This is a genomic window from Allobosea rubneri, assembly GCF_032464875.1.
In the GTDB taxonomy this organism is placed as follows: domain Bacteria; phylum Pseudomonadota; class Alphaproteobacteria; order Rhizobiales; family Beijerinckiaceae; genus Allobosea; species Allobosea rubneri.
This window is the reverse complement of sequence record NZ_JAWDID010000004.1, coordinates 54,995-109,880: the sequence shown is the minus strand read 5'-3', so window position 1 is coordinate 109,880 and position 54,886 is coordinate 54,995. Positions and strand designations below refer to the sequence as shown.

The window sequence follows — 54,886 nt, the reverse complement described above, 5'->3', positions numbered from 1 at the left end:
TCGGCCTATGAGCGAGGCACAGCCGTTGCTGCGCGTTCGCGGCGTCAAGACCTTCTACGGCAAGATCATCGCGCTGAAGGGCGTCGACATCGACGTCAACCAGGGCGAGATCGTCACGATGATCGGCGCCAACGGCGCCGGCAAGTCGACGCTGATGATGACGATCTTCGGCAATCCGCAGGCCCGCGAGGGCACGGTGACCTATGACGGGCGCGACATCACCAGGATGCCGAGCCACGAGATCGCCCGCCTCGGCATCGCCCAGTCGCCGGAAGGGCGGCGGATCTTCCCGCGCATGACCGTGCTGGAGAATCTGCAGATGGGCGCGTCCGTCGCGGGGCTCCAGCATTTCGAGGAAGACCTCGAGAAGATGTGCACGCTCTTCCCGCGGGTGAAGGAGCGGCTGCAGCAGCGCGGCGGCACTCTGTCCGGCGGCGAGCAGCAGATGGTGGCGATCGCGCGCGCCCTGATGGCGCGGCCGAAGCTGCTGCTGCTCGACGAGCCCTCGCTCGGCCTCGCGCCGCTGATCGTCAAGCAGATCTTCGAGGCGATCGCCGAGCTCAACCGCAGCCAGGGGCTCACCGTCTTCCTGGTCGAGCAGAACGCCTTCCATGCGCTGAAGCTCGCCCATCGCGGCTATGTCATGGTCAACGGCGTCATCACCATGAGCGGTTCCGGCAAGGAGCTCCTGGCCAATCCGCAGGTGCGCGCGGCCTATCTCGAAGGCGGGCGGCATTGAAGGCGCCGGCTTGGAGCGGCGCAGTCTGGAACGGAGTGCGATGATGCAGGGCATCCTCTACGAAGAGCCGACGATCTGGCTGTTCCTCCTCGTCACGGTGGTGATGGGGGGCTGGGCCGCCTGGATGACGGGGCGGGCGGTGGCGATCACCTGGCGGCCGTTCCTGCAACTGGTGCTCTACACGCTGGTTCTCGGCCTGGTGATCCGCTTCATCCATTTCGCCCTGTTCGAGGCGACCTTGCTGACGCTGCACTACTATCTGGTCGATACGCTGGTGCTGTTCGCATTCGGCCTCGCGGGCTGGCGCTACAACCGCACGCGGCAGATGACGACGCAGTATCGCTGGCTCTACGAGCGCACCGGCCCCTTCACCTGGAAGGCCCGGGAAAGCGCCTGAAAGGGGCAAAAACCACCACGAAAGTTCACGTCCTTGCCGCGTGACAGCATCCTGAAAAAGCGCAAGACTGCGCTTCACGGTGGCACCACGCGCCGAGACGGGCCGGCCCCTGGCCGACCCGTTCAATAGAAAGACAGGGGAGTCACGAGACATGAAGAAACTGCTCTTGGGCGGAATCGCCCTTGGCGCGGTCCTCGCCTTTTCCGGCGTTGCGAATGCGCAGATCAAGCTCGGCGTCGGCGGCCCGCTGACCGGCCCGAACGCGGCCTTCGGGGCGCAGCTGAAGAACGGCGCCGAGCAGGCGGTGGAGGACATCAACGCGGCCGGCGGCGTGCTCGGCCAGAAGATCACGATCTCGCTCGGTGACGACGTTTCCGATCCGAAGCAGGGCGTCTCGGTCGCCAACAAGTTCGTCGGCGACGGCGTGAAATGGGTGCTCGGCCACTTCAACTCCGGCGTCACCATGCCGGCGTCCGAGGTCTATGCCGAGAACGGCATCCTGATGATCAGCCCTTCGGCGACCAACCCGAAGATCACCGAGCGCGGCCTCTGGAACGTCTTCCGGACCTGCGGTCGTGACGATCAGCAGGGCGGCGTCGCGGCCGAGTACATCGCCAAGACGCTGAAGGACAAGAAGATCGCGATCGTCCATGACAAGACCACTTATGGACAGGGCCTCGCCGACGAGACCCGCAAGGGCCTGACCAAGGCGGGCGTCAAGGACGTGCTCTATGAGGGCGTCAACGCCGGCGAGAAGGACTTCTCGGCGCTGATCTCGAAGCTGAAGTCGGTCGGTGCGGACTATCTCTACTGGGGCGGCCTGCACACCGAAGGCGGCCTGATCGTCCGCCAGATGCGCGACCAGGGCCTCAAGACCGTGCTGATCTCGGGCGACGGCATCACCACCGACGAGTTCGCCACGATCGGCGGGCCGGGCGTCGAGGGCACGCTGATGACCTTCCCGCCGGACCCGCAGAAGCGTCCGGAGGCGGCTGCCGTCCTCAAGAAGTTCGAGGCCCGCAAGTTCAAGCCGGAAGCCTACACCCTGTACAGCTACGCCGCCGTGCAGATCATGGCCGAAGGTGCCAAGCGCGCGAACTCGACCGATCCCAAGAAGATCGCCGCGGCCCTGCAGGGCGGCGCGCCGGTCGACACGGTGATCGGCAAGCTCGGCTTCGACAAGAAGGGCGACATCACCCGCCCGGACTACACGATCTACACCTGGAAGAAGGGCGCTGACGGCAAGATCACCTACGTCGAGAACTGATCTCGACGGCTGATCGCCTCACGGCTTGAAGACGAGCCCGCTCCGGAGCGATCCGGGGCGGGTTTTCTTTGCCGGGTATCGGTCGCATCTCCGTATCGTCAGCTCCGAGCTCGGTGGGAGGCTCCCCGGCATCGATTCCATGGCGAGGCCGAGGCCATGCTAGACTGGGCGAGGGCCGGTCGCTGGGTCTGTCATTGAGCATGGGCGGGCTGCCTGGTGCGACGCGTCCCGGAACGCGGAACAGGACAGGAGAGCTGAACGATGCGTGTCAGATGTATCGAACTCGTCGCTGCCGCTGGCCTGCTGGCGCTGACGGCGAATGCCGGCCGGGCCCAGACAGCCGAGATGACCTTCTTCGTGACGAGCGCCGGCTCCGGCAAGGGAGCCGATCTGGGCGGGCTCGCAGGCGCCGATGCGATCTGCCAGCGTCTCGCCCAGGCGGCGGGGGCTGGCGCCCGGACCTGGCGGGCCTATCTGTCGACGCAGGCGGCGGACGGAGCAGCGGCGGTCAATGCGCGCGACCGGATCGGCGCCGGGCCATGGCGCAACGCCAAGGGCACGGTAATCGCGAGCAGCGTCGCAGAACTGCATGGCGCCGCGGCAAGCCTAACCAAGCAGACCGCCCTCACCGAGAAAGGCGAGGTCGTCAATGGCCGTGGCGATACGCCGAACCAGCACGATATCCTGACCGGCTCGCAAGCCGACGGCACGGCCTTCGGCCCGGGCGAGGATCGGACCTGTGGCAACTACACCAGGAGCGGGAGCGAGGGGGCCGTGATGCTCGGCCACCATGACCGCTCGGGGCTCGACGACACGCCACCCTCGAAATCCTGGAACATGTCGCATCTGTCGCGAGGCGGTTGCAGCCAGGACGCGCTCAGGAGCACCGGCGGGGCCGGTCTGCTCTACTGCTTCGCCGCCAATTGAGGCGCTCCGTGGCAGGCGGCTGAGAGCGGCATGCGAGCCACCTCTTGGTGGATAGAGCCCGCTCCGGAGCGATCCGGGGCGGTTTTTTTGTGCGTTGCTGCCGCGCGGCTTGATATTTACCGGTTGCATTCCTTGCTGATTGCATCACGGTAGTTGTATTGGCCAGCTAACGAGCCGGTGCGCGCGATGACGGGCAAGAAGATCATCCTGTTCTCGGATGGCACTGGCAACAGCGCTGCGGCCTTGTTCAAGACGAACGTCTTCCGGCTCTACCAGGCGGTGGATCTGGCAAAGCCCGACCAGATCGCCTTCTACGATGACGGGGTCGGGACCTCGACCTTTCGGCCGCTGGCGATGCTGGGCGGCGCCTTCGGCCTCGGCCTGAAGCGAAATGTCATCGACCTCTACCTCCAGCTCAGCCGGACCTATGACGAGGGCGACCAGATCTATCTGTTCGGCTTCAGCCGCGGTGCCTTCACCGTGCGCATCCTGGCCGGGCTCATCCTCCGGCAGGGGCTGGTGCGGAAGAACTCCGATGCGCAGATGGAGTTCGACGCCTACGAAGCCTTTCGCGACTACCGGAAACGGTTCAAGCCACGGAGCGCGTTTTTCGGCGGCATCCTGAGCATGGCACGCGCGGGCCGTGATCTGGCGTTGAGGGGGCTCGACAAGCTCCGAGGGGTGGAGCGCTTGCCCAGGCTCCCGCCCGATCATCTCAGGATCGCCTTCATGGGCGTCTGGGACACGGTCTCGGCCTATGGCTTGCCGATCGACGAACTGACGCGCGCCTGGGATGTCTTCTTCCCGCTGTCGGTTCCCGATCGCGACCTGCACGAGCATGTCGAGCGGGCCTGTCACGCGCTGGCCCTCGACGATGAGCGCAACACCTTCCATCCCGTGCTGTGGAACGAGGAAAGGGGGCAGCACCAGCGCGACCCGCAGGCGCCGTCGTCCGCCCATATCGACGAGGAGCGGATCAGCCAGGTCTGGTTCACCGGCATGCACTCCAATGTCGGCGGCGGCTACCCGCTGGACGGCCTCGCCTATATCTCGCTTGAGTGGATGATGGATCAGGTCCGCCTGAACGGACCTCTCGGTTCCGGCGGCCTGCGTTTCAAGAGAGGCGAGCTGGACAAGGTAAGGCGGCTCGCCGACCCCGATGCGCCGATCGCGGATTCCCGGCGCGGGCTCGGCGGCTCCTATCGGTACCAACCGCGCAAGCTCGCCCTGCTCGCGGACGACAGTTTCGGTGCGCGGAGTGCGAAGAGTATCGGCCGGAACTTCGTCAAGATCGACCGGATCAAGATCCATGAGAGCGTGCTCCGGCGGATCGGCAGCTGTGCGACCGGCTATGCGCCGATCGTGCTGCCGGGGTGCTACGCCGTGGTCGACCGCAAGGGGGCGATCAACGATCTGCCCGCCCCGGGACACAAGCCGATCCCGATGCCCTATCCCATGGAGGACAGCGCGCAGGCGCAATGGCGCGCCCATGACCAGGAATGGGTCTGGAACCATGTCTGGCGGCGCCGGGTCTTCTACTTCTCCAGCATCATCCTGCTGCTCGCCACCGCCGCAATGCCGGTGCTCATGCCGGCAGCGGAAACCTGCATCGGGCCGGCCTGCTTCCTGCAGCCGGCGATTGACGGGGTCGGCTCGTTCCTCCCCGGTTTCCTGCAATTCTGGCTGGCGAGCTGGCGGACGCATCCGGCGAGCTTTGCCGTGCTGCTGCTGCTCTTCGGCGCCCTGCTTCTCGTCGGCGGCGTGCTTCAGACCCGGATCGGCGATGCGATGCGACCACGCTGGCGCGATCTGACCAAAGTGACATTGACGCCGCTTCTCAGCGGCGAAGGCGACGTCAAGGAAAGCCCGCTCTACCGGCTGCGGATGGCGAAGCCCTATCAGGTCGCTGTCAGCGTCCTGAAACGGAACATCACCCCGACACTGGCCGGCTTCGCGGCGCTGTTCCTGATCGTGGCGATGGTCAGCCGGGTCGGTGTCACGATAACCTCGACGCTGGGGGGCTATTGCGAGCCGACCAGGCCCAAGCCGGTCATCATCGAAGCGGCAGTGGCGCGCACGGATTTCCGGTCGGACTCGGTCTGCTGGGCGAGCGGGATCACGCTGGAAAAGGGGCGTCGTTACGCGATCGCTCTCCAGATCGATCATGCTTGGCGCGACGGGTCGCCACCGCAGGTCGATCCGAAGGCTGCCGCGGCCGATGCGGGCGCAGCAGCGAAGGACCCGTTCAAGGCCGATCTGCTCGGCTTCGAGGCCGGGCGCTTCCCCTGGTATCTGCGGCCCTTCGTCCTGTTCCGGAGGAAGCTCGACCAGTTCTGGTTCATGCCGATCGCCCGGATCGGCGCGTTCGGCTGGGACGAGTATCCGCTCTATCCGAACGACTGGAGCCGGCCGGGCCGGTGGCGTGACAACATGACGGCGGAGATCACGGCCAAGCGGACCGGCGAGCTCTTTCTCTTCGTCAATGACGCGATCCTGCCGCTGGGCCTCTACCAGCCCTTCTACGCCAACAACCGCGGCACGGCGAAGGTCACTGTGACGCCGTTGAAATGACGCTCAGGCTGCGCATGAAGCCGGCGAAGCGCAGCAGGCCGTCCGGCCAGGGGCCGTGGCCGGATTCGCTGTTGAGGTGGCCGCTTTCGCCGGCATCGACGAATTCGGAGCCCCAGGCTTCCGCCAGCGCCTTGGCCTCCTCGGGGGTGCAGTAGCTGTCATTGGTGCTGGCGATCAGCACCGAGCGGAAGGGCAGGGGCTTATGCGGCAACGGAATGAAGTCGGCCGCCATGCCGGGGATGGCGCGCTTGGCCCGCTCGGAGGCCGGGGCTACCAGGAAGGCGCCCATGACCTCATGCGGCTTCAGATGCTCGGCCGCATGCGCAACCGCGCTGACGCCGGCTGAATGAGCGACGAGGACGACCGGCTTGGTCGCGGCACGCACCGCCGCGACGATGCGGTTCGCCCAGGCGTCGCGGGCCGGCTTGTACCAGTCCTCCTGCTCGACAAGGCGCGCGCTGGAGAGCTTGGCGACCCAGCGGCTCTGCCAATGGTCGGGCCCGGAGCCCGACCAGCCGGGGATGATGAGGATGTCGGCGTCGGAGGTTTTCATGGCGGCTAGATAGCCATGAAGACGCCGAAGTCCAGAGCGGGCCGCGCTCAGGCCTCGCCGAAGACCCGGCGGAAGATCGTGTCGACGTGCTTGAAGTGATAGCCCTCGTCGAACATCGCCTCGAGCTCCGCCACCGACAGCTTCGCGGTGACGTCCTTGTCGGCCTTGAGATTGGTGAGGAAGTCCTCGCCATGCTCCCAGGTGCGCATCGCATTGCGCTGAACCAGGCTGTAGCTCTCCTCGCGGCTGGCGCCGGCCTGGGTCAGCGCGAGCAGGACGCGCTGCGAATTGTGCAGGCCGCCGAGCCGGTCGAGGTTCTTCCTCATGTTCTGCGGATAGATCAGCAGCTTGTCGACGACGCCGGTCAGGCGGGCGAGTGCAAAGTCGAGCGTCACCGTGGCGTCGGGGCCGATCATGCGCTCGACCGAGGAATGCGAGATGTCGCGCTCGTGCCAGAGGGCGACGTTCTCCAGCGCCGGCGTCACCATGCCGCGCACCAGCCGGGCGAGGCCGGTCAGGTTCTCGGTCAGGACGGGGTTGCGCTTGTGCGGCATCGCCGAGGAGCCCTTCTGGCCCGGCGAGAAGTATTCCTCCGCCTCGTAGACCTCGGTGCGCTGGAGATGGCGGATCTCGGTCGCCAGGCGCTCGACGCAGGAGGCGACGACGCCGAGCGTGGCGAAGAACATGGCGTGGCGGTCGCGCGGGATCACCTGGGTCGAGACCGGCTCGACGGTCAGCCCCATCTTGGCCGCGACATGCTCCTCGACCTGCGGGTCGATGTTGGCGAAGGTGCCGACGGCACCGGAGATGGCGCAGGTCGCGATCTCGGCCTTCGCGGCGACGAGGCGGGCGCGGCAGCGGTCGAACTCGGCATAGGCCTGGGCGAGCTTGAGCCCGAAGGTGACCGGCTCGGCGTGGATGCCGTGCGAGCGGCCGATGGTCGGGGTCAGCTTGTGCTCGAAGGCGCGGCGCTTGATGGCGGCGAGCAGCGCGTCGACGTCGGCGATCAGGATGTCGGCGGAGCGGGCGAGCTGCACGGCAAGGGTGGTGTCGAGCACGTCCGAGGAGGTCATGCCCTGGTGGACGAAGCGGGCTTCGGGGCCGACGATCTCGGCGAGATGGGTCAGGAAGGCGATGACGTCATGCTTGGTGACGCGCTCGATCTCGTCGATGCGGGCGACGTCGAAGACGGCGTCCCTGGCCTTGGCCCAGATCGTCGCCGCGGCCTCCTTGGGAACGACGCCGAGCTCGGCGAGTTTATCGGTGGCGTGGGCCTCGATCTCGAACCAGATGCGGAAGCGCGCCTGCGGCTCCCAGATCGCGACCATTTCGGGGCGGGAATAGCGGGGGATCATCGGCGGGCTCGCAACTGGAGAGGATTTCCTTTCGCGCTCGCTAGCACGTGCGGGCCGCAGACGGAAATGCCGACGGCCGCTGCTGACAGCTTCGGACCATCGCCTTGCCTAGCGTCCGCGCCGGCTGGGCGGGGCGCTCTTCCCCCGAGAGCGCCGACAGACCCAAAGGAGGAGAACGCGATGTCCTATGTCGATGGTTTCGTTGCGGCCGTGCCGGCCGCCAATCGCGACGCCTATGCCGAGCATGCCCGCAAGGCCGCGCCGCTGTTCAAGGAATATGGCGCGACGAAGGTCGCCGAATACTGGGGCGACGATGTCCCGCGCGGCAAGCAGACCGATTTCTTCCGCGCCGTCGAGGCGAAGGAGGACGAGGTCGTCGTCTTCTCCTGGGTGGAATGGCCGAGCAAGGCGGCGCGCGATGCGGGCTGGGAAAAGATCATGGCCGATCCGCGCATGCAGCCCGGCGCGAACCCGATGCCCTTCGACGGCAAGCGCCTGATCTATGGCGGCTTCGCGCAGATCGAGCTTTGAACGCTCGACGCTTGGGAGGCTGACCGGAGCGCAACGGCCTCATCCTGAGGAGGCCGCGTGAGCGGCCGTCTCGAAGGATGGTCGAGTTGGTTCTGGAGCGCCTGAAGCATCCTTCGAGACGCCATTCCCCTTGGGGATGGCTCCTCATGATGAGGGTGCCGAAGAAATCTAGACCCAGTCGCCGCGCGCCGCTTCAGCCGCCTTGCGGATCGCCGCGATGTTGCCGGCGTAAGCCGAGGGGCCGCCCTTGAACACGGCCGAGCCGGCGACCAGCACATTGGCGCCGGCCTTCGCCGCGAGCGGCGCGGTTTCGGGCGTCGCACCGCCGTCGATCTCGAGCGCGATCGGCCGCTCGCCGATCAGCGCGCGCACGCGGGCGATCTTGTCGATCACCGAATGGATGAAGCTCTGGCCGCCGAAGCCGGGATTGACCGTCATCAGCAGGATGAGGTCGAGGTCGTCGAGCAGCGGCTCGACGGCGCTCGCCGGCGTGCCCGGGTTGAGCACGATGCCGGCCTGCTTGCCCTGCGCCTTGATCGCCTGGATCGTGCGGTGCGGGTGCGGCCCCGCCTCGACATGAAATGAGATCAGATCGGCGCCGGCCTTGGCGAAGGCCTCGACGTAAGGGTCGACCGGCGCGATCATCAGGTGGACGTCGAAGAACTTCTTCGTATGCGGGCGGATCGCCTTCAGCACGTCGGGGCCGAAGGTGATGTTGGGCACGAAATGCCCGTCCATCACGTCGCAATGGATCCAGTCCGCGCCGGCTTCGTCGATGGCGCGGACTTCCTCGCCGAGCTTGGAGAAGTCGGCAGAGAGGATGGATGGGGCGATGCGGATCGTGCTCATGCGGCGGCGTTTAGCCTGTTTCCGAGCATCGCGAAACCACGTCGATGTCATCCCGGACAAGCCGCGTCAGCGGCGCCGATCCGGGATCCATTCCGGAGCCTGTCCGAATGAGGTTCCGGAATGGGGCCCGGGTCTGCGCTTCGGTCCGCCCGGGACGACAGCGCCCTTGCTGTGAGGCGTAAACGCCGGTGGCTTCCGGCCCTACGCCCGCTTCAGCGGAAACGACAGGCGCCGGTCGGCTTCGGCGATCTCGACCGCGGCCTGGGCGAAGGCAGGCCGCAGCTTCAGCCCCTCGAACCAGCGCGACAAGCCATCGAATGGCGCGAGCGAAGGGCCGCCGAGGCGAAGCGAGAACAGCACGCTCATGAACAGGGCGATGTCGGCGACGGAGACGGCGTCGCCGAAGTATTCGCGGCCGGCGAGCCGGTCCTCCAGCACGGCATAGTGCTTCTCCAGCGCCTGTTCGGCGATCAACGCGTCAGCCTCCTGCGCAAGGCGCCTGATCTGGTCGGTGCTTGGCGGGCTGGTGCGGTGCATCAGCGGCTTCAACGCCTGCAGCATGATCTCGTCGGCATAGAGCTCGTCGAGCCGGCAGCGGGCGCGGGCTCCGGGGCAGAGTGGAAAGAGCGGCGGCTCGGGGTAGGCGTCTTCGAGATATTCGAGGATGACTGTGGAATCGTAGAGCACGATGCCGTCATCGTTCAGCACCGGGACCTGCTGCTTCGGGTTGATGGCGACGACTTCGGGATGCTTGGGGTCGTAGCCCGTCGTCTGGTTGAACGGCACCATGATCCGCTCGAAGGGCAGCGCCTTCTCGCGCAAAGCGATCTCGATCTTGCGCGAAAACAGGCTCAGCGGCCCCGAATAGAGGGTGATCATGGTCGTCGCTCCAATCTTTCTTGGAGCGACTTTCTCATTACTTCCGGTCAGGCGGAGTCAGCAGGGGTCTCGCGCCGCCTGATCCGCGCCGCGATGCCGCGCAGCAGCCAGGGCAGCAGATAGATCGGGAACTGGGCGAGGGCGAAGAAGAGATAGGTCGTCGGCGGAACCCCGGCGCCGAGCGCGGCGACGAGCAGGCCCATATTCCGCTGCCCAGTGCCGTAGCCGATCATGAAGCGTTCCGAGCGCGGGAAGCGGCGCAAGGCGAGCCAGGCGCTGGCGAGCCCGATTGCCGAGATCAGGAAGGCGACGCCGAGGAAGAGCGCGACCTGGCCCGGCCGCTCGATCGCCGCCCTGGTCACGCCGTCCATCGCGGCGATGGCGAAGATGAAATACATCAGCACGCCGAAGCCATCGAGATTGGGCTTGAGCTCGCGGATGCGCGCGGCCCCGAGCCAGCGCCTGATGGCGGCAGCGACCACGATGCCGCCGCCGATGAACAGGACGAGCCGCAAGGTCAGTGCGAGCCGGTCGAGCGGGACGGCGGCACCGGCCAGAAAATCGACCAGCAGCGGCGCGATCAGCGGGCTGACGATGGTCGTAAGGATGACGCCGGCGATGATCAGCGACGGCTCGAATCCGTAGAGAATCGCGACGGCCGGGGAAGACATGATCGGCGGAGCCGCCCCCATGATCGCGATGCCGAGCAGGAGACCGGGATCGAGCGCCTCGCGGCCGAGCAGGGCGAGAGCGCCGGCGATCAGCAAGGCAGGGACGAACAGCAGCCAGAGGCAGGTTGCGACGAGCTTCGCCGGCCGCCGTACCAACCCGGCGATCACCCCGAAATCCGCCCGCATGAAGACGACCGTGGTGAAGCAGAAGATCGTGACCGGCAGCAGCGGGCGGGCGGCTGCGGAGAATTGCGGCAGGGCCAGTCCGAGGAAGATCGACAATGCGAAGCCTTGCGTGCCGTAGCGGCCGAGCAGGGCGAGGGCGGAGGCGAGATATGCGAGCATTGACGGCCGGAGCAGCAGGGCGGGGCGCCACACTGGCCGATCCCCGTGCCGGCGTCATCTCGCGGCGGCACATCGCCGCGATGCGTCTGGCAGGAAATTGCGGGATATTTGGTTCTTTCTTCGCAAAGATGAATCGAAATCGAGAATGAGCGCAAAAATTACGAAACCTCTGCCGCATCTGCGCAAAATTGCGCATCCGTGCTGACAGCGCCGAAGCGGGCGCTATTGTTGGCGGCTGGGAAGGGCTGGCGGAGTTGGCGCGATGCGCACGGATACTATCGTTCTCGGAGCGGGAATCGTCGGGATTGCTGTCGCGCTGCATCTGCAAAAGGCGGGCCGCTCGGTGCTGCTGGTCGATCGTGGCCAGCCCGGCGGCGAGACCAGCTATGGCAATGCCGGCCTGATCCAGCGTGAGGGGGTCTACCCCTATGGCTTCCCGCATGATTTCGGGGCGCTGATCCGCTACGCGATGAACAACACCATCGATGCGCATTACCACTGGAACGCGATCCCCAAGCTCGCGCCCTTCCTGTGGTCCTATTGGATGCATTCGCGCGCGTCCCAGCACGAGGCGATCGCGCATAAGTACGCGACCCTGATCGAGCATTGCGTCAGCGAGCACGATGCGCTGGCGCAGGAAGCCGGCGCGACCGAGCTCCTGCGGCGCAAGGGCTGGATGAAGGTCTTCCGCACCGTGCGCGAGCAGGAGACCCGGCTGGCGGAGGCGGCGCGCTGGAAGCGCGATTACGGCCTGAACCACCGTGCCCTCGATGCCGCCGCGCTGTGTGCCGAGGAGCCGCATCTCGACCAGAGCCTGATCGGCGGCCTGCAATGGACCGACCCGGTCACGGTGATCGACCCGCTTGGCCTCTCCAAGGCCTATGTCGCGCTGTTCGAGAAGCTCGGCGGCCAGTTCGCGCAGGGCGATGCCGGCACGCTCAGCCAGAATGGCGAGCTCTGGAGCGTCGCGCTGGCCAATGGCGGCAAGGCCGAGGCGCGCGACGCGGTGGTGGCGCTCGGCCCCTGGGCCGATGTGCTGACCAACCGGCTCGGCTATCGCCTGCCGCTGGCGGTGAAGCGCGGCTACCACATGCACTACAAGCCGCTCGGCAACGCCGTGCTCAACCATCCCGTGCTCGATACCGAGCGCGGCTATTTCCTGGCGCCGATGCGCCAGGGCGTGCGGCTGACCACTGGCGCCGAATTCGCCAATCGCGATGCGCCGAAGACGCCGGTGCAGCTCGCCCGCGCAGAGCCGATCGCCAAGACGCTGTTCCCGCTCGGCGAGCGGCTCGATGCCGAGCCCTGGATGGGCTGCCGGCCCTGCACGCCGGACATGATGCCGATCATCGGGCCGGCGCCGAAGCACCGGAATCTCTGGTTCTCCTTCGGCCACGCCCATCACGGCCTGACGCTGGCCGCCGTCACCGGCCGCATGATCGCCGAGATGGTGACCGGCCAGAAGGTCTTCGTCGACCCGACGCCCTTCGCGGCGGCGCGGTTCGGGTAGTTCTCCCGGATTCTCCGGCGACCTCATCCTGAGGAGCGGGCCGAAGGTCCGCGTCTCGCAGGATGAGGGCTTCGCGTTCGCCGCTCAGCCGCGCGCGATTTCCGTGGCGCGCCGCCTGCGCAGCAGGAACAGCACGAAGAGCGTCGCGGTGACATACATGACCAGGCTGTAGATACCCGGCACGACCGCGACAGTCGGGTTCTTCAGCACGTTGAGCGCGATGTAGATCGCGAGGGCGGCGTTGTGGATGCCGATCTCCATCGAGATCGCCACCGCCTGGCTGCGCGGCAGACGCAGGGCGAGCGGCGCCAGATAGCCCGAGAACATGCTGAGCAGGTTGAAGGCGAGGCAGGCGCCGCCGACGGCGACGATGCTCGGCAGCAGCGCCTTGCGCTCCATGTAGATCGCGATCGCGATCAGGCCGGCGAGGACCAGCACCGAGAACAGCTTGATCGGTTTTTCAGCGCGCAGGGCGAAGCTCTCCGCCCGGGCGCGGACCAGCATGCCGAGCGCCACCGGGATCAGGATGATGGCGCCGACCTCGATGACCTTGCGATGCGGCGGCGGCACGTATTGTCCCGAGCCGAGGAAGAAATCGAGCGAGAGGTCGAGGACGATGGGCAACGTCACCAGGCAGAGCAGGCTGTTGACGGCGGTCAGGGTGATGTTGAGGGCGACGTCGCCGCGGGCGAGGTGGCTGTAGATGTTGGCGGTCGCCCCGCCCGGCGCGGCGGCGAGCAGCATCAGCCCGACCGCGTGGTCGGGCGAGAGGTTGAGCGCGATCGCGATCACGAGCGCGCCGAGCGGCAGGATGAGGACCTGCAGCGCGAGGCCGGAGCCGACTGCGAGGGGATAGCGCGCGACCCGGCGGAAGTCGTCGAGGGTCAGGCTCAATCCAAGGCCGAACATGATGATGCCGATAGCGAGCGGCAAAAGCAGATCGGTCAGGATCGATGCCTGCATAATACGTTCCCCCCTTTCGGCGTTACCGCCTTGAGGTCAGACTACTATGCAATATCGACGGCACGCTACTGATCAATTGTTCCGTTCGGGTCAAATTACACGGAAAAGTGGCGCGCGATGCAGGCCGGGGTTCTTACGAAATCCTTAATTCTTGTCCGCGAGCTGGAAACCATGGGCGAGCGGGTCGCGATCATCGATGAAGATGGTGTTATAGCCGGTCATCCTCGCCCAGCCCTCGATCGAGGGAATGATCGCGTCATGCGGGCCGACCTTGGCCGCCGCCTCGACCCGGCCGCGGAACAGCGTGCCGATGATGCTCTCATGCACGAAGTCGTCGCCGACCTTGAGCTTGCCCTGTGCGGCCCATTGCGCCATGCGCGACGAGGTTCCGGTGCCGCAGGGCGAGCGGTCGAGTGCCTTGTCGCCGTAGAACACGGCGTTGCGGGCATGGGCGTCCGGCTTGGTCGGCGCGCCCGTCCAGAGGATGTGGCTGAGGCCGTTGATCGCCGGGTTCTCCGGATGGACGAACTGGTATTTTGCGTTGAGGGCGGCGCGCAGTTTCGGGCTCCAGCGCAACAGGTCGGACGGGTTTACCTCGGCGATGTCGCGGATCGCCTCCTGCGGGTCGACGATCGCATAGAAATTGCCGCCATAGGCGACGTCGACCTGGACCTCGCCGAGTCCCTCGATCTCGGCGCTCAGCCCGGTTGCGTGCAGATAGGAGGCGATGTTGGTGATGCGGACGCTGTCGACATAGGGGCCGTTCTGGACATAGGTCGCGGTGACGAGCCCGGCCGGTGTGTCGATCTTCAGCACGCCCGGCGTCTTCGGCGTCACCAGCCCGCGTTCCAGCGCCATGGTGACGGTGCCGATCGTGCCATGGCCGCACATCGGCAGGCAGCCCGAGGTCTCGATGAACAGGAAGGCGATGTCGGCGTCGGGGCGCGTCGGCGGATAGAGGATCGCGCCGGACATCATGTCGTGGCCGCGCGGCTCGAACATCAGGCCGGTACGGATCCAGTCGAACTCAGCGAGGAAATGCGCCCGCTTCTCGACCATGTTGGCGCCTTCGAGCCGTGGGCTGCCGCCGGCGACGAGCCGCACCGGATTACCGCAGGTATGGCCGTCGACGCAGAAGAAGGTGTGGGTCGCCATGGCTGATCCTCAGAACGAAATACAGGCCGGCCGCAGGATGGTGCCGACCGATTGTTGCTGGAAGCGGGATTTGTAGGCTTCGGCGATGGCGGCAAGCCGGGCGCGGCCTTCCGGCTCGTCCTTCAGCACGATGAGCAGGAGCTTGCTCGGCTCGCGGATCAGCCTGCCGCTGGAGTCGCGATACTGGCCGCTCGCGTCGAGGACGGTCAGCCCGTCCGGAAAGCGTGGCGTCACCTCCTCGCCGATAAAGTGGCGGAAGGTGGCTTCGCTGACGCCGAGACGCTCGCCGATCTTGCGGCCGAACAGCAATTCGGCGGTGAGCATCGCCTCCTGGCCGGGGCCGCACGCGAGAGGCGGCAGGGTGGTGCAGCCCGCCAGAAGGCCTGCGAGGGCGCCGAGAAAGCCGAGTCGGATCATGGCTTTGCATCGTCCGGCTGAGGATGTGATTCAGTCGGCTCAGAATCCGATTCAACCAGCGCCTTGCAACGTTCGGCCAGGATCGCGGCCGCCTCGCCTGGCGAGAGCGCGCCGACATCGAGCTCGATCAATGGCACGCCTTGCGCCCGCAGCAGACGGTGATCGGCGCGCAGCGAAGCCAGGATCGCAGGATTGGTCAGCTTGCGCTTTTCCGCCCGCCCGGCGGCGACGAGGCGCTGCGCATTGATCTGCGGCGCACAGTCGAGCACGACGGCGACGAGACGGGCGCGGCGTCTTTGCGCCAGTTCGCGGTACTCGTCGAAGAGCGCGCTGTCGAAGGCGTCGTCGGAGATCGCGTCGGTCAGGATCAGCACGCCCGGCCGCATCCGCGCGACATGGTCGAAGATCGCGGCACGCAGGGCCTTGCGGAGCGAGCGGTTGAGCGGGTCGCGGCGCTCGAAGAGCGCCTCGGCGGGGTTGATGATGGTGTGGTTGTCGAGCAGGCGGGCTTGCATCAGCCCGGCGAGCTCGCGCGCGATGGTCAGCTTGCCGACGCCCGGCCAGCCATTGATATGGATGATCAGGCCGCCGTCCGCCATCGTCGTTCAGAAACGCTGCGGGCTGAAATGGCCGAGATCGATCGCCGGCTCCCGGTCGGCGACGAGATCGGCGATCAGGCCTGCCGTCGCGGTCGACTGGGTCATGCCGTAATGGCCGTGGCCGAAAGCGTAGAGCACGTTGCGGTTCCGGCTCGCCCGGCCGATGACCGGCAGCGAATCCGGCAAGGAGGGGCGGAAGCCCATCCAGAGCCGGCCGCTGTCGAAGGCGGGCAGGCCGTCGACCAGCGTCGTAGCCTTGTCGTAGAGCGCTCTGGTGCGGGCATGGTTGGGCGGCGCCTGAAGGCCGCCGAGCTCGACCGCGCCCCCGATGCGCAGGCCGCTTTCGAGCGGCGTCATGACGAAGCCGTCATCCTTGAAGCCGATCGGCCGGCTGGTCAGCCCGGTGACGCCTGGAAAGCTGACATTGTAGCCGCGCTCGGTCTCGAGCGGGACGTTGTCGCCCATCGCTGCGGCCAGCGGCTTCGACCAGGCGCCGGCGGCGATGACGACGCGGTCGACGACGCGCTGCCAGCCCGCAGGACCGATCAGGGCAGGGCGCTCGCCCAGCGAGATGTTGCTGACCTCGCCCTTCTCGAAGGTCGCGCCGCGGGCTAGCGCCGTGTCGAAGAGCGCCATGGTGAGGGCGAGCGGGTCGCTGATATGGGCGGCGTCGGGATGGAAGGAGGCGCCGGCGAAGCGGTCCCTCAGGGCCGGCTCCATCTGGCGCAGCTCCTGGGGCGGCAGCATGTCGACGGCGATGCCGGCGGCGCGCTGGCGCCGGGCGAGGGCTTCGAGATCGGCCGTATCACGGGCGTTGCGATAGGCGTAAAGCGCGCCTCGGCGGTGGATGAACCCGGCGATCCCGGCCCTTTCGGCGCGCGCCAGCCAGGCCGGCAGCGCCAACTGCTGCAGGGCGACGAGCCCGATGATCGAGCGCTCATAGGCGGCCGGGCGCGCCGCCAGCAGGAAGCGCGCCAGCCAGGGCAGCATTTGCGGGAGATAGCCGAGGCGGATCGCCAGCGGCCCGAGCGGATCGAGCAGGAAGCCCGGCACCTTGCGCAGCATGCCGGGGCTGGCGATCGGCAGGATGTCGGTATGGGCGATGATGCCGGCATTGCCGCGCGAGGGGCCGAAGGCCGGCCCCTCCCTGTCGAGGATCAGGACCTCATGGCCCTCGTCCAGCAGGGCATGGGCGGTGGCGACGCCGACGATGCCGGCTCCGACGATCCCGACCTTCATGCGGCGAGCTGCTTGAGCGCGGCAGGCTGCTTGACCTCGATCTCGATGAAGGCGATCGGGTGGGGCGAGCCGTTCATGACGTCGTGCTGGATGCCGGCCTGGCGCATATAGGCCTGGCCCTGGACCAGCGGCACGTCCGTCGCCTTCTCGCCATCATGGATACGCAGCGTGCCGTCGACGAGCATGACGACGAAATAGGGCCAGCCATGGCTGTGCCAGCCGGTGACGGCGCCGGGCTCGAAATCCCAGCGTGTGATCCGGATCGCTTCGTCATCCTGCTGCAGCGTGGCGACGGCGGGGATGGTGCAGGTGAAAGCCATGTCTTCTCCAGTTCGACAACCGGGCCGTGTCGCCCTCGCATGCGTGCCGGCCGGCTGCGCTCGCGGTTCGACCGCCAGAAGTTGGCCCAGCGACAAGGAGGCGTCGAGATCGCGAGGCGGGGGCCGGCAATGCGCCGGGCGCCGTCGATCTTGCTCGCGATCTTCCTTGCGCGCGGGCGGCTTTCGGCAGCAGAGAGCGGCCGGCTACCCTTTTCGACAGGATTTCGAGGGTTTGATATATCAATGAGGCGAGCAGCGTCAAACCTTGGTTTCCCGCGAGCAGGAGCGTCGATGTGAACCGGTCCGGTGTTGTCGAGATGGATGGCGGGGAGGGGGCGGAGCGCTCGGCTCCGGCGAGCCTGGCCGATCTCGCCTATCGCCGGCTGGAGGAGGCGATCGTGACGCTGTCGCTGCGCCCCGGCGCGATCCTGACCGAGGCGCAGATGATCGGGCTCGTCGCTCTCGGGCGCACGCCGGTGCGCGAGGCGTTGATCAGGCTGGCGCAGCAGGGGCTGGTCGAGATCCTGCCGCGCAAGGGCATCGCGATCACCGACATCAACGCCATCGACGTGATGGCGGCGCTCGATGCGCGCGAGGTTCTGGAGCGCCTAATCGCCTCCGAGGCGGCGCGTCGGGCCGGGCCCGGCGAGCGCATCGCGATCCTGGCCAAGGCGCGGGCGATGCGACAGGCGGCGGAAGGAGGCGACGTCGACGCCTATATGCGACTCGACAAGGAATTCGATGCGCTGATCGCCGCGGCGGCGCGCAGCCCCTATGCGGTCAGGGCGGCCGAGCCGCTGCAGGCACTGATCCGCCGTGCCTGGTACTTCTTCGAGCGGCAGGACGATCTGGTGCCGGCCGCCGGCTACCATGTCGCCTTGGCGCAGGCGCTGGCCTCCGGCCAGCCGGAGGCGGCGCTCGAGGCCTGCGACGCGCTGATGCGCCATCTGCGCGCCGGGCTGCTCGCGACGCTCGGGCGGGAGTAAGCCGGCGTCGCGCAAGAGCGTGGAGAAGACGTGATATATCTGTCCTTGCTTCCGCTGCCTCGCACTTTGCCGGGAGCGATCTGGCCATGGCGCGGCAAAGTCCGTAAATGAGCGGCATGAACGCTTCTTCGCCAGATACGGGCCGATGACCAAAACCCTTGAGGCGGCGATGTCCGCCGCCGTGCCCGAGGCGGCCGCCTTTCGCGATGCGATGGCCGAGGTCGCGAGCGCTGCCCATCTCGTCACCACCAGCGGTCCCTCCGGGCGGGCCGGGATGACGGCGACCGCCATCGCCTCGGTGTCCGACGCGCCGCCGACCCTGCTCGCCTGCATCGAGGCTGGCAGCCGCACGCTCGCCGCGATCGAGGCGAGCGGGTTCTTCTGCGTCAACACGCTGTCGGCGCTGGATTACGAGCTTGCAGGAGTGTTCTCCGGCCGCGCCGGCATTTCCGGCGAGGCACGCTTCGCCAGGGGCGAATGGATCACGCTGGCGACGGGCGCTCCGGTGCTGAAGAGCGCGCTCGTCTCCTTCGATTGCCGGCTGGTCGCGGCCCATCCGGTCGCGACCCACAAGGTCCTGATCGGCGAAGTGGTGGCGCTGGGCGGCGGCGGTGCCGGCGAGGGGCTGGTCTACCGCAAGCGCCGCTTCGGCGGCTTTTGAAGGTCTGGTCGCCAATTCCCTGAGCCCTCATCCTGAGGAGCCATTCCGAAGGGAATGGCGTCTCGAAGGATGCTCCAGGAGGCTCGGGAACCAACTGGAGCATCCTTCGAGACGCTGCTGCGCAGCTCCTCAGGATGAGGCACGATTTTCGCGTCAGATGTCCTCGGCCTCAGCCCTTCGCCTTCTCGGCCTCGATTTCGGCGATGACGCTCGCGGCCTCCTTGAAGGCGTGGTTGGCAGCGGGCACGCCGGCATAGACGGCCGCCTGGATCAGCAGTTCCTTGATGTCCTCCTGCGTCAGCCCGTTGTTGAAGGCGGCGCGGACATGCAGGCGGAACTCGCCCCAGGCGCCGAGCGCCACCGTGATCGAGAGCACGATCAGCGAGCGCTCGCGGCGGGTGAGGCCGGGCCGGTTCCAGATGTCGTTCCAGGCGGTGCGGGTGATGAACTCCTGGAAATCCCGGTTGAAATCGGTAATCCCGGCCGTGGCACGGTCGACATGGGCGTCGCCGAGCACGGCGCGGCGGGTCTTCAGGCCGTTCTCGTAGCGGGTCTTGTCGTCCATGGTTCAGCCTTTCAGGAAGTCGGTGACGGCCCGGCCGAAGGCTTCGGGCTGTTCGAGATTGGAGAGATGGGCGGCGGCGAGCTCGATGCGCTGCGCGCCGGGGATGGCGTCGGCCATCTCGTAACCGGTCGCCGGAGGAGTCGCCGGATCGCGCGCGCCGATGACCACCAGCACGGGATTGCGGACGGCGCGGATCGTCTCGCGTTGGTCCATGTCGCGGATCGCGCCGCAGCAATTGGCGTAGCCGAGCGGCGGCGTGGTCGCGAGCATTTCGCTGACCTTGGCGACGGTCTCCTTGGCGCTGTCGCGGAACTCAGGCGTGAACCAGCGTTCGAGCGTCGGCTGGACCAGCACGCTCATGCCGTGCTTGCGGACTGTGTCGATGCGGCCGTCCCAGAGTTCGGGCGGGCCCATCCGGGCGGCGGTGTTGGCGAGCACGACGCGCCCGAGCCGGTCGCCATGATGCGTCGCCAGCCACTGGCCGACCATGCCGCCCTTGGAGAGGCCGCACCAATGCGCCTTGTCGATGCCGAGCGTGTCGAGGATGGCGAGCGCGTCATCGGCGAGCATGGCGATGGAATAGGGCTTGTCCGGCGCCGGCGAGAGGCCGTGGCCGCGGCTGTCATAGCGAACGACGCGGAAATGCTTCGACCATTCCGGGATCTGCGGGTCCCACATCGAAAGATTGGTGCCGAGCGAATTGGAGAGCAGCAGCACGGGCGCGCGCTCGTCGCCATCGATCCGGATATGGAAGTCCTCGCCCCTGACCTTCAGCATCGGCATCGGCGTCGCTCTCCTAGATCACGCTGCATTTGGACGGGATCGTCCAAATGCAGATAACGTGATCGATTCTCATAGTTTAGAGCATGCTTGGCGCGAAAAACCGTGGCCACTTTTTCGCAGCATGCTCTAGGCTGTTGCGGTGCTGATCGCACCATCCGTGGCAATCGAAAGCCGCTTTCCGGCGAGGCCGGCCTGGAGCGCGGCGGGAAGCTTCAGGGCAGGAGGCGTCGCCCAGCCCATTTCGCGGGCGACGACGAGGCCGAGCAGCAGGATCGCGTCCGGCTCGGCGATCAGGATCGCGGCGGGCGCCTTGCCGGCATGGACGAGCTCGAGCAGCACGGCCGAGGCGGAGGAGGAGCCGATCGTGCCGGGCAGCGCCAGCACCGTGCCGGCGACACTCCGGCCGCGCTGCGGATGGCGGGCGTCGATGATCTCGCCGCTGCGCGGGTCGACGCCGCCCCAGAAGCTGATCGGCGCGGTCAGGGCAAGGCAGGGTGCGGTGACCGTTTCGCCCGGCAGCAGGATCTCTGCCCTCACGTCCATGCCCGTCACGCCCATGTTCTGGGCTCTCTGACCAGCCTGCCCGCGACCGCGCTCTCGACGCATTCGGCGAGCGAGCCATAGGTCACGGCATAGCCGGTATTGCCCGGCGCATAATGGGCGAACTTGCCGGAGTTGGTCATCAGCACCCCGCCCTTCAGCTCCGGCAGGATCGGCGTCACCACCACGCAGGTGTCGACGATGAAGACGACCCCTGCTTGTTCGAGGGCTCGGCGCCGGCCCTGCTGCTCCAGCGGCTTCAGGACATGGCGGCCGGTGTTGGCATAGAGCGGGCGGGCGAGCTGCCGCCCGGCAAGGCGTCGTTCGAGCGCGTCGATCTCGGCGAGCGAGAGATGCGGCGAGCCGATCGCGACCGCGTCGACCTGGTCCGTGATGCCGGAGGTGGAGAGCCGCGCCAGCTCGGCGGCGACGTGCTCCGGCGTGACGCGCAGCGTGCGTTCCGGGGCAAGCCCGCCGAGCGCGGTCGCAAGGTCAGGTGCCTCCGGCGTCACCCCCGCGACATGGAATAGGCCGACGCCACCGGCCGAGGCCGCCGCGGCGCCGAGCGCCTTGAGCTTGTCCTCGTCGGCGAGGCCCTGCAGCCCGTCGATCACCGCGATCTCGCTGCCGGCCTCGCGGCCGAGCAGGGCGCCGAGCACGGGATAGAACACCTCCGCGCCGCGCAGCGTCTGCGAGAGGCCCGAGACATCGACGACCAGCGTCGCGCGCCGGTTCTCCTCTCGGTGCAGGCCGTAATCGGGCGCGCGTCCGGCAATGGCGCAGGCGATGTCGAGGAAATCGCCATAGCGGTTGGTGCGGGCACCGAGCACCGAGTTGCAGAAGACGACGGCATTGGATTCGCCCCAGGCGACATCCGTGCCCTGTCTCGGCCGGTGACCGGCCTGATAGGGCGCGCAGGTCCAGCTCGGCTCGCAGCCCATCGCCTCATAGGCGCGCATCATCCGCGCCGCCATGGCGTGCTGGTCCGGCGGCAGGCGGGTCGCGATGCAGCCATGCGGGGTGAGCGCGCCGACATTGAGGGTGGCGCGCACCGCGACGCGGGCGCCGCCCGCGACCAGCTTCTCGGCGAAGAGCGTGCCGGAATCGCCATGGTAGAGCGCGCCGTCGATATGGGCCGAGGCGACCGGGATCAGCCTGGGCGCGCCCATCAGGCGTGCGGCTTCCGCGACGATGCGCATCGCCATGCCAGCGCCGTCGCCCTGCGCGCCGCCTGCGATCGCCCGTTCCTCGGCGGAGAGCTCAGGCATTGCCGCTCATGTATTCGCGCTCCTCCTCATAGAGCACGAGGATGCGGTCGATGATGGCGTCGGTGGCGCCGCGATAGGTCGTTGGATCGAACAGGTCATCCAGCTCTTCGGGTGAGAGCTTTCCGGCGAGCGTCGGGTGATCGGCGAGGACGTCCCTGAGATGGCGGCCGCTGGCGATGCAGTCGCGGCTTGCCTCCTCGAGCAGATGATGGGCTTCGCCACGGCCGATGGTCTGCGCGAGCGCGAGCGAGACGCGCTCGGCCATGACGAGCCCATTGGTGAGATCGAGATTGTACTGCATCTGCTCCGGGAAGACCTGGAGCCCCTCGATCAGCGTCACGGCCTGGTTCAGGGCAGAGCCGGCGATCAGGAAGAGCTCGCGCAATGTCAGCCATTCCGCGTGCCAGCCGCCCATGGCCCGCTCATGCTCCTGCGGCATCGCGACGAGCATCGTCGAGACCAGGCCGGGCGCGCGCTTGGCGGCGGCGAGGATCAGCGTGCACAGCACCGGGTTGCGCTTGTGCGGCATCGCCGAGGAGCCGCCCTTGCCGGGCGCTTCCGGCTCGGCGAGCTCGCCGATCTCGGTCTGTGCCATCAGCGCGATATCCCCGGCCATCTTGCCGAGATGGCCGAGCAGCAGGCCGAGTTCGGTCGCGATCCGGGCGGGACGCCGGCGCTCGCTGTGCCAGGGCACGCGGACGGCGCCGATCGAGGGCATGATGCGGGCAAAGGCTTCCGACACCGCGTCGGCCTTGTCGCCGAGCGAGGCGAGGCTGCCGGCGGCGCCGCCGAGCTGGTGTGCGGACTGGCCCCAGATCATGAAGTCGTCGTGGAAGGAGACGATGGGCCCGAGCCAGTTGGCGGCCTTGAGCCCGAAGGCGATCGGCACCGCATGCTGCAGGAAGGTGCGGCCGATCATCGGTGTGCGGCGGTGCTCGCGGACCAGGCCGGCCAGCGCGTGGGCGAGACGGGCCGAGCGGGCGAGGATCAGCTCCTGCGCCGAACGATATTGCTGGGCATGACCGGAATCGATCACGTCCTGGCTGGTGGCGCCGTAATGCACCCATTTCGCGGCGTCCGGATCGGCCGCGGCGACGCGGGCGGTCAGCGCCTTGACCAGCGGGATCGCCGGATTGCCGGCCAGCGTCGCGGCCTTGTCGATGGCGGCGATATCGTAGAGCCCGGCCTCGCAGGCGTTCGCGATGGCGTCGGCGGCCGTGGCGGGGATGATGCCGACCTGCGCCTGCGCCCTGGCGAGCGCCGCCTCGAAATCGAGCATGCCCTGCAGACACGCCCGGTCGTCGAAGAGGGCAGCGAATTCGTGATCGGCGAAGAGCTCGCCATAAAGGCCGGCGGGGTCAGCCATGCCGGCCCGCGAGGGTTGGCAGCCTGTGGTTCGGGGCGTGCTCGACGGCGTGCAACCTGGCCTCCCTCTGTCGCCTCCGGCCTTGGCGAATGCCGGCGTTCCGTTAAAGGATGAGGCGTTGGTTTCTGGATAGACCCGAGGCGAGGGCGGCCGCAACCTGCTGCGGCGTCGGACGGGCCATGAGGATGGGAGTGACGCCATGGCGATGACCATGAACGGAGAGGCGCTGCTGCCGGCCGCCAAGGCGGTCGTCTGGGCCAAGCTCAACGATCCAGAGGTGCTGAAGGCTGCCATTCCCGGCTGCGAGCAGCTCACCAAGGACGACGACACGCATTTCTCCGCGGTGGTCAAGGTCAAGCTCGGCCCTGTGAAAGCGACCTTCAAGGGCAAGGTCGAGTTGCAGGATCTCGACCCGCCGAACGGCTATCGCATCGTCGGCGAAGGCGAGGGCGGAATCGCCGGCTTCGCCAAGGGCGGCGCCAAGGTCACGCTCGAAGATGCCGAGGGCGGCCAGACGCTGCTGCGCTACGAGGTCGAGGCGCAGGTCGGCGGCAAGCTGATGCAGCTCGGCTCGCGCCTGATCGACTCGGTCTCGAAGAAGCTGGCCGACGAGTTCTTCGCCAATTTCGCAAAGGCGGTCAGCGAAGGCTGACCGCTTCGTCATTGCGAGGAGGCTTCAGCCGACGAAGCAATCCAGTTGCGGCAGAGGCCTGCGAGCCTTGCTTCGCTGCGCTCGCAATGACGAGCAGAGTCACGAAGCCTTGCGCAGGGCCGCGAGCGCCTCGCTGACCGTCGCCTCGGCGGCGCCGACCTGCTGGGCGATGTCGGCGGCGGCCGCATTGGCGCGTCCGAGCGCCTTCTCGGTGGTCTCCAGGCTGTCATTGACGCGGTTGGCGCTGCCGATCGCCTCGTCGGAGCTGCTGGCGACATCGGCGGCATCGCGCGAGATGCCGGTGGTGACATAGCTCTGCTGGGCGACGGCTTCCGAGATCGCCTCGGAATCGGCCTTGATCTCGCCGATCGTCATGCCGATCGAGGCGGCCCGCTCGCTGCAGGCCGCGGCACTGGCGGTGAGCTCTGCGATCTGGCTGGAGATGTCCTGCGTCGCGTTCGCGGTCTGGGTCGCGAGCGTCTTCACCTCGGCGGCGACGACGGCGAAGCCGCGGCCCGACTCGCCAGCGCGGGCGGCCTCGATCGTGGCGTTGAGCGCCAGAAGATTGGTCTGAGCGGCGATGTCGGCGATCATGCCGACGACGGTGCCGATATTGCCGGTGACCTCGCGCAGCTTGGCGATCGCCTCGTTCATCGCGCTGGCATCCGCCACGGCGCGGTTGGCGATCTCGAGGCTCTGGCGGGCGCGCTGGCCGATCTCGGCGATGTTGACCGCCATCTCCTCGGAGGCTGCGGCGGTCTGCATCGCCTTTTCGCGGACCAGCATCGAGGTCCGGGCGACCGAGCCGACCTGGCTCTTGATGAAGCTGCTGGCTTCGGCGGTCTCGCTGGCGGTCGCCATGAACTGTTCGACGGCGCCGCTGATCCTTGTGTCGAGCTTGCCGATCCGCGAGGTCAGCGTGGCCGCGACCTCGTCGAGCGTCACGCCGCGGCGCTGCGCCTCGGCGGCCTCGAATTCGCGGTCGAGCGACATGGCGGTGTTGACGTCGTAGGTCAGCACCCGCTCGATGATGAAGAGGTCGCGCGGGATGTCGCGCCGCGAGAAGACGAGCCGCGTCCGGCTCTCCTCCAGGAAGATCCGGAACAGGGTGAAGGCGATCGAGGCGCGGGCACGGGCCCCGACGCCGGCGCGGCGTTCCAGCACGGTCAGCCGTTCGAGCGAGTCGCAATAGCGCTGGTCGAAATCACCGTCGAAGGTCAGGCGGAAATGATCGGCCTCGGCGAGGTAGAGTTCCGCTGAGAGCGGCTCTACGCCTTCGCGCAGGCGTGGATGGATCGAGAAGGCGCGGTCGAAATCCTCCTCGACGACCTTGCCGATGACGCGCTCGACGATATCGCGATAGCGGCGCAGGCGCTTTCGCTGCGCCTCATCGTAGCCGATCGCGCCGAGCCGGCGCTGGACGTGATCGAGAAGCGTAGCCAATGGCACGATCCGTGATGGCGACGATCTCAGGTCGTCGTTCGACAGCCGATCCTGCGCAGGTGAGGTTAATAAACTCCAAAAACAGTCGTTCGAACCGACTTTCCGAGAGGATTTCCGCGACAGGGCCCAAACGAGGCGAAAACGCCGCGAAAACGGGGCTCCCGGCGGCCCGTCTCCCGCTTGACCGCGGAAAATCCCGGGTCCACATTCAATTTGAAGTTGTTCCAAGGAAAAATCGTCTTCGGCGCAGGCGCGCCGGAAACGCGAATGGGCCGGCGGTCGAGTTGTCTTCCGCCAGGCTGCGAAAACAGGCTTCTGGAGGGAGTGCCCCATGGCCAATGTGACCATGACGGTGAACGGCAAGGCCGTCACCGCGAATGTCGATCCGCGCACGCTCCTGGTGCAGTTCCTGCGAGAACATCTTCGGCTGACCGGCACGCATGTCGGCTGCGACACCAGCCAGTGCGGCGCCTGCGTCGTGCATCTCGACGGCAAAGCGGTGAAATCCTGCACCACGCTCGCGCTCGCCTGCGAAGGCGCGTCGGTCACCACCATCGAAGGGCTCGCCAGCGGCGGCGCGCTGCACCCGATGCAGGAGGCATTCCGCGAGCATCACGGCCTCCAGTGCGGCTTCTGCACGCCGGGCATGATCATGTCGGCGGTCGACATGGTGAACCGCCGCGGCCACGCGCTCGACGAGAAGACGATCCGCGAGGATCTCGACGGCAATATCTGCCGCTGCACGGGCTATCACAATATCGTCAAGGCGGTCGCTGCCGGCGCCGAGGCGATGGGCAAGGGCACCGCGCCGGTTCGCCAGGCTGCCGAGTAACGGTTTCCGGAAGGCCGGGACCGGCAGGGCCGGCGCGGCCTTCTTCAGATGCGATCCCCGAAACATGCTTGGAGCGCCCGCCAAGAGGCGCCACGCCAGGAGGAATCCATGTCCGCCACCGGAATCGGCGCTCCCGTCCGCCGCAAGGAAGACCACCGCTTCATCACCGGCCAGGGCCGCTATACCGACGACATCAACCGGCCCGGCCAGGGCCATGCCTATTTCCTGCGCTCGCCGCACGCGCATGCGACGCTGAAGAAGATCGACACGAAAGCCGCCGCGGCGATGCCCGGCGTGCTCGGCATCTTCACCGGCGACGACCTCGCCGCCGACAAGATCGGCGGCCTGATCTGCGGCTGGATGATCCACAACAAGGACGGCTCGCCGATGAAGGCCGGCCCGCATCCGGCGCTGGCGCAGGGCAAGGTCCGCTATGTCGGCGACCATGTCGCGGTCGTCGTCGCCGAGACGCTGGCGCAGGCGCGCGACGCGGCCGAGGCGATCACGGTCGACTATGGCGTGCTGCCGGCGGTGGTCGAGACCGCGACGGCGGCGCAGGCGAAGACGCAGATCCATGCCGAGGCGCCGGGCAATACGGTGTTCAACTGGCATCTCGGCGACAAGGACGCGACCGAGAAGGCGTTCAAGGCTGCCAAGCATGTGACGAAGCTCGATCTCGTCAACAACCGGCTGGTCCCGAACGCGATGGAGCCGCGCGCCGCGGTCGGCGATTACGACCAGGGCGAGGGCGCCTTCACCCTCTACACCACCAGCCAGAATCCGCATGTCGCGCGGCTCGTGCTCTCGGCCTTCATCGGCATCGCGCCGGAGAACAAGCTGCGGGTGATCGCGCCCGATGTCGGCGGCGGCTTCGGTTCGAAGATCTTCATCTATGCCGAGGAGACGGTCTGCGTCTGGGCGGCGAAGAAGGTCGGCCGCCCCGTGAAATGGACCTCGGACCGCACCGAGGCCTTTCTTTCCGACGCGCATGGCCGCGACCATGTCACCCATGCCGAGCTCGCGACCGACGCAGAGGGCAAGATCCTCGGCATGCGCGTCAAGACGACGGCCAATCTCGGCGCCTATCTCTCGACCTTCTCCTCCTCGGTGCCGACCTATCTCTACGCGCCGCTGCTGTCGGGCCAGTACGACATCCCGGCGATCTATTGCGAGGTCGATGCGGTCTACACCAACACCGCCCCGGTGGATGCCTATCGCGGTGCCGGGCGGCCGGAGGCGACCTTCGTGGTCGAGCGCCTGATCGAGGTCACGGCGCGCCAGCTCGGCAAGGACCCGGCCAAGTTCCGGATGCAGAACTACATCAAGAAGTTCCCGCATCAGACGCCGGTGATCATGATGTACGACACCGGCAATTACGGCGCCTCGATGAAGAAGGCGCTGGAGATCATCGACTACAAGGGTTTCGCCAAGCGCAAGCGCGATTCCGGCCGCAACGGCAAGCTGCGCGGCATCGGCTTCTCCTCCTATATCGAGGCCTGCGGCATCGCGCCTTCGGCGGCGGTCGGCTCGCTCGGCGCCGGCGTCGGCCTGTGGGAATCGGCGGAGGTCAGGGTCAATCCGATCGGCACGATCGAGGTGCTGACCGGCTCGCACAGCCACGGCCAGGGCCATGAGACGACCTTCGCCCAGCTCGTCTCCGACCGGCTCGGCGTGCCCCTGGAGAACGTCTCCATCGTCCACGGCGACACCGACAAGGTGCAGATGGGGATGGGCACCTATGGCTCGCGCTCCGGCGCGGTCGGCATGTCGGCGATCGCCAAGGCGCTCGACAAGGTGATCGCCAAGGGCAAGAAGGTCGCCGCCTATGTGCTGGAGGCCGACGAGGCCGATATTGACTTCAAGGACGGCAATTTCCTGGTCAAGGGTACCGACCGGAAGCTCGATTTCGGCTCCTGCGCGCTGCAGGCCTATGTCGCGCACAAGTTCAACGGCCAGGATCTCGAACCGGGGCTGAAGGAAGGGGCGTTCTACGACCCGACCAATTTCACCTTCCCGGCCGGCGTCCATATCTGCGAGCTCGAGATCGATCCCGACACCGGCGTGACCCGGATCGAGCGCTGGGCCGCGGTCGACGATTTCGGCAACGTCATCAACCCGATGATCGTCGAGGGTCAGGTCCATGGCGGCATCGCCCAGGGCGTCGGCCAGGCGCTGCTGGAAGGCGCCCGCTACAATGCCGACGGCCAGCTCGTGACCGCGAGCTTCATGGATTACTGCATGCCGCGGGCGGACGATTTGCCGTCCTTCCAGGTCGGCATGACGGTAACGCCATGCCCGTCCAACCCGCTCGGCATCAAGGGCTGCGGCGAGGCCGGGGCGATCGCCTCGCCCCCCGCCGTGATCAACGCCATCACCGACGCGCTCGGCCATGAGGAGATCGCCATGCCGGCGACGCCGCAGGCGGTCTGGCGCGCGGCGCAGAAGACGCTTTCCAGGATGGCTGCTGAATAATCTCGCGGTCATCCCGGACAAGCCGCGAAGCGGCGCCGATCCGGGATCCATTCCTGAACGGTTCAGGCATGGATCCCGGCTCTCCGCTTCGCTCCGGCCGGGATGACCATCGTGGATGTGATGAAGGGATCAGGTCCGATGTACGCTTTCACCTATCACCGCCCGACCAGCGCCCGGCAGGCCGCGGGCCTGCTCGCCAAGAAGGAAGACGCCAAGCTGCTCGCCGGCGGGCATACCCTGCTGCCGACGATGAAGCAGCGCCTGGCCTCGCCGGCCGCGCTGGTCGATCTCTCGTCCTGCGCCGATCTCAAGGGCATCGCCCGCAAGGGGCGCAACATCGTCATCGGCGCGATGACGACGCATGCCGAGGTCGCCGCCTCGCCGGATGTGCAGGAGGCGATTCCCGCGCTCGCTTATCTCGCCAGCCATATCGGCGATCCGCATGTGCGCCATCGCGGCACGATCGGCGGCTCGGTCGCCAACAACGATCCGGCGGCCGATTATCCGGCGGCGCTGCTGGCGCTCGGCGCCACTGTCGTCACCAACCAGCGCAAGCTGACGGCCGCCGAGTTCTTCACCGGCCTCTACGAGACGGCGCTGGAGGAGGGCGAGATCATCACCAAGGTCTCGTTCCCGCTTGCGTCGAAGGCGGGCTACGCCAAGTTCCGCAACCCCGCCTCGCGCTATGCGCTGGTCGGCGTCTTCGTCGCCAAGCGCGGCAGCGAGATCGCGGTCGCGGTCACCGGGGCGGGCGAGGGCGGCGTCTTCCGCTGGCCGGAGGCGGAGGCGGCGTTGAAGGCGCGCTTCACCGCGAAATCGCTCGACGGGCTGAAGCATCCCGCCAAGGGCATCAATGCCGACATGCATGCCGACGCCGAATACCGCGCCCATCTGATCGGCGTGATGGCGAAGCAGGCGGTGGCGCAGGCGACCGGGAAGGCGTGAACTCGACAACAGAATGGTCATCCCGGGCGAAGCGAAGCGCAGACCCGGGATCCATTCCTGAACGGCTCCGGCATGGATCCCGGATCGGCGCCGCTTACGCGGCTGGTCCGGGATGACTTCGGAAGGGACGGCAGCTTCCTTTCAATAGAAGAAGCGCTCCTCGGCGATCTTGCCGTTCTTCACCGTGTAGAGTCCGACCTCGTGCATCTTGCGGCGCTCGCCGCTCTCCTTGACGGTGACGTCGAAGTAGAAGGTCACGGCGAACTGCTCGCCGTTGAGATACGGGCCTTCGGTGGTGAACTCGTGCAGTTCATGGCTGGCGATCCACCACTCGCCCTTCTGCCGGACCGCGTCCTTGCCGCGGCAGACTTCCATCGGGCCCGGCATGTTCTCGTAGCTGACGATGTCGTCGGCATTGTAGGCGCTCGCGGCCTGCTCGTGCCGGCCATCCTTGAGCAGGGCGACGAAGTCGGTGGCGAGTTCGGCTGTGCTGGTCATGGTCCTGTCCTCCGGCCGCGATCCTGCAGAGCTTCGGGCTAGAACCTGTCAGCAGAGTGACGTCGACCGAGGCACCAAGAGTCCGTTTCGAAACGCCCTGACGCCTCATCCTGAGGAGCGATCGCAGATCGCGTCTCGAAGGATGCTCCAGTTGTCTCCGGAGCCTCCTGGAGCATCCTTCGAGACGGCCGCTACGCGGCCTCCTCAGGATGAGGGCTGAGTTTCCAAACAGGCGCTCAATGCAGGTCGCGCGTGTAGACGAATTTCGGCATGCTCCAGTTGAAGCGCAGCGCCATGATCCGCAGCACCAGCCCGACGGCCATGGCGAGGACGGTGACGAGGTCGTGCGGCAGTTCGACCCTGAGGCCGCCGACATAGATCAGCCCGGTGATGACCGAGACCGTCGCATAGAGTTCGCTGCGGAAGAGCAGGGGAATGTCGGCGCAGAGCATGTCGCGCAGCACGCCGCCGACGCAGCCGGTGATCAGCCCGGCGGTGATCACGATGATGAAGGGCTGCTGCATCTCCAACGCGACATTGCAGCCGATCACGGTGAAGAGCACGAGGCCGACCGCGTCGAGCAGCAGGAAGATCTTGCGCAGCCGGTACATGAAGCGGGCGATGAAGATGGTGAAGAGGGCCGCGGCCACCGTGATCAGCAGGTAGTGCGGATTCTTGACCCAGCTCAGCGGGTAGTGGCCGAGCAGCATGTCGCGCACCGAGCCGCCACCGAGGGCGGTTATGCTGCCGAGCATGCAGACGCCGACCCAGTCCATGCTGCGGCGGCCGGCCGCCAATGCGGCCGACATGGCTTCGACGATGATCGCGACGATGTACATTGCGCCGAGCACGCCGGAATCTCCGCTCGCTATCCTTGAAGTCCCTTAGGGACTAAGGATCGTGACAGGTCAAACCGGCCTTGCGAGACTGGTGCCGCTTCGACATCTGCCAAGACCGGGACCTCATGAAGCCTTCGCTGCCGACTTCCATCGACGAAACCCTGACTTTGCTGCAGGCGCAGGGCTATGTCGCCGACCGGGCCCTGGCGACGGTGCTGTTCCTGGCGCTCAGGATGAAGCGGCCGCTGCTGCTCGAAGGCGAGGCCGGCACCGGCAAGACCGAGATCGCCAAGGTGCTGGCTGCCGGGCTCGGGCGCCGGCTGATCCGCCTGCAATGCTATGAGGGGCTCGATCTCGCCTCCGCCGTCTACGAGTGGAACTATGCCGGGCAGATGATGGCGATCCGCCTCGCCGAGGCCGGCGGCATCGCGGGCGATCGCGAGCGGCTGGAGAGCGACCTGTTCTCCGAGCGCTATCTCGTCAAGCGTCCGCTCCTGCAGGCGCTGGAACCGCAGGAAGGCGGGGCGCCGATCCTCCTGATCGACGAGCTCGACCGTACCGACGAGGCCTTCGAGGCCTTCCTTCTGGAAGTGCTGGCCGATGCGCAGGTGACGATCCCCGAGCTCGGAACGGTCAAGGCGGCCGAGCCGCCGATCGTGGTCCTGACCTCGAACCGGACCCGCGAGATCCATGACGCGCTGAAGCGCCGCTGCCTCTATCACTGGGTCGGCTATCCAGACGCGGCCCGAGAGCTTGCCATCCTGAAGGCGAAGACGCCTGCCGCGCCGGCCAAGCTGGCGAAGCAGGTCGTCTCTTTCGTGCAGGCGATCCGCAAGGAGGAATTGTTCAAGGCGCCGGGCGTCGCCGAGACGCTGGACTGGGCGAGCGCTCTGGTCGAGCTCGACGCCGTGGCGCTCGACCCCGCGATCGTCTCCGACACGCTGGGCGCGCTGCTGAAATACCAGGACGACATCCAGGCGATGCAGGGCTCAAAGGTCGGCGAACTGCTCGACCAGGCCAAGCAGGCGGCGCGGGGGTAGCGCATCGTCATGGTCGGCCTCGTGCCGACCATCCAAGTCTTTCCCTTCATTCACGACGCAAGGCGTGGATGCTTGGGAAAAGCCCTAGCATGACGGAGTGAGCGATGAACGACGACATCAAGGCGATCGAGGCGGCGACGCAGGTCTATCTCGACGGGCTCTATGAAGGCGATGTCGAAAAACTCGCCTCGGTCTTCCATCCGACCAGCGCGCTGACCCAGTCGCTCGACGGCGAATTGAAGGTCGTGCCGCGCGAAAGCTGGTTCGAGGCGGTGCGGGGCCGCAAATCGCCGAAGGAGTCCGGGCTGGAGCGCGGCGACCATGTGCTGGCGATCGACCTGGTCGGGCCGTCCATGGCGCTGGTCAAGGTCAAGTGCCAGATGCCGCCGCGCTATTTCACCGACCTGCTCTCCTTCCTCAAGGTCGACGGTAAATGGGTCGTGGCGCAGAAGGTGTTCATGACCGAGACGGGGAAGTGACGAGGCACCTTCCCGCCATGGTCGGGCTTGTCCCGACCATCCACGTCTTCCTTCCTGCAATGTGGTGTTCAAGACGTGGATGCTCGCCACAAGGGCGAGCATGACGGTGGAGAGATGACCGGCAAGCTGCCCGAGAACGTCGCCTATTTTGCCCGCGCCTTGCGGATCGCCGGCCTGCGCGTCGGGCCGGGCGCCGTGGTCGAGGCGGTGGAGGCGTTGGCGGACGGCGCGCTCGGTGGGCGCGAGGATGTCTACTGGGCGCTGCATGCGATCTTCGTGAAGAAGCACGAGGATAGCGCGGTCTATGACCAGGCCTTCAGGTTGTTCTGGCGCCGGCGCGGGCTGATCGAGAAACTGATGGCGCAGATGTCGCCGGTGACGCCGCGGGTCGATGCGCCGCCGGAGAAGCCAGAGGCGGGGGCGTTGCGCGTCGCCGAGGCCTTTGCGCCGCCGCCCGCGGAGGAGGAACCGCCGCCGGTCGAGCTGACGGAATTGTCGGCGCGGCTGACGGTCTCCGAGCGCGAGACGCTGAAATCGCGCGACTTCGCCCAGATGAGCGCCGCCGAGATCGCAAAAGCGCGCCAGCTCATCGCGGAACTGCGCCTGCCCGACGATGCCGTGCCGACGCGGCGCTTCCAGGCCGCCCATGCCGGGGCGCGGATCGATCCGCGCCGCACCTTCCGTCGCTCGCTGCGCGGCGGCGGCGCCTCGATCGACCTTGCCTTCCGCGAGCGGGCGCAGGTGCACCCGCCACTGGTGGCGCTGGTCGACATCTCCGGCTCGATGGCCGAGTACTCGCGGATCTTCCTGCATTTCCTGCACGCCATCACCGAGCAGCGTCGGCGCGTGCATTCCTTCGTCTTCGGTACGCGCCTGACCAATGTCACCCGCAGCCTGCGCGCCCGCGATCCGGACGAGGCGCTGGCGCTGGCGGGCAAAGCGGCGCCGGACTGGGAAGGCGGCACGCGCATCGCCTCGGCCCTGCACGCCTTCAACCGCACATGGTCGCGCCGGGTGCTCTCCGGCGGCGCCGTCGTCCTGCTCTTCACCGACGGGCTGGAGCGCCATCTCGATGACGAGCTCGGCTTCGAGATGGACCGCCTGCAGCGCTCCTGCCGGCAGTTGGTGTGGCTCAACCCGCTCCTGCGCTATGACGCCTTCGAGGCGCGGGCGAGCGGCATCAGGGCGATGCTGCCCCATGTCGACTCCTTCCGGCCGATCCACAATCTCGCGGCGATGGCCGATCTCTGCGCCGCGCTTTCGCCCGATGCGCGGCAGGCCGGCGATCCGCGCCAATGGCTGAAGAAGGCGGGTTAGGGAGCGGCCGCTTCGGTTGTCTCCGTGGCGGCGTTGGCTCTTTCGAACCGTCCATGCGCCAGGAAATACAGGACCTGCCTGACGGCTTCGCGGTTGCGCATGATCAGCGGATGAGTGGCGTGCACGGTGATGTGATCGCTCATTCCGGCGACCTGCGTGCGCTCCACCGAGACCCGGCCGTCATTCGGCCCCGGCAGGAGCAGCGACGACAATGGATAGAGCGAGCGGTCGCCGGCGATCACACCGAGCGGATAGTCGACTGCGCCCAGCAGGCCTTGCAGCGCCTCCGGCCGCGCCGTGACCAGCTCGGCGCCGGCCGGGCCGAAGAAGGCGCGGTAGAACGGGTTCCCGCCCAGCAGGTCGGCGATCTCGCTGCCTTCATTCGGGGGCGCCAGCATCACGACACGGCCGAGACGTTCCGGGCGGTGCTGCGCGATAAGGGCGCGTGCAACCAGTCCGCCCATGGAATGCGTGACGAAATGCAGCCGGCCGTCCATTCCGTCCTCGAACGCTCCGATCGGCTGCTGCAATCCTTCTGCGATCTGCCGCAGGCCGGTCTGGCGGGCCGGGTAGTCGAGGTTGAGGGTCGCATAGCCTGCCGAATGGAGATGGCGTTCGAGGCTGGCGAGCGAGCCCGAGCGTCGCGCAATGCCGTGCAGAAGAACGATACCGTCCATGGAATTCGCCATCTTCTGTGCAAGGAAGGCCAGGTGCGAGCCGGGGCCCGGGATGCGGAGCTGATTTCGCCCATCGCATGCTCGAAAGCCGCGGCGGGTATGCTTAAGTAGCTGAGTCTCGTTGCGCGCCGGCGCATATGATACGGGCAATGCTTCAAGCTGCGTACAAGCGCGCCGGGGAGGGGTCGACAGCATGATCAGCACCGACACGGACATCCTCGCCACCGCCGAGGCCTGGGCCAAGGCCGGGCGCGGCGTCGCGCTCGCCACCGTGATCGAGACCTGGGGCTCGGCCCCGCGACCGGTCGGCTCGCATCTCGTCATCGACGGTGAAGGCAATTTCCTCGGCTCGGTCTCGGGCGGCTGCGTCGAGGGCGCGGTCGTCGAGGAAGCCGGCGAGGTGATCGCACAGGGCACGCCGCGCACGCTTGAATTCGGTGTCGCCGACGAGGCCGCCTGGAAGGTCGGCCTCTCCTGCGGCGGGCGTATCAAGGTTTTCGTCGAGCCGGTCCGCGGCAAGGAAACGAACTGATGGCCTCCTGGGAAACCCTCGCCGCCTTCGCGACGCTGACCTTGCTGGTCGCCTACTTCCCCGGCCCGGCGCTGCTCTACACGGCGGCGCAGACCATCGCCCATGGCCGCAAGGCCGGGCTGATGGCGATGCTGGGCATCCATCTCGGCTGCTATGTCCACGTCTTCGCCGCCGCCTTCGGCCTGTCGGCGGTGTTCAAGCATGTGCCGGAGCTCTACCTTGCGGTGAAGATCGCCGGCGCGCTCTATCTGGTCTGGCTCGGCATCGGCATGATCCGTTCCAGGCTCGGCTCGGCCGCGGACCAGCCGGTGGCGCCGCCGAAGACGGTGAAGCGGGCGCTGGTCGATTCCTTCATCGTCGAGATCCTGAACCCCAAGGTCGCGCTGTTCTTCATCGCGCTGCTGCCGCAGTTCGTCGATCCCACGGCTTCGCTGCCGGTCTGGGCGCAGTTCCTGATCCTCGGCACGATCGTCAATTTCGCCTTCTCCTCGGCCGATCTCGTCACCGTGTTCGGCGCCTCGCTGGTGATGAAGACGATGAAGGCGAGCCGCGCCGGCTTCGGCATCGGGCGCTGGCTCGGCGGCGGCATGATGATCGGGCTCGGGGTCAAGCTCGCCGTGGACAAGGGCTGAGCCATGGAGCTGTCGCTGCTTTCGGCGCTCAATGCGGAGCGCGCGGCGCGGCGCGCCGCGGTGCTGGTCACCGAGACCGGCTCGGGCGCGCAAAGACTGGTCAAGGCAGCCGAGCTGCAGCAGGACCCGCTGGCCGAGCTGATCGACCGGCAGTTGCGCACCGGCAAGAGCGGCTCGGTCGAGGTCGACGGCGTCGCCTATTTCCTGACCGTGCAGGCGCCGCCGCCGCGCCTGATCGTCATCGGCGCGGTGCATATCTCGCAGGCGATGGCGCCGATGGCGAAGCTGCTCGATCTCGACGTCACCGTCATCGACCCGCGCACCGCCTTCGCGACGCAGGAGCGCTTTCCCGAAGTGACGCTGCTGGCGGAATGGCCGGACGAGGTGCTGAAGCGCCAGCCGCTCGACGCCTACACGGCGTTCGTCGCGCTGACGCACGATCCGAAGATCGACGATCCCGGGCTCGTCGCGGCGCTGAAGTCCGACTGCTTCTACATTGGTGCGCTCGGCAGCCGGAAGACGCATGGCCGGCGCCTGGAGCGTCTGGCCGCGGCTGGCTTCGGCGAGGCGCAGACCGCGCGTATCCACGCCCCGATCGGGCTCGACATCGGCGCCGTCTCGCCAGCCGAAATCGCGCTCGCGATCCTCGGCGAGATCGTCGCTACCCTGCGCGGCCCGCGCGGCAAGCCTGCATGATTGCCCCTATGAGTGCCTGCCCATGAAGTTCGGTTCCATCCCGATCGCCGAAGCGGCGGGCAGCGTCGCGGCCCATACGGTACGCGCCGGCGACGCCATCGTCCGCAAGGGCGCGACGATCAGCGTGCAGGACGCGGAAAAGCTGGCGGCGGGCGGGCTGACCGAGATCGTCGCCGTCCAGCTCGAGCCCGGCGATATCGACGAGAACACCGCCGCCGAGCACTTGGCGCGGGCGATCGCCGGACGGGCGGTGGTGACCGAGGCGCCGTTCACCGGGCGCGTCAACCTGTTCGCGGCCGCCGCCGGCGTGCTGACCATCGACACCGCGCTGATCGACATGCTCAACGGCATCGACGAGGCGATCACGGTCGCGACGCTGCCGGCGCTGAAGGCGGTCGTCGCCGGCGAGATGGTCGGCACGGTGAAGATCATTCCCTATGCCGTGCAGGAACGGCAGATCGCCGAGGCCCTGGAGCGGCTCGGCACCGGCAAGCCGATCGCGGTCACCGAGTACAAGCTGAAGTCCGTCGCCGTGGTCTCGACCCTGCTGCCCGGCCTCAAGCCCTCGGTGGTCGACAAGACCTTGCGGGTGATGGCCGAGCGGCTCGAGCCGGCCGGCGGCGAGATCGTGCTGGAGCAGCGCGTGCCGCATGAGAGCCCGCCGCTCGCCAGGGCGATCCGCGAGGCCGCTGCGGGACCTGCAGATCTCGTCGTGGTCTTCGGGGCGTCGGCGATCACCGACCGGCGCGATGTGGTGCCGCAGGCGCTGGTCGAGGCCGGCGGGCGCATCGAGCATCTCGGCATGCCGGTCGATCCCGGCAACCTGATGCTGATCGGCGAGCTCGACGGCAAGCCGGTGATCGGGGCGCCCGGCTGCGCCCGCTCGCCCAAGGAGAACGGCTTCGACTGGGTGCTGCAGCGCTGCCTCGCCGGCATGCCGGTAAGGCGCGCCGATATCCAGGGCATGGGGGTCGGCGGACTCCTGATGGAGATCATCTCGCGGCCGCAGCCGCGCGCACCCGGTCATGCCGCGGTCGCGCCGGTCGCCGGGCTGGTGCTCGCCGCCGGCCGCTCGACCCGCATGGGCGCCGACAACAAGCTGCTACAGCCTGTCCGCGGCGAGCCGCTGGTGCGCCACGCCGTCAAGGCGCAGATCGCCTCGCGGGCCACGCCGGTCCTCGTCGTGGTCGGCCATCAGGAAGCCGAGATCCGGGCGGCGCTGGAGGGACTCGACGTCCGTTTCGTCCGCAATCCCGATTTCGCCGACGGTCTCGCGAGCTCGCTGAAGGCCGGCATTGCGGCCCTGCCGGCGGAGGTAGAAGGCGTCGTCGTCTCGCTCGGCGACATGCCGAACGTCACGCCCGGCGTGATCGACCGGCTGGCCCAGGCCTTCGCCGATCGGCCGGACGCGGTCGCGGTGGTGCCGACGCTGCTCGGGCATCGCGGCAATCCGGTGCTGCTGTCGCGGGCGCTCTTTTCCAGGGTGGCCGGGCTGTGGGGTGACGAGGGCGCGCGGCGCCTGCTGGAGGCGGCGGGCGATGCCGTCGAGGAAGTCCCGCTCGATGATCCCGCGATCGCGATCGATGTCGACACGCCCGAGGCGCTGAAGGCACTGACTGGCGCGCCAGTTCGCTCCTAACTCTACGCACAGGAGGCTCGCACCAGCCAGACTATCGGATACGTTTCGTACGGTCTGGCTGAGTTTCAGCGCTTCCAGTGGACGCCGAGCGTGGCGTAGGCCGCATTCGGCTGGTCGCTGGTCTGCTGCGCCCCGGCGGCGATGCGCCAGTTCAGGCCGAACAGCCTGAATCCGGTCAGGTGCAGGCCAAATCGCAGTTTGTGATAGTCCTGCTGGCGGTAGAATTCGATCTCGGGACCGAGATAGAGGTCCGGGGCGAGCTTCCAGCCCGGCGAGAGCCTGAGCCAGAAGCGCTGATCCAGTGTCGCGGCATAGGCATTGGCCTGGAGCAGCAGGTTCTCCAGCGGTGTCGCCCAGAGATCGAATTGCAGCCGGCCGCCGATCCGCTCGCTGAAGCTCGTGCGGTTCCGCGTCTCGCTGAAGACCGCCTCCAGCTCCGGCCCGGCCGACAGGGCGACGAAGAGGTCGCCGATGCGCCATTCATAGCCGAGCCAGGCATGCGCCTCGGTCTTGACCATGCGCCCGCGTGCCGGGCTGTGCTCGGCCGGCTCGATGCTCTCGCCCCATTTCAGCCCGAGCCGGAAGCCGCTGGCGTCGAGCCCGCCCTGCCCGAAGGCGCGCTTGAAGCCAACGGCGCCATGGCTCTTGCTGCGGTCGGTCTCCAGCGAGGCGAAGATCACCATGGAGAGCGGGCTGCGCTCAAGCAGAGCGCTGTCGGCCGCGGCCGGTGCGGAGCCGAGGGCAGCCGTCACGGCCATGACGGACCCTGCAAGCCTCCTCGCCCCGTCGGCGACGCCCCACGCCACGCCTACGCCCCCTCGGCTCTTGAAAACGGCCGATCACGCTACGGGGAGGAAGTCTGGCAGCAGATGAAATTCTTGCAAGTTTTTGTTAACTATGGCGGCGCAGCCTGATGACATCGGCCAGCCTTCTTTTCGCAGAGGAGTGCATCGTGTCATGGCATCCAAAGAATTCATTTGCCAGCTCGCCGGCTACGGCCTGACCACCGCGAACATCCTCTACCGCCTGCCGGACCATCCGGCTTTCCTGCAAAGTTACATCTGGCAGGAATACGATCTGGCGCCGCGCTTTCCCGAGCTGCGGGCCTTCCTGGATTTCTGGCGGCGGGAGCTGGAGGGGCCGCTGCATTCGGTGACCGTGGCGCATTCGCGCCTGATCCGGCCGGCCGAGATCGTCAGCGTCAACGGCGTGCTGACCTTGCATTGAAGCCGTGCGCCGCCCCGGGGTTGTTGGGCCGGCGCCCGCCATGCTAGGCCGCAGGACCAGCCCTTCGCCCGGCGACAAAGCTTGTCCTCTCCACTGCGCACTTCCGGCCTGCTGCACGCGCTCGCCAGCCTTCCCGGCCCGCGCATCGCTGTCGGCGACATCGTCGCGGCACTGCGGGACCGGGCCTATGCGCTGCTCGTCGTCCTGCTCGGCCTGCCGAACTGCCTGCCGATGCCGCCGCCGATCCCGCTCGTCTGCGGCCTGGTCCTGGCCTTCATCGCGATGCAGATGCTGATGGGCCGCACCACGCCATGGCTGCCGCAGCGCCTGCTCCGGCGCAGCATCGCCCAGGCCGATCTTGCGCGGGCGGTCGGGCGCGCCCTGCCGCCGCTGATCCGGCTCGAGCGCTTCTCGCGGCCGCGCCTGATGATGCTGGGGGGGCCGGTGGCGCTGGCGTTGCTCGGCGTGCTGCTGCTGATCCTGGCGCTCGGGCTCGTGGTCGCGGCGCCCTTCATCGGCCAGATTCCGCTCGGCCTCGCGGTCTGCCTGGTCGGACTCGGACTGGTCGAGCGGGACGGGGTGCTGATCGTCGGCGGGGCGGTGGTGGGGGCGATCGGCCTCGCGCTCTCGGCCGGCTTCGCCTATGCGCTGGTGGCTTCGATCGCCAGCCTGTTCTGAAAGCGCTTCGGCTCCCGCTCAGGCGGCGAGCTGCTTCTCGAAGGGCAAATCCAGCGCCAGCAGCCTGTCGATCTCGCGGGGCGGGACACCCTTGGAGAACAGGAAGCCCTGCAGTTCGTGGCAGCCGACGGCCTGGAGGAAACGGTGCTGCTCGGTGGTCTCGACCCCCTCGGCGCAGACGCGCAGGCCCAGCGCACGGCCGAGATGCACGACCGAATGCACGAGGATCGCGGATTCGCCGGTCGTCTCCATGTATTCGAGGAAGGAGCGGTCGATCTTGATCTTGTCGAAGGCGAAGCGCCGCAGATAGATCAGGCTCGAATAGCCGGTGCCGAAATCGTCGAGCGCCAGGCCGATGCCATGGGCGCGCAGGTCCATCATCGCGTTCTCTGCGGCGTCGGCATCCTCGACGACGACGCCCTCGGTCAGTTCCAGCTCAAGCCGGGCAGGGTCGAATCCGGTCTCGTCGAGGATGCGGATCACGCTCGCCACGAAGTCCTTGTGGCGGAACTGGATCGGCGAGACGTTCACGGCGAGCTTGATGCCCGGCCATTTCAGCGCCTGCTCGCAGGCGCGGCGCAGCACCCATTCGCTCAGCGGCATGATCAGGCCGCGTTCCTCGGCGATGCCGATGAACTCCGAGGGCGGGATCATGCCGTGCTCGGGGTGGGGCCAGCGCACCAGCGCCTCGACGCCGACGATGGTGGCGCCGTCGATCGAGACCTGGGGCTGGTAGTGCAGCAGCAGTTCGTCGCGGTTGATCGCGTTGCGCAGGTCATCCTCGACCATGCGCTTGACCTGGAGCGCCCGGTTCATCTGCGGCTCGAAGAAGGAGTAGCGGTTCCGCCCTTCGTTCTTGGCCTGATACAGGGCGGTGTCGGCGAGGCGCATCAGCGTGCCGCGATCGGCGCCGTCCTGGGGCGCATGGGCGATGCCGATCGAGCAGCCGATGGTGACGGCGACGCCGGCGATCTCGAAGGGGGCAGTCAGGGCGTCGAGGATGCGCTGGCCGAGCACGGCGCTGGCTCCGGGCTCGTTCATATGGGTTTGGATGATGCCGAATTCGTCGCCGCCGAGGCGGGCGACGGTGTCGCCGAGGCGCAGGATCGTGGTCAGCCGCTTCGCCACCTGCCGGATCAGCTCGTCGCCGGCATTGTGGCCATAGGTGTCGTTGACGGCCTTGAAGCGGTCGAGGTCGAGCATCAGGACGGCGAGCGCGCTCTTGGTGCGGCCAAGCTGGGCGAGTTCCTGGTCGAGCCGGAGATCGAAGGTGCGGCGGTTGGGCAGGTTCGAGAGCTCGTCCTGCCCGGCCAGGCGCTGGATCTGCTGCTCGCGAAGGGTGATCTGGGTTCCTGCGTGGCGCAGACGGAAGAAGACGTAGGCGAAGATTCCGATGAAGAGCAGTCCGACTCCGGCCAGGGCCCAGAAGAACTGCCGCATCATCGTGTCCCCAGGCCGGTCCGGGGTCCAGGTCAGCCAGGCCCTGACGGCACCGTCGGGCGAGGCGATGTCGCGGCGCAGCAGCGCATCGGGCGGCTGCTGGGTGACCACCCGGACACCCGCGATCCGGTACTGGCGGGCTAGGTCGTCCATCAGCGGCTGGGTGGTGCGGCGATAGCCGACGATGTAGGCCGCGCCGTCAGGGGCCAGTGCCTTCTCGCCCGGGACGCTGCCGGCCCTGATGTCGGCGACGATCAGTCCGAGCGTTTCGTGGCCGTCGTGACTGAGAAAGGCCCGCAGCGGCCCGTTGGTCGCGGCCGGCTCGTGTGGCGTGGTGACGGCCGCCGCTCCAGGCAGTTCGCGGGAGAAATGGCGCAAGCCTTCATAACCGGCCTGACCCGCCGAAACGCCGCCTTCGACGCCTGCCAGGACCTCGCCGGAGGCGCTGACGAGATAGACGCCGTCGAGATCGAGGAAACGGTTGGCGAGCCGGGTGAAGGCCCATTGCAGCGCCGGGCGTGGCAGGCTTGCGTTGAAGATCGGCTGGAGCAGCCCGGCATCCCGCAGATTGTCGAGGCGCTGCCTGCGCAGGCGAACCTGGTTCTCGATCGCGGCCTCGATACGGTCACGCTGCCTTTCGGCCTCGAGGTGGTTGGCGTCGAGCGTGATGGCGAGGATGACGCTGATCGCGGCCGCAGCGGCAAGCGCGAAGGCGCAGGCCAGGGTCGCCACCGTGCCCGTCAGCATGCGTGCAGACGATTCCGAATTCGGCAATCGAGCAAAAAGCGGCAAAATGCTCCACCTGTCCGGGCGCACGCAGATGGTCCACTTTGTCAGGCGAATCTTGCCATCCGGTTTCCATTGGCGGCACGAATTCACAAGATTCCGTGCCGACGGCAGCTAAAACACGCTGCGGCGGCCTGAGCAGGGCAGGCCGCAGCGGGGATGGATCCTGGCTCCGCCACCTACAGGAAAGCCAGATATGTATCTGGTTTTGTGAATATTTTTGCCAGGTGGGCCAGCCGCCGCCTGCCAGCGTCGGACGCGTTCAGGTATCCGAAGGTTCGTAAGGTGGGCGCGGGATCGCCATATGCGCTGCGCGCAAGGCCGCCGACCAGCGTTCGCGCAGGTCGTGGAAATAGGGCTCGCCGGCCTCGATCCGGCGGTTTAGCTCCGGCCCCTGCGCGTCCCGGCGCAGCACGATCATGTCGATCGGCAGGCCGACGCCCAGATTGGAGCGCATGGTCGAGTCCATCGAGATCAGCCCGACCTTCAGCGCATCGTAGAGATGGGTCTTGAAGGTCACGGCGCGGTCGAGGATCGGCTTGCCGTATTTGTGCTCGCCGATCTGCAGGAAGGGCGCATCCATCCCGCATTCGATGAAGTTGCCGGCCGAGTAGATCATGAAGAGCCGCATCGGCTGGCCGACGATCTGGCCGCCGAAGAGCAGCGACATGTCGTATTTGACGCCGGCCTCGCGCAGCGCTTCGCCATCGGTCTCGCGCACGATGCGCACCGCGCGGCCGACGAGCTGGGCGGCGCGGAACATCGAGGGCGCATTCTGCAAGGTCTCGGGCTCGCCGGTTTCCGGATTGGGCACGCCCTCGTGCAGCAGGCTGACCACCGACTGGGTGAGGGAGAGATTGCCGGCGGTGGCGAGCGCCAGGGTGCGTTCGCCCGGCCAGGAGAAGATGTGCAGCTTGCGGAAGGTCGAGATGTCGTCGAGCCCGGCATTGGTGCGCGTGTCGGCGATCATCACGAGACCGTCCTGGACGAGTATGCCGGCGCAATAGGTCACGTGACGGGTCTCCTGAGCGGGCATACGCAGCAGTTGGTGCGGCGCAGCACAGCGGCTGGTATCAGGCCGCTGCGTCAGCGACAATGCGCGGGCTTGAGGCTGAGCCTTGCAGCCGGCTACTGCCCCTGCAGGCGCGGTTTCGCCGCCTGGGCGCGGACCTCGACCAGCAGGCTCTCGCCATTGCCGCCGGTGCGGGCGCCGCGCACGGGCGCTGCATCCGCATAGTCGAGGCCGGCGGCGACGCGGATATGGGTGTCGATCGGGCAGAGCCCGTTGGCGCAGTCGAAGCCGATCCAGCCGTAATCGGGCAGATAGGCCTCGGCCCAGGCATGGGCGCCGCCGGCATGGGGCAGCGTTTCCGATTCCGCGACATAGCCGGAGACATAGCGGGCGGGTGCGCCGAGCGAGCGGGCGCAGGTCATGAAGACGTGCGCGACGTCCTGCGGGATGCCTTCGCCCGCTTCGAGGCAGGCGCTGGCGCCGATGCCGACGCGCTCGCCGGTCGGCACACAGGCGATCGTCTCGTGCACCGTCTCCAACAGCGCGTGCAGGCGCGAGAGGTCGCTGCCGCCCCTGGCCCTGACCTCGGCTTCGGCGGTCAGATCGCGCAGCGCGGCGCTCGGTTCTGTCAATCTGGTGTCACGCATGAACACCGCCGGCGGCACCTTCTCGGTGACGCCGCGGATCACGCCCGCGAGATCAACGGTTTCGACCATGCCTTTGATTTCGATCGCATAATTCTCGATCGGCCCGTCGGCCGAGAAGTCGTGGACGAGATTGCCGAACGGGTCCTGGCTGGAACGCAGCCGGCCGTCGATATTCGGCTCGATCCGCCAGGACATGACATGCTGGCCGTCATGGTCGCGGGGCGTCAGCCGCAGCACCTGCCGGAGCTGGCGCACCGGCTCGGCATAGGCATAGGCGATGCTGTGCGAGATCCGGATACGCATGGCGGCTGCTGGAGGTCCTCGGTTCCGTCGGTGGCGGAAAGCCTATTGCAGATACTGGTCGACGATGATTGCACCAAGGCGGTTGTTCTCGGTGATGAAGTCCTCGATGAATTCGTGCAACCCGCGCTGGATCACCGCGTCTATCCGCATGTTCGACAGGCTGGCCAGGGTTTTGCGGGCCTGGCGCTGGGCCGGACCATGCCGGTCATAGGCATCGCCGAGCGAGTCGAGGAAGCGCGAGATGCTCTCGTAGCAGCTCGCCAGCGAGCGCGGCATGCGCTTGTTGAGGATCAGCAGGTCGGCGATCAGGACCGGCTTCACCGCCTCGCGGTAGACCCAGTGATAAGCGGTCAGCGCCGAGACTTCGCGCAGCATCGTCGTCCACTGGAAGTAGTCGAGCGAGCCGCCGACCTGCTCGGTCTCGGGCAGGAGCAGATGATACTTCACGTCGAGGATGCGGGCGGTGTTGTCGGCCCGCTCGACATGCACGCCGAGCCGCGAGAACCAGTAGCCGTCATCGCGCAGCATCGTCCGGTAGGCCGAGCCGTCGAAGACGAGCGAGACGTTCTTCACCCAGTCGAGGAAGCGGGCGAACTCCTCCCGGTCCATGCGCTTGCGCTCGAAGCGCTGCAGTTCCAGCCAGGCGCTGTTGAGCGCGTCCCACATCTCCGACGTCAGGGCGGTGCGGACCGCACGCGCATTCGAGCGGGCGAGGGCGAAGCAGTTGCGGATCGAGGACGGGTTGTCCGGGTTGAAGGTGAGGAACTCGCAGACATTGCGCTCGTTCGCCTCGTCATAGGCGAGGGCGAAAGCATCCTCGCAGCCGGCGGTGGCGACGGCGCTCTGCCATTCGGTGCCGGCGCCGCCATAGGCGGAAGGCAGGTTGGTCAGGCGGGTCGTGGCATCGAGGATGCGGGCGAGGTACTCGGCCCGTTCGACATAGCGCGAGACCCAGTAGAGGCTGTCGGCGGTGCGCGAAAGCATGGTCAGGTCCGGGTTTCCGGGGAGAGGCGGGGAGAGGTGAAATCAGGCTGCCTCATGCGTCGAGCACCCAGGTGTCCTTGGTGCCGCCGCCCTGGCTCGAATTGACCACCAGCGAGCCCTCCTGCAGCGCGACACGGGTGAGCCCGCCGGGGACGCAGGAGATGCCGTTGGCGCCCGAGAGCACGTAGGGCCTGAGGTCGACATGGCGAGGCGCGACGCCCGACGCGACGAAGGTCGGGCAGGTCGAGAGCGCCAGCGTCGGCTGGGCGATGAAGCCCTCGGGCTGGAGCTTCAGCTTCTGCCGGAAGGTCTCGATCTGGGCCTTGCTGGCATGGGGGCCGACGAGCATGCCGTAGCCACCGGAGCCGTTGACCTCCTTGACCACCAGCTTCTCGAGATTGTCGAGCACATAGGCGTTGGCCTCGGGCTCGCGGCAGCGATGGGTCGGGACGTTCTTCAGGATCGGCTCCTCGCCGGTGAAGAACTTCACGATCTCGGGCATGTAGCTGTAGACCGCCTTGTCGTCGGCGACGCCGGTGCCGACCGCATTGGCCAGCGTGACGTTGCCGGCCTTGTAGGCGCCGATGATGCCGGGCACGCCGAGCACGGAATCGCCGCGGAAGACCAGGGGGTCGATGAAATCATCGTCGATGCGCCGGTAGATCACGTCGACGCGCTTCGGTCCTTGCGTCGTGCGCATGTAGACGACGTCGTCCTTGACCAGCAGGTCCGAGCCCTCGACCAGCTCGACGCCGAGCTTGTCGGCCAAAAACGAGTGCTCGTAGAAGGCCGAATTGTACTGGCCCGGCGTCAGCAGGCAGATCGTCGGGTCGGAGGAGGCGGTGCGCGGCGCGACGGAGCGCAAGGTCGCGAGCAACTGGTCCGGATAGTTGTCGACCGGCGCGACGCGGTGGGTCGCGAACAGCTCCGGGAAGAGTCGCAGCATCACCTCGCGGTTCTCCATCATGTAGGAGACGCCGGACGGCGTGCGGGCATTGTCCTCCAGCACGTAGAAGGTGTCGGCGTCGACGCGGACGATGTCGATGCCGGCGATATGGCAGTAGATGCCGTGCGGCACCTGGAAATCGACCATCTGCAGCTGGTAGCAGGCATTGCGATAGACGAGGTCGGCCGGGATGATGCCGGCCTTCAGGCATTCCTTCGGGCCATAGACATCGGCGAGGAACATGTTGAGCGCGGTGACGCGCTGGCGCAGCCCCTTTTCCAGCTTGGTCCATTCCGGCTTGGTCAGAACGCGCGGGATGATGTCGAAGGGGATCAGCCGCTCGGTCGATTCCTCGTCGCCGTAGACGGCGAAGGTGATGCCGATGCGTCGGAAGAACAGCTCGGCCTGCGAGCGGCGCAGGGCCAGCACTTCCGGCGGCGCTTCCTTCAACCAGCGGTCGAGCTCGGCATAGGCCGAACGCAATCCGCCTTCTCCCCCCGTCATCTCATCGAACGCCGGCATGCAGGCTTCTTCCCCTGTTTCAGGTAGCCTATGCGCATTCGAAGCCGTTCGGAAAGGGGCCTGTTGCCAAGCACTTTGGCGAGGCTTGCCTGTTTCTTGGGCAGAATGCGCGCGCCGTCGTTCAACCCTGCCGGGAGCGGAACGTTCCACTCAGATCAGCCCGAGCCCCTTGAAGCTGGCATGGCCGTCGCGGCCGACGATGATGTGGTCGTGGATGGCGATGCCGAGCGGCTTGGCGATGTCGACGAGCTCGCGGGTCATGCGCATGTCGGCGCCGGACGGCGTCGGGTCGCCGGATGGATGATTGTGCACTAAAATCAAGGCCGTAGCCGAGAGTTCCAACGCCCGGCGCATTACCTCGCGGGGGTAGACCGGCGTATGATCGACGGTGCCGGTCTGCTGCACCTCGTCGGCGATCAGCGCGTTCTTCTTGTCGAGGAAGAGGATGCGGAACTGCTCGCGCTCGGCGAAGGCCATGGCGAGCCGGCAGTAGTCGATCACCGAAGACCAGGAGGACAGTACCGGCTTCTTGGCGACCTGGCCCTTCATCGCCCGCTTCAGCGCCGCCTCGACGATCTTGAGATCGAGCGCGACGCTCTCGCCGATGCCCTTGACCTCGGTCAGCCGCGAGACCGGCGCGCCGATCACCTCGGCGAAGGAGCCGAAATGCTGGATCAGCTGCTTCGCCAGAGGCTTGACGTCGCGCTGCGGGATTGAGCGGAAGAGCAGCAATTCGAGCAGCTCGTAATCGGGCAGGGCGCCGTCGCCGCCTTCGAGGAAGCGCTGGCGCAGCCGCTCGCGATGGCCGAGATGGTGCGGCTCCTGATTGTCGATTTTATTGTCCTGCAATTTTTTTGACACGTGACGCAACGTCTGGTTGGCTTTTCCCAAAGCAATACCAGAGGGCGGGCAATGGCAAGGAAGCTTCTGCTGTCGCGTCTCGTGGCGCAGGTCCAGAACGGCGAGCTCTCTCGAGAGGAGGCCAAGCGCTATTTCGTCATCGACCCTGCGGCAGGCTCGCCCTTCCTGCCGGGGCTCAAGCTGAACAGCCGGACCGTCGACACCGCCGGCCTCGCGCAATCCGCCAATGCCATGGCGACCGCGCTGGCGCGCGATATCGACATTCTTGACCCCTTGCGGGCCGCGACCGCCGGTGCCTTCGCGCACAAGGCGACCACGCCGAAGGGCGCGGTGGCAGCCGCCGCGGCCGGCGCGACCATCCTGGCCGAGGGCGATTCATGGTTTGACCTGCCGCTGGTCTATCCACGCACCCTGGTCGACTTCCTCGGCGAACGGCACAAGATCGTCACGCTCGCGCAATGGGGCGACACGCTCGAGGACATGGTTGCGTCAGCCCAGTTCGTCGAGCCGCTGAAGACGAAGGCTTTCAAGCATTTCCTGTTCTCGGGCGGCGGCAACGACATCGTCGGCGGCGGGCGCATCCAGGATTTCGTGCGGCAATACGATGTCGGCCATCCCGCGCCGGGCGATGCGGCCTGGTACGTCAAGGATGCCTTCGTCGACGCCCTCGACCGCGTCATGGCGCTCTATCGCAAGATCGCCGCGATCGTGAAACGGACCTCGCCCGCGACCAAACTCGTGGTCCATGGCTATGCCTGCGTCCTGCCGCAGAAGAACGGCGCCTGGCTCGGCCGGACGATGGAGGAGTTCCTGGGGCTCGATCCCGTCCACAAGGCCGATCTTTGCCGGGCGATCGTCAAGGTCATGCTCGACGCCTTCAATATCAGGCTGAAGCAGTTCGCCGACAGCTCGAACGGCGCCATCGTCTATGTCGACCTGCGCAAGGCGGTGAAACCCGACGAATGGTATGACGAGCTGCATGCGCGCGAGGTCGCGACGAAACGGTTCGCGCGCACCTTCGAGACAACGCTGGGGCTGTAGCCGGAGCGTCCGGCCAATGCGGCAGGGCCGCGCCCCTGGGCGCTATCGCGGCGCGAGCGGGTTGTCGCGGCCGGCCGGCGAGAGCGTGAAGATTTCGCAGCCATCGTCGGTGACGCCGACCGTGTGCTCGAACTGGGCCGAGAGCGAGCGGTCGCGCGTCACGGCGGTCCAGCCATCGGAGAGCACCTTCACGCTCGCCTTGCCGAGATTGATCATCGGCTCGATGGTGAAGAGCATGCCGGGCTTCAGCTCGGCGCCTTCGCCGGGGCTGCCATAGTGCAGGATGTTAGGCGCGTCGTGGAAGACCTCGCCGAGGCCGTGGCCGCAGAAGTCGCGGACCACCGAGCAGCGCTCGCCCTCGGCATAGCGCTGGATCGCGAAGCCGATATCGCCGGTGGTCGCACCCGGGCGCACGGCGGCGATGCCGCGCAGCAGGCTCTCATAGGTGATCTCGATCAGCCTCTCGGCCTTGCGCGGAATGTCGCCGACGCCGAACATCCGGCTGGAATCGCCGTGCCAGCCATCGAGGATCAGCGTGTAGTCGATGTTGACGATGTCGCCTTCGCGCAACGGCTTGTCGTCGGGAATGCCGTGACAGACGACGTGATTGATCGAGGTGCAGATCGACTTGGTGTAGCCGCGATAGAACAAGGTCGCCGGATAGGCGCCGTTGTCCATGGCGAACTGGAAGGCGAGGTCGTCGAGGCGCTGCGTCGTCACGCCGGGCCGGACCTCGTCGGCGAGCATGTCGAGGCCCTGCGCGACCAGGCGCCCGGCCTTGCGCATGCCGTGAAAGGCCTCGGCGCCGTGCAGCTTGATGGCGGCTTCGCGTCTCACGCGCGCGATCGATTCATCGAGGGTCATGTCGAAAGGGGCTCCTTGACACCCTTATCTATTGGGTTTGGCCAAGGGTGCAAGCTGGCGGGTCGCCGCGGTAATGCTGGCGCCAGGCGGGTTTGCCGTGTACAGCGCGCCAATGGCAATTAATGACATTCAGTCGGGCGAGGAACAGCCCTACGGAACCTTTGCGCCGCAGGGGCTGGTTGCGCGGATCATCGCGCGCACCCGCCGCGCCTCCGGCTCCTTTCTCGGACGCAAGTTCGCCTTCGCGCTGCGTCGGCTCGGCCTCAGGACCCTGAAGGGGCGGCCGGTCGACATCGAGGCGCTGGGCGCCCAGATGCGCCTCTATCCGGACGGCAATGTCTGCGAGAAGCGCGTGCTGTTCACGCCGCAATATTTCGATGCGCAGGAGCGCGAGCTGCTCGCGGCGCGGATCGGCGAGGGCTTCTGCTTCATCGATATCGGCGCCAATATCGGGGCCTATTCGCTGTTCGTCGCCGCCAGGGCAGGGCGCCGGGCCCGCATCCTCGCCGTCGAACCGCAGCCGGAGATCTTCGCACGGCTGACCTACAACATCGCCCGCAATCCGTTCGGCACGGTCAAGGCGGTCGCCTGCGCGCTTGCCGACAAGCCGGGCGAGCTGACGCTCTTCCTCGATCCCGCCAACAAGGGGGAATCGAGCGTTCGTCTCCTGCGCTCCAGCACCTCGACCTCGGTGCGCGTGCCGGCGACGACGCTGCTCGCGCTGATGCAGAGTGAGGGCTACGAGAAGCTCGATGCGATCAAGCTCGATGTCGAGGGCGCCGAGGACCTGATCCTCGAGCCCTTCCTGCGGGATGCGCCCGAGGCGCTTTGGCCCGGCTTCATCATCATCGAGGATTCGCGCGCCCGCTGGCAGGTCGATCTTCCCGCCCTGCTGGAGGCCAAGGGGTACCGCCTGCTGGCCCAGACCCGGCTCAACCTCGTCTACGAGCGCAAGGCGTCCTGATCCACCTTTCCGCGCATGGCGGTTCCGTCCCGAACGGCGCTTGAGTGGCCGGGCGCAAGGCGCTTAGCTCATGGCCGCGCAGGCGGCGCCATTCTCCGCTTCGATACTGAAGGAGTCTGCCATGAGCGCGCCATCGAACAAGGCTTTCGAGCCACCGGTCACCGCCGCGATCCTGGTCATCGGCGACGAGATCCTGTCGGGGCGCACCAAGGACAAGAATATCGGCTACATCGCCGAGTTCCTGACCAATATCGGCATCGAGCTGCGCGAGGTCCGGGTCGTGCCGGACCTGATGGACGAGATCGTCTCGGCGCTGAACGCGATCCGCTCGCGCTATACCTATGTCTTCACCACGGGAGGCATCGGCCCGACGCATGACGACATCACGGCCGATGCCGTCGCCTGCGCCTTCGGGGTTTCGATCGACTACGACCCGCGCGCCGTCGCCATGCTGTCCGAGCGGTTCCCCCCCGACCAGCTCAACGAGGCCCGGATGCGGATGACGCGCATCCCTGCAGGTGCCGACCTGATCGCCAATTCGGTGTCTAAGGCGCCGGGCTTCCGCATCGGCAATGTCCACGTCATGGCCGGGGTGCCGGCGATCATGCAGGCCATGCTCGACGTCGTCGCGCCGACCCTGAAGACCGGCGTCAAGATCCTCTCCGAGACGGTGCGCGCCGGGCTGCGCGAGGGAGATATCGGAACGCCGCTTGCGGCGATCGCCGCCGCCCATCCCGATACCGCGATCGGCTCCTATCCGTTCTGGTCGGAGACCGGGCCGGACACCAATCTCGTCGTGCGCTCGCGCGATCCGGAAAAGCTGATGCAGGCTGTCGCGGCGGTACAGGCGATGGTCGTGACGGAGCGCGCCCGGCTGAAGGGCTGAACTCCCGCGAACGACGCAGGCCGGAACAGTTGCCGGTTGCGCAGGGGAATGGTCTCCCCCGTTAACGTATAAGGCGATCTTGTGTCGGCTGGCGCGCATGTTTGCGTGTTGTTTAAAGTCTTTAAAACCTGCAATTCTCTCGCTTGATGCGCGATTGTCTTTATAGCGACCATGTCAGCGGTGCGGTGAAGTCTCGTTGTATTTTATAGTTGGTTTCGTCTCGGTTTGCGTTTGGTGTTATATTTACTTTGCATTCTGAAGTATTTGTTCGATCACGATTTGGTTATTGCGTTGATTTTCGAGCCCCTTAGCTGCCCGTAAACGGTCGTCGTCTATCCTCTATTTTCGCGGATCGGGGTCCGCGGTGCTGAATGCAAGGGGACGGGCATGCGGCTAAATCCATTCATGGGCGGCGCTTCGCGCCGCGAGCTCGAAGGTGAGATGGCGGCGCTCAGCCGCTCGATGGCGGTGATTTCATTCAAGCTGGACGGAACCATTCTCGACGCCAACGAGAACTTCCTTGCCGCGGTCGGATACACGCTGGAGCAGGTGCGCGGGCGCCACCACAGCATGTTCGTGACGAAGGAGGAGGCGGCCAGTTCCGATTACAAGGAGTTCTGGGCGAAGCTGGCGCGCGGCGAATACCAGGCCAGCCAATTCCTGCGGATGGCGGCCGATGGCAGCGAACTCTGGATCGAGGCAAGCTACAACCCGGTCCTCGATGCCGGCGGCAAGCCGGTGAAGGTAATCAAGTTCGCGACTGTGATCACCGCGCAGAAGAACCGCGAGGCCGACATGGCCGGGCAGCTCGGGGCGATCCGCAAGGCGATGGCGGTGATCGAGTTCTCGCTCGACGGTACGATCCTCGACGCCAACGAGAACTTCCTTGCCGTCACCGGCTATTCGCTCGCCGAGATCAAGGGCCAGCATCACGGCATGTTCTGCGAGCCGGCCTATCGCAATTCGCCGGAGTATCGCGCCTTCTGGCAGAAGCTCGGCCGCGGCGAATACGATGCCGGCCAGTATCTGCGCCTTGGCAAGGGCGGCAGGGAGGTCTGGATCCAGGCGAGCTACAATCCGATCTTCGACGCCAAGGGGCAGCCGACCAAGGTGGTGAAATACGCCACCGACATCAGCGAGCAGAAGGCGGCGCGCCAGCTCGCCCAGGCGGTGGCGGAGGCGCAGGCCGTGATCGGCCGGGCGAAGGACCGCGACCTGACCCAGCGCGTTCCGATGGCGGGCAAGGAGGGCGAGGTCGCCGATCTCTGCAACGGCATCAACGAACTCCTCGACAATATGGCGCAGGTGATCGGCGCCGTCGGCGGGATTTCCGGAAAGGTCGCGGCCGCCGCCGACCGGATCGCCTCGGAGAGCGTCAACCTCGCCGAGCGGACCGAGGCGCAGGCATCGAGCCTGCAGCAGACCGCGGCGACCACCGAGGAGCTCGCGGCCTCGATCAAGACCAGCGCCGGCAATTCGCGGCAGGCGGCGGCGCTCGGCGACGAGGCTAAGACCGTCGCCTCGCGCGGCGGCGCGATCGTCGCTGATGCGGTCACGGCGATGGGCCGGATCGAGCAGGCCTCGACCGCGATCGCCGACATCATCTCGATGATCGACGAGATCTCGTTCCAGACCAATCTGCTCGCGCTCAATGCTGCCGTCGAGGCGGCCCGCGCCGGCGATGCCGGCCGGGGCTTTGCGGTGGTCGCTTCCGAGGTCCGGGCGCTGGCCAAGCGTTCGAGCGAATCCGCCAACGGGATCAAGGAGCTGATCGGCAATTCGAGCGAGCAGGTCCGCTCCGGCGTGAAGCTGGTACAGCAGGCCGGCAAGACGCTGGAGGAGATCGTCAGCGCCGCGACACGGGTCGCCGGTACCATCGCCGACATCTCCAGCGCCGCGGTCGAGCAGGCCAATGGCGTCGACGAGATGGCGCGGACCGTCGCGCATATGGACGAGATGACCCAGCAGAATTCGATGATGGCCGATGCGAGCTCCCGGCTCTCGCGCGAATTGCAGGGCGAGACGCAGGCGCTGGCGGGGCTGGTCGGCGCGTTTCGGCTCGGCGCCCGCAGCCCGGCCGACGAGATGGCGGCGAATCTGCGCGCCATGCTGCCGGCTGCGAAACCCGCGGCGGCCCCGGCGGCGAGGCCGCTGGCCCGCACCGCGGTGCGGGTCGGCAGCGGCGGCGCCGACGGCTGGGCGGAGTTCTAAAGGCCCCGAGCGGCCGGGTCAGCAATCCCGGCCGGCAGGGATCGCACCCCGCTGTGGCCATCGCAGCGGGGACAAGCGACCGGTTTGCTCTTGCGCGCGCCGGCCGGATGCGCTTTGCGGAAAAACCAGCCACGTTTTCCGCAGGACCGCCCCGCCATGGCCGAACCGACCAACAAGGCTTTCCCCGTTTCCTGGGACCAGTTCCATCGCGACGCCCGGGCGCTCGCCTGGCGCCTGGCCGATGCCGGCCCGTTCGAGGCGATGGTCTGCATTACCCGCGGCGGGCTGGTGCCGGCGGCGATCATCTGCCGGGAGCTCGGCCTGCGGATGATCGAGACGGTCTGCGTCGCGAGCTATCACGACTACAAGAACCAGACCGAGCTCAAGGTGATGAAGGAGATCGCGCCCTCGATCCGCGCCATCGGCGACGGCAAGGGCAAGGGCGTCCTCGTCGTCGACGACCTCACCGACACCGGCAAGACCGCCCGCGTCGTGCGCGAGATGCTGCCGAACGCGCATTTCGCCACGGTCTATGCCAAGCCGGCGGGCGTGCCGGTGGTCGACACCTTCGTCACCGAGGTCAGCCAGGACACCTGGATCTATTTCCCCTGGGATATGGCCCTGTCCTATGTCGAGCCGATCGCCAAGGGGCATAAGGGCTGAGATCAGCCCGCGCTCGGAGCCCTGAGCGCCACGACCATGCCGGTGATGGCGATGGCCATGCCGGCGATCTCCTGCGCCGAGGCCTTCTCGCCGAGCAGGAAGAAGCTGGCGATGGCGGTGACCGCCGGGACCAGCGGCAGGAACAGCGCCGCGCCGCCGGCACCGAGCGTCGCGACCGACTGGGTGTAGAGGAACAGCGCCAGCGCGCCGACCAGCACGCCCTGGTAGAAGGCCTGCAGCGCGACGGCCGAGAGCGGCACCTGCATCAGGTTGACGGGCTGCACGAGCGCGAGCAGGGGCAGCAGCAGGAGCGATAAGAGGCAGGTCGCCATGGTGACCTCGACCGCATCCGCGCCCCAGCGCCGGCAGAGCACGCCGAACACCGACCAGAGCAGCGCGATCAGCACGAAGAGCAGGTCGCCGATCCAGGCGCCCGCGCGCGTCGGCGTGTTGGACAGGGCCTCGAAGGCGAAGACGGCGATGCCGAGCACGAGCAGGCTAAGGCCGATGAGCCGGGCCTTGCCGGCGCGCTCGCCGAGCACGAACCAGGCGAGAATCGCGGTGCAGACCGGGATCAGGCCCGGCGAGATCACAGAGGAATGCAGCGCCGGCGCGAAATGGGCGCCGCCGACCAGAATCAGGCTGTAGGCCGGCCCGACCAGGCCGGTCAGCACCAGCGCCCGCTTCCAGCCGAGCCTGCCG

General features: G+C 67.2%; 57 protein-coding genes (2 of these 57 cut by a window edge). 28 read left to right on the top strand and 29 right to left on the bottom strand.

Translation table 11 applies throughout. From position 1 onward, the window contains the following. The 6 genes from RKE40_RS04605 to RKE40_RS04580 form a co-directional block, all read left to right on the top strand. Nucleotides 1-11 carry the final stretch of an ABC transporter ATP-binding protein gene (locus tag RKE40_RS04605; protein WP_316017057.1) on the top strand. The gene continues 889 nt to the left of window position 1, outside the view, so the window shows 11 of its 900 coding nt (coding positions 890-900); its start codon lies off the left edge, out of view; its stop codon occupies nt 9-11. Then, nucleotides 8-739 carry an ABC transporter ATP-binding protein gene (locus tag RKE40_RS04600; RefSeq protein ID WP_066467129.1) on the top strand — a complete coding sequence of 244 codons (732 nt, stop codon included), beginning with the start codon at nt 8-10 and terminating at the stop codon, nt 737-739. Before RKE40_RS04605 ends, RKE40_RS04600 begins: the two co-directional genes overlap by 4 nt. Nucleotides 740-782: 43 nt before the next feature. Further along, entirely contained in the window at nt 783-1,136 is a 354-nt protein-coding gene (locus RKE40_RS04595; RefSeq protein ID WP_316017121.1) for a DUF6867 family protein, read from the top strand. 151 nt (nt 1,137-1,287) lie between these two features. Continuing rightward, complete coding sequence (locus RKE40_RS04590) at nt 1,288-2,403, top strand: branched-chain amino acid ABC transporter substrate-binding protein (protein ID WP_316017056.1); 1,116 nt, start codon at nt 1,288-1,290, stop codon at nt 2,401-2,403. 261 nt (nt 2,404-2,664) lie between these two features. After that, nucleotides 2,665-3,330: a hypothetical protein gene (locus RKE40_RS04585; RefSeq protein WP_316017055.1), complete on the top strand. Its 666-nt coding sequence runs from the start codon at nt 2,665-2,667 to the stop codon at nt 3,328-3,330. 186 nt (nt 3,331-3,516) lie between these two features. Then, a complete protein-coding gene (locus RKE40_RS04580; protein WP_316017054.1) occupies nt 3,517-5,901 on the top strand; it encodes a DUF2235 domain-containing protein in 2,385 nt (794 codons plus the stop codon). Here the strand turns inward: RKE40_RS04580 and RKE40_RS04575 are convergent. Then, on the bottom strand, nt 5,879-6,454 hold the full coding sequence (locus RKE40_RS04575) for an RBBP9/YdeN family alpha/beta hydrolase (RefSeq protein WP_316017053.1): 576 nt from the start codon (nt 6,452-6,454) through the stop codon (nt 5,879-5,881). The two genes, RKE40_RS04580 and RKE40_RS04575, sit on opposite strands and share 23 nt — an antisense overlap. 47 nt (nt 6,455-6,501) lie before the next feature. Continuing rightward, nucleotides 6,502-7,809 (bottom strand): adenylosuccinate lyase, encoded by a 1,308-nt coding sequence (gene purB, locus RKE40_RS04570; protein WP_316017052.1) that lies wholly within the window; start codon nt 7,807-7,809, stop codon nt 6,502-6,504. Between the two features lie 180 nt (nt 7,810-7,989). Between purB and RKE40_RS04565 the strand changes: the two genes are divergently transcribed. Then, nucleotides 7,990-8,340, top strand: a complete 351-nt coding sequence (locus RKE40_RS04565; protein ID WP_316017051.1) for a DUF1428 domain-containing protein — start codon at nt 7,990-7,992, stop codon at nt 8,338-8,340. Between the two features lie 168 nt (nt 8,341-8,508). Here RKE40_RS04565 and rpe read toward each other — a convergent pair whose 3' ends face one another. The 3 genes from rpe to RKE40_RS04550 form a co-directional block, all read right to left on the bottom strand. Beyond that, a complete protein-coding gene (rpe, locus tag RKE40_RS04560) occupies nt 8,509-9,189 on the bottom strand; it encodes a ribulose-phosphate 3-epimerase (RefSeq protein ID WP_316017050.1) in 681 nt (226 codons plus the stop codon). Between the two features lie 201 nt (nt 9,190-9,390). Beyond that, on the bottom strand, nt 9,391-10,068 hold the full coding sequence (locus tag RKE40_RS04555) for a glutathione S-transferase family protein (protein WP_316017049.1): 678 nt from the start codon (nt 10,066-10,068) through the stop codon (nt 9,391-9,393). A gap of 47 nt (nt 10,069-10,115) precedes the next feature. Further along, a complete protein-coding gene (locus RKE40_RS04550) occupies nt 10,116-11,117 on the bottom strand; it encodes a hypothetical protein (RefSeq protein ID WP_316017048.1) in 1,002 nt (333 codons plus the stop codon). 229 nt (nt 11,118-11,346) lie between these two features. Between RKE40_RS04550 and RKE40_RS04545 the strand changes: the two genes are divergently transcribed. Continuing rightward, complete coding sequence (locus RKE40_RS04545; RefSeq protein ID WP_316017047.1) at nt 11,347-12,594, top strand: NAD(P)/FAD-dependent oxidoreductase; 1,248 nt, start codon at nt 11,347-11,349, stop codon at nt 12,592-12,594. Between the two features lie 84 nt (nt 12,595-12,678). Here RKE40_RS04545 and RKE40_RS04540 read toward each other — a convergent pair whose 3' ends face one another. From RKE40_RS04540 to RKE40_RS04515, 6 genes are all read right to left on the bottom strand, one after another. Then, the gene (locus tag RKE40_RS04540; RefSeq protein ID WP_316017046.1) at nt 12,679-13,557 is read right to left on the bottom strand and encodes a bile acid:sodium symporter family protein; all 879 of its coding nucleotides are present in this window, start codon (nt 13,555-13,557) and stop codon (nt 12,679-12,681) included. A 144-nt stretch (nt 13,558-13,701) separates the two neighbouring features. Next, nucleotides 13,702-14,712, bottom strand: a complete 1,011-nt coding sequence (locus tag RKE40_RS04535; protein WP_316017045.1) for a 4-hydroxyproline epimerase — start codon at nt 14,710-14,712, stop codon at nt 13,702-13,704. A gap of 9 nt (nt 14,713-14,721) precedes the next feature. After that, complete coding sequence (locus tag RKE40_RS04530) at nt 14,722-15,129, bottom strand: DUF3574 domain-containing protein (RefSeq protein WP_316017044.1); 408 nt, start codon at nt 15,127-15,129, stop codon at nt 14,722-14,724. Beyond that, nucleotides 15,126-15,728 (bottom strand): AAA family ATPase, encoded by a 603-nt coding sequence (locus RKE40_RS04525; protein WP_316017043.1) that lies wholly within the window; start codon nt 15,726-15,728, stop codon nt 15,126-15,128. Before RKE40_RS04525 ends, RKE40_RS04530 begins: the two co-directional genes overlap by 4 nt. A gap of 6 nt (nt 15,729-15,734) precedes the next feature. Then, complete coding sequence (locus RKE40_RS04520; protein WP_316017042.1) at nt 15,735-16,967, bottom strand: NAD(P)/FAD-dependent oxidoreductase; 1,233 nt, start codon at nt 16,965-16,967, stop codon at nt 15,735-15,737. Further along, a complete protein-coding gene (locus RKE40_RS04515; RefSeq protein WP_316017041.1) occupies nt 16,964-17,287 on the bottom strand; it encodes a cupin domain-containing protein in 324 nt (107 codons plus the stop codon). Before RKE40_RS04515 ends, RKE40_RS04520 begins: the two co-directional genes overlap by 4 nt. 293 nt (nt 17,288-17,580) lie before the next feature. Between RKE40_RS04515 and RKE40_RS04510 the strand changes: the two genes are divergently transcribed. Next, the gene (locus tag RKE40_RS04510; RefSeq protein WP_316017040.1) at nt 17,581-18,273 is read left to right on the top strand and encodes a GntR family transcriptional regulator; all 693 of its coding nucleotides are present in this window, start codon (nt 17,581-17,583) and stop codon (nt 18,271-18,273) included. A 145-nt stretch (nt 18,274-18,418) separates the two neighbouring features. Continuing rightward, nucleotides 18,419-18,934: a flavin reductase gene (locus RKE40_RS04505; RefSeq protein ID WP_316017039.1), complete on the top strand. Its 516-nt coding sequence runs from the start codon at nt 18,419-18,421 to the stop codon at nt 18,932-18,934. 169 nt (nt 18,935-19,103) lie between these two features. Here RKE40_RS04505 and pcaC read toward each other — a convergent pair whose 3' ends face one another. From pcaC to pcaB, 5 genes are all read right to left on the bottom strand, one after another. After that, nucleotides 19,104-19,499 (bottom strand): 4-carboxymuconolactone decarboxylase, encoded by a 396-nt coding sequence (gene pcaC, locus RKE40_RS04500; RefSeq protein ID WP_316017038.1) that lies wholly within the window; start codon nt 19,497-19,499, stop codon nt 19,104-19,106. A 3-nt stretch (nt 19,500-19,502) separates the two neighbouring features. Continuing rightward, nucleotides 19,503-20,282, bottom strand: coding sequence for a 3-oxoadipate enol-lactonase (gene pcaD / locus RKE40_RS04495; RefSeq protein ID WP_316017037.1), 780 nt, complete (start codon nt 20,280-20,282; stop codon nt 19,503-19,505). 126 nt (nt 20,283-20,408) lie between these two features. Beyond that, nucleotides 20,409-20,840, bottom strand: a complete 432-nt coding sequence (locus RKE40_RS04490; protein ID WP_390893224.1) for an aconitase X swivel domain-containing protein — start codon at nt 20,838-20,840, stop codon at nt 20,409-20,411. Beyond that, nucleotides 20,831-22,090: an aconitase X gene (locus RKE40_RS04485; RefSeq protein WP_316017036.1), complete on the bottom strand. Its 1,260-nt coding sequence runs from the start codon at nt 22,088-22,090 to the stop codon at nt 20,831-20,833. The genes RKE40_RS04490 and RKE40_RS04485 overlap by 10 nt, the downstream gene beginning before the upstream one ends. Beyond that, nucleotides 22,083-23,456 (bottom strand): 3-carboxy-cis,cis-muconate cycloisomerase, encoded by a 1,374-nt coding sequence (gene pcaB, locus RKE40_RS04480; protein WP_316017035.1) that lies wholly within the window; start codon nt 23,454-23,456, stop codon nt 22,083-22,085. The genes RKE40_RS04485 and pcaB overlap by 8 nt, the downstream gene beginning before the upstream one ends. Before the next feature lie 199 nt (nt 23,457-23,655). Here pcaB and RKE40_RS04475 point away from each other — a divergent pair, with 199 nt between their 5' ends. Further along, complete coding sequence (locus tag RKE40_RS04475; RefSeq protein WP_316017034.1) at nt 23,656-24,108, top strand: SRPBCC family protein; 453 nt, start codon at nt 23,656-23,658, stop codon at nt 24,106-24,108. Nucleotides 24,109-24,207: 99 nt separating this feature from the next. Here RKE40_RS04475 and RKE40_RS04470 read toward each other — a convergent pair whose 3' ends face one another. After that, nucleotides 24,208-25,551: a methyl-accepting chemotaxis protein gene (locus RKE40_RS04470; RefSeq protein WP_316017033.1), complete on the bottom strand. Its 1,344-nt coding sequence runs from the start codon at nt 25,549-25,551 to the stop codon at nt 24,208-24,210. Between the two features lie 331 nt (nt 25,552-25,882). Between RKE40_RS04470 and RKE40_RS04465 the strand changes: the two genes are divergently transcribed. The 3 genes from RKE40_RS04465 to RKE40_RS04455 all read left to right on the top strand — a co-directional run bounded on the left by RKE40_RS04465 (nt 25,883) and on the right by RKE40_RS04455 (nt 29,800). Continuing rightward, nucleotides 25,883-26,383: a (2Fe-2S)-binding protein gene (locus RKE40_RS04465; RefSeq protein ID WP_316017032.1), complete on the top strand. Its 501-nt coding sequence runs from the start codon at nt 25,883-25,885 to the stop codon at nt 26,381-26,383. Between the two features lie 108 nt (nt 26,384-26,491). After that, complete coding sequence (locus tag RKE40_RS04460) at nt 26,492-28,855, top strand: xanthine dehydrogenase family protein molybdopterin-binding subunit (RefSeq protein ID WP_316017031.1); 2,364 nt, start codon at nt 26,492-26,494, stop codon at nt 28,853-28,855. A gap of 138 nt (nt 28,856-28,993) precedes the next feature. Beyond that, nucleotides 28,994-29,800: an FAD binding domain-containing protein gene (locus tag RKE40_RS04455; RefSeq protein ID WP_316017030.1), complete on the top strand. Its 807-nt coding sequence runs from the start codon at nt 28,994-28,996 to the stop codon at nt 29,798-29,800. 141 nt (nt 29,801-29,941) lie between these two features. Here the strand turns inward: RKE40_RS04455 and RKE40_RS04450 are convergent, their stop codons facing one another. Together RKE40_RS04450 and RKE40_RS04445 are read right to left on the bottom strand one after the other, a co-directional pair. Further along, nucleotides 29,942-30,298 carry a SnoaL-like domain-containing protein gene (locus RKE40_RS04450; protein WP_316017029.1) on the bottom strand — a complete coding sequence of 119 codons (357 nt, stop codon included), beginning with the start codon at nt 30,296-30,298 and terminating at the stop codon, nt 29,942-29,944. A 236-nt stretch (nt 30,299-30,534) separates the two neighbouring features. Further along, complete coding sequence (locus RKE40_RS04445; RefSeq protein WP_316017119.1) at nt 30,535-31,137, bottom strand: trimeric intracellular cation channel family protein; 603 nt, start codon at nt 31,135-31,137, stop codon at nt 30,535-30,537. 125 nt (nt 31,138-31,262) lie between these two features. Between RKE40_RS04445 and RKE40_RS04440 the strand changes: the two genes are divergently transcribed. From RKE40_RS04440 to RKE40_RS04430, 3 genes are all read left to right on the top strand, one after another. Next, nucleotides 31,263-32,177: an AAA family ATPase gene (locus tag RKE40_RS04440; RefSeq protein WP_316017028.1), complete on the top strand. Its 915-nt coding sequence runs from the start codon at nt 31,263-31,265 to the stop codon at nt 32,175-32,177. A 104-nt stretch (nt 32,178-32,281) separates the two neighbouring features. Next, nucleotides 32,282-32,656, top strand: a complete 375-nt coding sequence (locus tag RKE40_RS04435) for a nuclear transport factor 2 family protein (protein ID WP_316017027.1) — start codon at nt 32,282-32,284, stop codon at nt 32,654-32,656. 114 nt (nt 32,657-32,770) lie between these two features. Next, on the top strand, nt 32,771-33,973 hold the full coding sequence (locus RKE40_RS04430; RefSeq protein ID WP_316017118.1) for a vWA domain-containing protein: 1,203 nt from the start codon (nt 32,771-32,773) through the stop codon (nt 33,971-33,973). On the opposite strand, the gene RKE40_RS04425 is transcribed toward RKE40_RS04430, so the two are convergent. Next, a complete protein-coding gene (locus RKE40_RS04425) occupies nt 33,970-34,860 on the bottom strand; it encodes an esterase/lipase family protein (RefSeq protein ID WP_316017026.1) in 891 nt (296 codons plus the stop codon). The two genes, RKE40_RS04430 and RKE40_RS04425, sit on opposite strands and share 4 nt — an antisense overlap. Here RKE40_RS04425 and RKE40_RS04420 point away from each other — a divergent pair. Genes RKE40_RS04420 through RKE40_RS04405 form a run of 4 tightly spaced genes read left to right on the top strand, consistent with a single transcriptional unit; the run spans nt 34,844 to nt 38,149 of the window. Next, a complete protein-coding gene (locus RKE40_RS04420) occupies nt 34,844-35,182 on the top strand; it encodes an XdhC family protein (RefSeq protein WP_316017025.1) in 339 nt (112 codons plus the stop codon). The two genes, RKE40_RS04425 and RKE40_RS04420, sit on opposite strands and share 17 nt — an antisense overlap. Next, a complete protein-coding gene (locus RKE40_RS04415) occupies nt 35,182-35,814 on the top strand; it encodes a LysE family translocator (protein WP_316017024.1) in 633 nt (210 codons plus the stop codon). Before RKE40_RS04420 ends, RKE40_RS04415 begins: the two co-directional genes overlap by 1 nt. A 3-nt stretch (nt 35,815-35,817) precedes the next feature. Then, nucleotides 35,818-36,510, top strand: a complete 693-nt coding sequence (locus RKE40_RS04410) for an XdhC family protein (protein ID WP_316017023.1) — start codon at nt 35,818-35,820, stop codon at nt 36,508-36,510. 22 nt (nt 36,511-36,532) lie between these two features. Next, nucleotides 36,533-38,149: an NTP transferase domain-containing protein gene (locus tag RKE40_RS04405; protein ID WP_316017022.1), complete on the top strand. Its 1,617-nt coding sequence runs from the start codon at nt 36,533-36,535 to the stop codon at nt 38,147-38,149. 65 nt (nt 38,150-38,214) lie between these two features. Here the strand turns inward: RKE40_RS04405 and bcsS are convergent, their stop codons facing one another. Beyond that, nucleotides 38,215-38,907, bottom strand: a complete 693-nt coding sequence (bcsS, locus tag RKE40_RS04400; RefSeq protein WP_316017021.1) for a cellulose biosynthesis protein BcsS — start codon at nt 38,905-38,907, stop codon at nt 38,215-38,217. A 199-nt stretch (nt 38,908-39,106) separates the two neighbouring features. Between bcsS and RKE40_RS04395 the strand changes: the two genes are divergently transcribed. Continuing rightward, a complete protein-coding gene (locus RKE40_RS04395; protein WP_316017020.1) occupies nt 39,107-39,376 on the top strand; it encodes an usg protein in 270 nt (89 codons plus the stop codon). Nucleotides 39,377-39,457: 81 nt separating this feature from the next. After that, nucleotides 39,458-40,054: an exopolysaccharide biosynthesis protein gene (locus RKE40_RS04390; RefSeq protein ID WP_316017019.1), complete on the top strand. Its 597-nt coding sequence runs from the start codon at nt 39,458-39,460 to the stop codon at nt 40,052-40,054. A gap of 18 nt (nt 40,055-40,072) precedes the next feature. Here RKE40_RS04390 and RKE40_RS04385 read toward each other — a convergent pair whose 3' ends face one another. The 6 genes from RKE40_RS04385 to radC form a co-directional block, all read right to left on the bottom strand. Then, complete coding sequence (locus tag RKE40_RS04385; protein ID WP_316017018.1) at nt 40,073-42,241, bottom strand: putative bifunctional diguanylate cyclase/phosphodiesterase; 2,169 nt, start codon at nt 42,239-42,241, stop codon at nt 40,073-40,075. Nucleotides 42,242-42,542: 301 nt separating this feature from the next. After that, nucleotides 42,543-43,292, bottom strand: a complete 750-nt coding sequence (locus tag RKE40_RS04380) for a proteasome-type protease (protein ID WP_316017017.1) — start codon at nt 43,290-43,292, stop codon at nt 42,543-42,545. Between the two features lie 116 nt (nt 43,293-43,408). Then, complete coding sequence (locus RKE40_RS04375; RefSeq protein ID WP_316017016.1) at nt 43,409-44,242, bottom strand: transglutaminase family protein; 834 nt, start codon at nt 44,240-44,242, stop codon at nt 43,409-43,411. 42 nt (nt 44,243-44,284) lie between these two features. Then, nucleotides 44,285-45,226 carry an alpha-E domain-containing protein gene (locus RKE40_RS04370; RefSeq protein ID WP_316017015.1) on the bottom strand — a complete coding sequence of 314 codons (942 nt, stop codon included), beginning with the start codon at nt 45,224-45,226 and terminating at the stop codon, nt 44,285-44,287. Between the two features lie 52 nt (nt 45,227-45,278). Next, nucleotides 45,279-46,694 (bottom strand): circularly permuted type 2 ATP-grasp protein, encoded by a 1,416-nt coding sequence (locus RKE40_RS04365; RefSeq protein WP_316017014.1) that lies wholly within the window; start codon nt 46,692-46,694, stop codon nt 45,279-45,281. A gap of 150 nt (nt 46,695-46,844) precedes the next feature. After that, nucleotides 46,845-47,555 (bottom strand): RadC family protein, encoded by a 711-nt coding sequence (radC, locus tag RKE40_RS04360; RefSeq protein ID WP_390893223.1) that lies wholly within the window; start codon nt 47,553-47,555, stop codon nt 46,845-46,847. A gap of 51 nt (nt 47,556-47,606) precedes the next feature. On the opposite strand from radC, the gene RKE40_RS04355 reads away from it, so the two are divergent. After that, nucleotides 47,607-48,596: a hypothetical protein gene (locus tag RKE40_RS04355; protein ID WP_316017012.1), complete on the top strand. Its 990-nt coding sequence runs from the start codon at nt 47,607-47,609 to the stop codon at nt 48,594-48,596. A 42-nt stretch (nt 48,597-48,638) separates the two neighbouring features. On the opposite strand, the gene map is transcribed toward RKE40_RS04355, so the two are convergent. Further along, entirely contained in the window at nt 48,639-49,460 is an 822-nt protein-coding gene (map, locus tag RKE40_RS04350; RefSeq protein WP_316017011.1) for a type I methionyl aminopeptidase, read from the bottom strand. A 112-nt stretch (nt 49,461-49,572) separates the two neighbouring features. Between map and RKE40_RS04345 the strand changes: the two genes are divergently transcribed. From RKE40_RS04345 to gpt, 4 genes are all read left to right on the top strand, one after another. Beyond that, the gene (locus tag RKE40_RS04345) at nt 49,573-50,424 is read left to right on the top strand and encodes an FkbM family methyltransferase (protein WP_316017010.1); all 852 of its coding nucleotides are present in this window, start codon (nt 49,573-49,575) and stop codon (nt 50,422-50,424) included. A gap of 121 nt (nt 50,425-50,545) precedes the next feature. Further along, complete coding sequence (locus tag RKE40_RS04340; protein ID WP_316017009.1) at nt 50,546-51,310, top strand: competence/damage-inducible protein A; 765 nt, start codon at nt 50,546-50,548, stop codon at nt 51,308-51,310. A 387-nt stretch (nt 51,311-51,697) separates the two neighbouring features. Continuing rightward, on the top strand, nt 51,698-53,521 hold the full coding sequence (locus RKE40_RS04335; RefSeq protein WP_316017008.1) for a methyl-accepting chemotaxis protein: 1,824 nt from the start codon (nt 51,698-51,700) through the stop codon (nt 53,519-53,521). A gap of 156 nt (nt 53,522-53,677) precedes the next feature. After that, nucleotides 53,678-54,184 carry a xanthine phosphoribosyltransferase gene (gene gpt / locus RKE40_RS04330; RefSeq protein ID WP_316017007.1) on the top strand — a complete coding sequence of 169 codons (507 nt, stop codon included), beginning with the start codon at nt 53,678-53,680 and terminating at the stop codon, nt 54,182-54,184. Between the two features lie 2 nt (nt 54,185-54,186). On the opposite strand, the gene RKE40_RS04325 is transcribed toward gpt, so the two are convergent. Beyond that, on the bottom strand, nt 54,187-54,886 hold the 3' portion of the coding sequence (locus tag RKE40_RS04325; RefSeq protein ID WP_316017006.1) for a DMT family transporter. 209 nt of this gene lie beyond the right edge of the window; 700 of the gene's 909 nt are visible here — the last part of the coding sequence; its start codon lies beyond the right edge, outside the window; it ends in the stop codon at nt 54,187-54,189.

Excerpts from the sequence above, each read along its gene's own strand:
- bcsS (WP_316017021.1), bottom strand. The coding sequence starts at position 38,907 with ATGGCCGTGACGGCTGCCCTCGGCTCCGCACCGGCCGCGGCCGACAGC.
- pcaC (WP_316017038.1), bottom strand. The coding sequence starts at position 19,499 with ATGGACGACAAGACCCGCTACGAGAACGGCCTGAAGACCCGCCGCGCC.
- gpt (WP_316017007.1), top strand. The coding sequence starts at position 53,678 with ATGGCCGAACCGACCAACAAGGCTTTCCCCGTTTCCTGGGACCAGTTC.
- RKE40_RS04505 (WP_316017039.1), top strand. The coding sequence starts at position 18,419 with ATGACCAAAACCCTTGAGGCGGCGATGTCCGCCGCCGTGCCCGAGGCG.
- RKE40_RS04355 (WP_316017012.1), top strand. The coding sequence starts at position 47,607 with ATGGCAAGGAAGCTTCTGCTGTCGCGTCTCGTGGCGCAGGTCCAGAAC.
- RKE40_RS04450 (WP_316017029.1), bottom strand. The coding sequence starts at position 30,298 with ATGACCAGCACAGCCGAACTCGCCACCGACTTCGTCGCCCTGCTCAAG.
- RKE40_RS04465 (WP_316017032.1), top strand. The coding sequence starts at position 25,883 with ATGGCCAATGTGACCATGACGGTGAACGGCAAGGCCGTCACCGCGAAT.
- RKE40_RS04395 (WP_316017020.1), top strand. The coding sequence starts at position 39,107 with ATGGCATCCAAAGAATTCATTTGCCAGCTCGCCGGCTACGGCCTGACC.
- RKE40_RS04340 (WP_316017009.1), top strand. The coding sequence starts at position 50,546 with ATGAGCGCGCCATCGAACAAGGCTTTCGAGCCACCGGTCACCGCCGCG.
- RKE40_RS04445 (WP_316017119.1), bottom strand. The coding sequence starts at position 31,137 with ATGTACATCGTCGCGATCATCGTCGAAGCCATGTCGGCCGCATTGGCG.
- pcaB (WP_316017035.1), bottom strand. The coding sequence starts at position 23,456 with ATGGCTGACCCCGCCGGCCTTTATGGCGAGCTCTTCGCCGATCACGAA.
- pcaD (WP_316017037.1), bottom strand. The coding sequence starts at position 20,282 with ATGCCGATGCTGAAGGTCAGGGGCGAGGACTTCCATATCCGGATCGAT.
- RKE40_RS04375 (WP_316017016.1), bottom strand. The coding sequence starts at position 44,242 with ATGCGTATCCGGATCTCGCACAGCATCGCCTATGCCTATGCCGAGCCG.
- RKE40_RS04575 (WP_316017053.1), bottom strand. The coding sequence starts at position 6,454 with ATGAAAACCTCCGACGCCGACATCCTCATCATCCCCGGCTGGTCGGGC.
- RKE40_RS04545 (WP_316017047.1), top strand. The coding sequence starts at position 11,347 with ATGCGCACGGATACTATCGTTCTCGGAGCGGGAATCGTCGGGATTGCT.
- RKE40_RS04420 (WP_316017025.1), top strand. The coding sequence starts at position 34,844 with ATGATCAGCACCGACACGGACATCCTCGCCACCGCCGAGGCCTGGGCC.
- RKE40_RS04535 (WP_316017045.1), bottom strand. The coding sequence starts at position 14,712 with ATGGCGACCCACACCTTCTTCTGCGTCGACGGCCATACCTGCGGTAAT.
- RKE40_RS04580 (WP_316017054.1), top strand. The coding sequence starts at position 3,517 with ATGACGGGCAAGAAGATCATCCTGTTCTCGGATGGCACTGGCAACAGC.
- RKE40_RS04475 (WP_316017034.1), top strand. The coding sequence starts at position 23,656 with ATGGCGATGACCATGAACGGAGAGGCGCTGCTGCCGGCCGCCAAGGCG.
- RKE40_RS04490 (WP_390893224.1), bottom strand. The coding sequence starts at position 20,840 with ATGGGCGTGACGGGCATGGACGTGAGGGCAGAGATCCTGCTGCCGGGC.
- RKE40_RS04515 (WP_316017041.1), bottom strand. The coding sequence starts at position 17,287 with ATGGCTTTCACCTGCACCATCCCCGCCGTCGCCACGCTGCAGCAGGAT.
- purB (WP_316017052.1), bottom strand. The coding sequence starts at position 7,809 with ATGATCCCCCGCTATTCCCGCCCCGAAATGGTCGCGATCTGGGAGCCG.
- RKE40_RS04440 (WP_316017028.1), top strand. The coding sequence starts at position 31,263 with ATGAAGCCTTCGCTGCCGACTTCCATCGACGAAACCCTGACTTTGCTG.
- RKE40_RS04540 (WP_316017046.1), bottom strand. The coding sequence starts at position 13,557 with ATGCAGGCATCGATCCTGACCGATCTGCTTTTGCCGCTCGCTATCGGC.
- RKE40_RS04520 (WP_316017042.1), bottom strand. The coding sequence starts at position 16,967 with ATGAAGGTCGGGATCGTCGGAGCCGGCATCGTCGGCGTCGCCACCGCC.
- RKE40_RS04525 (WP_316017043.1), bottom strand. The coding sequence starts at position 15,728 with ATGGCGGACGGCGGCCTGATCATCCATATCAATGGCTGGCCGGGCGTC.
- RKE40_RS04530 (WP_316017044.1), bottom strand. The coding sequence starts at position 15,129 with ATGATCCGACTCGGCTTTCTCGGCGCCCTCGCAGGCCTTCTGGCGGGC.
- RKE40_RS04345 (WP_316017010.1), top strand. The coding sequence starts at position 49,573 with ATGGCAATTAATGACATTCAGTCGGGCGAGGAACAGCCCTACGGAACC.
- RKE40_RS04600 (WP_066467129.1), top strand. The coding sequence starts at position 8 with ATGAGCGAGGCACAGCCGTTGCTGCGCGTTCGCGGCGTCAAGACCTTC.
- RKE40_RS04415 (WP_316017024.1), top strand. The coding sequence starts at position 35,182 with ATGGCCTCCTGGGAAACCCTCGCCGCCTTCGCGACGCTGACCTTGCTG.
- RKE40_RS04410 (WP_316017023.1), top strand. The coding sequence starts at position 35,818 with ATGGAGCTGTCGCTGCTTTCGGCGCTCAATGCGGAGCGCGCGGCGCGG.
- RKE40_RS04405 (WP_316017022.1), top strand. The coding sequence starts at position 36,533 with ATGAAGTTCGGTTCCATCCCGATCGCCGAAGCGGCGGGCAGCGTCGCG.
- map (WP_316017011.1), bottom strand. The coding sequence starts at position 49,460 with ATGACCCTCGATGAATCGATCGCGCGCGTGAGACGCGAAGCCGCCATC.
- RKE40_RS04370 (WP_316017015.1), bottom strand. The coding sequence starts at position 45,226 with ATGCTTTCGCGCACCGCCGACAGCCTCTACTGGGTCTCGCGCTATGTC.
- RKE40_RS04335 (WP_316017008.1), top strand. The coding sequence starts at position 51,698 with ATGCGGCTAAATCCATTCATGGGCGGCGCTTCGCGCCGCGAGCTCGAA.
- rpe (WP_316017050.1), bottom strand. The coding sequence starts at position 9,189 with ATGAGCACGATCCGCATCGCCCCATCCATCCTCTCTGCCGACTTCTCC.
- RKE40_RS04565 (WP_316017051.1), top strand. The coding sequence starts at position 7,990 with ATGTCCTATGTCGATGGTTTCGTTGCGGCCGTGCCGGCCGCCAATCGC.
- RKE40_RS04485 (WP_316017036.1), bottom strand. The coding sequence starts at position 22,090 with ATGCCTGAGCTCTCCGCCGAGGAACGGGCGATCGCAGGCGGCGCGCAG.
- RKE40_RS04590 (WP_316017056.1), top strand. The coding sequence starts at position 1,288 with ATGAAGAAACTGCTCTTGGGCGGAATCGCCCTTGGCGCGGTCCTCGCC.
- RKE40_RS04430 (WP_316017118.1), top strand. The coding sequence starts at position 32,771 with ATGACCGGCAAGCTGCCCGAGAACGTCGCCTATTTTGCCCGCGCCTTG.
- RKE40_RS04365 (WP_316017014.1), bottom strand. The coding sequence starts at position 46,694 with ATGCCGGCGTTCGATGAGATGACGGGGGGAGAAGGCGGATTGCGTTCG.
- RKE40_RS04595 (WP_316017121.1), top strand. The coding sequence starts at position 783 with ATGCAGGGCATCCTCTACGAAGAGCCGACGATCTGGCTGTTCCTCCTC.
- RKE40_RS04585 (WP_316017055.1), top strand. The coding sequence starts at position 2,665 with ATGCGTGTCAGATGTATCGAACTCGTCGCTGCCGCTGGCCTGCTGGCG.
- RKE40_RS04435 (WP_316017027.1), top strand. The coding sequence starts at position 32,282 with ATGAACGACGACATCAAGGCGATCGAGGCGGCGACGCAGGTCTATCTC.
- RKE40_RS04460 (WP_316017031.1), top strand. The coding sequence starts at position 26,492 with ATGTCCGCCACCGGAATCGGCGCTCCCGTCCGCCGCAAGGAAGACCAC.
- RKE40_RS04555 (WP_316017049.1), bottom strand. The coding sequence starts at position 10,068 with ATGATCACCCTCTATTCGGGGCCGCTGAGCCTGTTTTCGCGCAAGATC.
- RKE40_RS04385 (WP_316017018.1), bottom strand. The coding sequence starts at position 42,241 with ATGCTGACGGGCACGGTGGCGACCCTGGCCTGCGCCTTCGCGCTTGCC.
- RKE40_RS04455 (WP_316017030.1), top strand. The coding sequence starts at position 28,994 with ATGTACGCTTTCACCTATCACCGCCCGACCAGCGCCCGGCAGGCCGCG.